Origin of the sequence: Mycobacterium farcinogenes, assembly GCF_019739075.1 — a bacterium.
Lineage (GTDB): Bacteria > Actinomycetota > Actinomycetes > Mycobacteriales > Mycobacteriaceae > Mycobacterium > Mycobacterium senegalense.
Genome location: NZ_CP081674.1, coordinates 1 through 57450 on the forward strand (window position 1 = coordinate 1; position 57450 = coordinate 57450).

A 57450-nucleotide genomic window follows, 5' to 3' on the forward strand; every position below is an offset into this window, starting at 1 on the left:
GAACTAGCCGCACTTCATCGGCGGTAGAGCATTGCGGCCAATTTCGGAGCACAACCTAGTGGAATTAACGTGTGCCACGAGCTCCGTCTGGCGCAAGAGCATCAAATAGCAGGCTGCCGTTGCCTGCAGCTGAGCGCCATTATCGTCGGTCACCCAACGTTTTCCGGAGAAATTCACCCGTCGACGCAAACTCGGATGCATCGCGGGTCGACGCGTAGATGCGACATACCTCTATGGCGATGTAGGTCTCGTCCAGCATCAACTTCTTTGCTAGTACACGGATATAGTCGTGGTGATCTCCTACGCCGCTCATCACCTCTGCGACGCTTATGCTGTGATTGCTTTTGAAATACTCCTCAACCTCGGTGCAACCGAAAACCAGCGTCTCGGGTGCCACGCCTCCGGGTAAATTTGCAATGAAGGGCTTAAGATCCTTCAAGTCGCCGACCTTAATGTCTCCATCATATAGTCCTACTGCTCTAGTACCCGCTTTCCGCAAAAGCGAGACAGCCGACGGTATGTTTTGTGCATCACCAACGTCCAAAACTTGGACTCCCGAGAGAAGATCGCTATTGCAACTGCGAATGATCTCAATCGTTAGACGACGCGAAAACTCGTCCTCGACGCAGACGATCGCTCTTTCGTTGTCCCTGGCATCACCGTGAAGGTACGCGTCTATTTGGTAGGTACTCAGACCGGTCGCCGCGTCAATCAGCCCGTCGGGTTGCCGTTTCAGGTATACGACCGAATCGCGCCCAAATTCCATCAGAATCGCAGCACTGTGTGTGGTCAATATGATCTGATGACCTCGACGACCTGCTACATCAACTAGATATCTCGCTAGCCGGCGTTGCGCCTCGCCGTGTAGCGAAGTCTCGGGCTCCTCGAGAACAAATAAGCTCTGCGCCGGAGCGCCCTCCATTGTATTGACCATGTAGACGACGCGCCCTTCGCCGAAGCCCATGTGGTTTTCTGAATAACGTTTTCCATTTCGAGTGGCCATCGCCAACTCCGCGGTCCGATTGGAATGGGTCACTTCGGTGAAACCCAGCTCATCGTACGGTAGTCCAAGTATCGTGGCGACGTTGTTTGCGGCATCATTTGGCAGTTCGCGCGACGTCCCCAATTGAATCCGGTGCCCGCCATATATGGATAGATCGCGCCGCTCAACCTTGGGTATGAACTGGGTGAATCCGATGTAGTAGCAGGATCGTTCAGGCTGACGCTTGTATCCAGACCATTCTTTGGCCTTTCTGCTTACCGTCACTTTCTGCGGTTCCGCGCCACGCTCGACACAGTACGAATAAACTACTTGCGCATCATCGCTGAACGGCGATGGATCAGCCGCAGATACGGGAAAGAAGTCCTTAATGTAGAATCTTGAAAGTGCGGCGGTCACAGCTTTGCGATATGCGCAACTCGCGAGCTGTGCAATTGTACTCTTGCCCGTTCCATTTAACCCAGATAGGGCGGTAATAGGCGACTGGAAATCAAGGGTCAGATCGGCAATTCCCCGGAAACCGTGAATCTCAATTGATTGCAGGATTGGTCCGTAATTGGCATATCTGTGGTCTAACTTGAACTTTCCCGCCAGCTTTCGGACATTGTCGTCATGACTCATCTGCGGGCTTGCCTCACTTCGGCTACTAACGATGGAGAATGGAAACGCACGGCTCATTCTGCCACTGAGATCTACCGTTGATGTTCATTTTTACGCAACATGGCTATGCGGCTACCCGACTGCCGCCGGCATGACGTCGCCACCTCCAGACGATGATTCTCCTGAGGCCGGCGTGCTCGAAAGATAGTTAGCTGGTGGCGGTGCTGTTTCTGACTGTTGCCGGACGTCAGTGTTGGAAATTTTGTTGGCATCGGTGCAGGTGGAAGGTTTCTGATGTAGGAGATTGGGGTGAATATTTACACCCATCTCCTACTGTGTGGAGTGCACGGCGGATGATGACACAGGGGTGGTGGGGTTTGCTGCCCTGCGCGCGGTGATCTCGGGGACTGATGGTGTGTCGAGGAAGATGGTGGCGCGTTGTCGGGCGCGACGGTCGAGCTGGGCGAGTTTGTCTTCGGCGGCGGCCAAGCTGGTCCGCAGGCCGTCCGCCTCGCCGAGCCAACCGGCGTTCTCGGCTTCGGCGACGCGTGCGGCGAGGTTGTCGCGGATGGTTTCAAGGCGGGCTCGTTGCGCTGGGTCGATTCGCAATACTGGGCAGCGGATGCAGCTGTGCTCATGCTGGCAGCTGGTGCCGTAGGCGCGGCCGCAGTCTCCGAGGGCGAGTTTGCGGCGCTCGAAATGCCCGAGGAATTCGTCCCATTCGGCGTCGGTAGGAGTGCGGTATTCCTCGCCTGGCCGTAAGGTTCGGCGTCGGGCGATGAACGCGCGGTGACCGTTGATGGCTTCTTCGGGGTAGATGGCTTTGTACCCCATTGTGGTGTTGATGTCTTTGTGCCCAAGGAGAAGTTGTGCGATGTGCGGAGGCATCCCGTTGAGGATGGCATCGGTGGTGAAGATCCGCCGGAAATCGTGCGGCCGAAAGTAAAGGGGTTGGCCGTCAGCATCTTTGAGGTCGCTCGCTTCGAACGCTTCTCTGATTGCGATCCGAATAGTCCCGGTAGATAGCGCTTGGCGGTGACCGGCAGTTGTCCATTGAAATAGCAAGGGGGCCGGGGCTTCCCATGATCGCTCGTTTTCGTCGTAGAACGACACCAACGGGATGGCGTGACCGTCTCCGCGGACCCTGGTCACGATTGTGGCGAGGACGTCGGCGAGTTCCGGACTGACGACCAGCAGGCGCTCCTGGTCGGTTTTCGAGGGAGCGATGTGGAGCAAGGGAATGATCTCGCCGGTCGTTGGAAGTTGATATTGAGTGATGCTGTGGTGGCTGGTTTCGAGCATCTCCTCGATACGGACTCCGGTGTGCCGCAGGAACTCCACAGCGGCCCATCCCCAGAACGCTCGGTTTTCCTCTTCAAGAAGCTGCCGTTTGCGGCCGGCTGCGTCGATCACGGTCGTGAACTGTCGGCGGGAACCTCGACTACTGGTGAGGACTGCTCTGGTGAAGGTCTCTCCGGCAACTGTGAAGGTGTCGTCGGTGGTCGTTAACGCGGCTTGCAGTCGTGTACGGGCGTCTTGGGCTCGCTTGGCCGCGTTATCGACGATTGTCGACAGGTAGGGGCGCAGGTCACGGGTGCGCTGGTCGATGCGGGCCTTGCGTTGTGCGAAGGTCTTCTTCAGGAGTACCTCGGTGGCGCTGATGGGGCTTGGGACTGCCCACTGGGCCCAGCGGGCAGGGTCTTCGGTAGCCCATTGGGCCAGGTCGAGATAGAAAGCCCGCACCTGGTGCAGGATCGGAATGTAGGAACGGCGCGGTGCGACCGCTTCGGTCATGGTTCCGTCTGCCTGGCGCGTGCGGGTGGTCTTGTTGCGCAGCCGTTCCTTCCATGCCGCTGCGGTTTGTGGATCCAGCTTCAGCGAATCGATACCTGGGTTGTGGAGTTCCAAGTCTTTCCAGAAGTTTGAGCCCAGGCGGCGGGACATTGCCTCCAAGGTGGTGTAGTCCAGCGCGGGTTGGCGTTCGGTGAGGTAGTCGACCAGCAAGTTGCGGATCGGCTGGTTTTGCAGCTGGTAGCGGTCGATGAGTTGTTCGGGTGTGCGTTGACCCGTGTAGGCCGTGATCCTGCGCAGGGTGACCGGAGCGTCGGCAGGGAACTGTCCGGCGGCCCTCAGGAGCGTGTAGAACTGGTAGCGGCGAGCTCCGCAGGTTTCGCGGGCGACTTCGATCTGGCGTAGTTGCACGCAGTCGCCCACGGTGATGTCAGAGACTGTGCCTCCTTTGGCGGCCAGCAGGACCGCGATTTGCCAGCGCGCCAGCCTACCGGCGGCCGAAGTCCACTGGTCGGAATCCGACGAGGTCTCGATTGTGGCGTATCCATCCGGATCACGGTGGGCAGCCATGATTTTGGTCAATGCGGGGTCTCGGGGGCGCGATAGGAAGAACGCCATGCTGGGAAACAGGACTTCTGCTGCGGTCAAGGCCATGAAGCCGGCATTGAGTTCTCGAGCGTTCTGGCGGTGGCCGTGTCTGCGCAGCCATGTCAGAGGCTCATCCAGCCAGGCCTCGGCATGGTGTTCTATTCCGCTGGATGTCCATCGTTGCTGCCAGGTGTCTCCTGCGTGTTCTGACAGCCAACGCAGCATTCCCTCGGCGCCGTTCGTGGAGATGGCCGGTGCGCTGTTGCGGATTCTCGTGGTGCGCATCCACTGCAGGATTGCGTCAACCGATGCAGTACCTATCGACGTCTCGGTTGGGACGCCGCGAGGCGGGAATCGGCGTAACAGGTCGTCGGCATAGCCGCCATGGCCGTCCACCGGTGGTGAGGCCAGGGTCGGCGTACTCGGCGTCAGTTCTCGCTGTGGGGCCGGAGGTCTCATGATTTGGCCCTTTCGCCGAAGAGAATGTCGAGGGTGTTGGTGTCGTATCCGTCGGCCGGCGTGGGGCTTTTGTCAGCACGTGCGGCGACGCGCTGGTAATGGGCCAGGGTGCGCGTAACCACGTCTTCTTGGTTGGGTGTGGTGTAGATCTGCGTGGTTGTCAGATGGGCGTGGCCTAGCACCCACTGCACGTCGGTGATCGACATCTGAGGATCGTTGCTCATCCGATACGCTGCGGTGTGCCGGAGATCGTGGATGGTCCAGTTCGATCCGAGCGCTTCCTGTGCGCGGACGAACATCGCTCGCGCAGCTGGATATGAGAGCGCGCGCCAGGGTTGGCGCAAGGTCAGCCATAATGGTGCAGTTCTGCCGCGAGGTGCACCTCGTTTCCATGCCTGCTCCTGATACAGACGCAGCCATACGAATGCGTCCTGTGATGCTGGGAGCCACTGTGCCGCACGCGATCCCTTGCGAGTCACGCGGATAAGCTGTTGCCCGGGGTCAACGTCGGCGTGGGTGGTCGAGAGTAGTTCGTCTGCGCGCGCTCCTGTCGATACCCAGAAAGCCAGCAGGGCACGGTCTCGGTGGGTGCGAAGAGCAGCGAAGAGCCGGTTGAATTGCTCGTCGGGAATGTTCTTCGGTAACCGGCGTTGCGGGCGTGGACGGTAGCGGCCAGCCCGCTCGCGCGACACCGGATCGCGCGGATTGCGGTGGGCGTTGCGGCGTCCGGCGCGGCGCGATCGATCGAGCGGGAAGGGATTGACCAGCGGGCCCTGCCCAAGTTCGATCTGGTAGTCATAGAACGACCGCAGTACCGCCTCGGCGTGCACTCTGGTCGACGGCGCATAACGACCGGGGGGCGGGCACGTGCCGGTTGCAGCGGTACCGTCACTCCTTCTATCCGTTGGCTCCGACTGTTCCGGTTTCCCATCGCGATACCTCCAGTGGACGCGAACCGGCTTATCTACCAGCATCATCCATCGTGCGAAGTCGCGGCCCTCGATGGAGGTCGCTCGATCCCAATCCACGCCCACTGCTGCCAGAAAGCGCCACCATCGCAACAGATCATGGCCATACGAGCGGATTGTCCCCGGACGACGATCGGCCGCTTGCAGTTCGGCGAAATATGCCGCTACGGGCTCGACGACCACCCCGTTAGCATCGAGGAGCCGAAATGGCACCCATCTGTCACCAGTTGCCTCAAGCCGTCCGACGTCGGATACGACCAGGGTTGCAAGATCCCGTTTCCCAGACTCCGGGTCACCCATAGCCCGGGAACGTATCAAAACCCAGCCTGACCTGCAATGATTCTGATTTTAGTTCAGTTAACGGATTTACCCCATGGACCTACACGACGACCCTCAGCGGCTGGTCGAGAAATATGCCGCTCAGCACATCCGGGTGCTGGGCGAGGTACATGGCGATCTGATCGCCCGCTACGGGGAGGTCCCGGATCGTTTTGTCGATCAGGGCGCAAATGTGCGGCCGATCTCAGTGTCGTGCACGGTACTGGAGACGGTGCTGTTCTCGAGGCTGCGGCGACAGTCGAAAGATTCGACGCTAAAAGCTATGGCGGGGAATGGTTTTGGGATTCGACTCCTCGACGACAATGGCACGCAGATCCGTGTGCGCAAGCATCCGCGCAAATGGGACGGCAGTCTTCTGGACCCGGTCCCGTTCGTCCCAGGCGGGGAGCAGTTCAGCATCGAGGATGTTCTCGGACCCCTCGGCGACGAGGAGGGGATCGCCCAGCCGCAGGCATATCGCCTGTATGTGTTGTGGTGGCCGGGCAGCGTCGGGTTCGGTGGTGCGGCATTGGCGGCGGGTTTGTTGACCAAGCAGGTGCAAGTTCTTTATGGCCGCACACCGCTGCCGCCGCCGATCATGGAGCAGCGCAACGTGACAGTGGGATCCGATGGCGGCCCGGATGGCCCGGGGTCAGCGACGGGGATGCGTCGCCGCGACGACGACTTCGCCGAGGTCGACGAGGACGCAGCCAGCGAGGAAGAACAGGAGGATGGCCCGCACTCGTCGTAGGCATCGTGCACAGTGTTGGGTGCATGCCGGATCCAGAATCCGGTCACGTTGAATTGAGCGCACGATGATTGAGGTTTTTGGTACACGGGTTCGGCAGGCCCGGTTGTTGAGACGGATGACGGCACGCTCACTGGTGGAGCGTGCGGGGTGGAGTACCGCGCGCCAATCGCAGATCGAGCGGTCGGTCACCACTCGGCTGGCCGCCGCCGATGTAGATGTGATGGCGGAGTTGTTCCGTTTCCCCGCAGCGTTTTTCACTTCTGAGCCACAGACCCGGGTAACCCCGGCCGAGCTGTTGTTCCGGGCACCGAAGTCGATGACGGTCGGCGAGCAGGATTTCTTGGCGACGTTCGCGTCGCTGGCCGGGGATTTTCTCGGCGAGTTGGATTCGAGGTCGAAGCTGCCGCCGGTGAAGATACCGACGGTCACTGATGAGGAGTTGGCGCGGACGTCGATCGCGGCGGCCGCAGCCCGGCTGCGGGACCGGATGGGTGTGGGGGCTGATGAGCCGCTTGATGATCTAACCTATGAGGCCGAGCGGCTGGGTGCGCCGGTGATTGTGCGGCGCCGGGTGCCCGGTGAGTGGTCCAGTGAGTTCGCCGCCACCGGTGGCCGTTCGCACGACGAGCGGCATCTGGGCTATTCGACGTGGGTGGGCCGAATGCGGGATCGGCCGTTGGTGGTGCTGCGAGAGAGTGATTCGTGGGAGCGGACGCGTTTCACTGTGGCCCACGAGCTGGGCCACTTGGTGCTGCACAGCCAAGTGGATTGCTCGGTCAATTCTACCCATGAGCTCGAAGCCAACCGGTTCGCCACGGAGTTGTTGGCGCCGGCGACGGCGATCGCCGGCGAGCTGCCTAGGGTTGTGTCGCTGTTGAATCTGCAGCCGATCAAGACCAAGTGGGGTTTGTCGCTGGGATCGTTGATCATGCATCTGCGGGATTCGGGGCTGATCGCGCCGACGAAAGCAAAAACGCTTTCCTCTCAACTGTATTCGCGAATCAACCAAACCACCGGGCACACCTGGGGCATGACCGAGCCGGGATGGCAGGACCGGGCACCGGAGCGGCCGCGGCTGCTGCGCAAGTGGGTGGAACGCTGTTATGGCGGGGCTTCGGTGCAGATGCTGGCCGCCCGGGAGTCGATGATCTACCCGGCTGACGTGCTGGACTGGTTGTTGGCCACTCAGCGCCCAGCGCCGGCTGCCGAGCGTAAACCAGTGGCCGCCACGGCGGGTTCGGCGCGGCTGGCCACGGCGCGGGCTAGTGCGCCTTCGCCGGTGATCCGCCTCGACGACTTCCGCCGCAAGGGCCGCACGTAGTGGGCCGGGCGGGGCTCGGCTGATCGTGGCGCGGGTGCAGCTGGTCCGATTCGCGGACCGACCACACACCTATACCGTGGTCGGCGCTGATCAGCTGCCCGTACCGCCGGCGCGGGAGTACCTGAGGTTTCTGCGCGAGGAGGGCGCGTCGCCGAACACGGTGCGCGCCTACGCCTATGGGTTGGCGGCGTGGTTCACCGTGCTGGAACACACCGACACCGCGTGGGATGACTTCCCCAGCAGTATGTTCGGGGCGTTCTTGAGCTATCTGCGCACCGGGGATCTGCCCGGCACCGCCCGTATCGGGCCGGCGCAGAAAGCAATGGCCGAATCGTCGCTGCAGCCCCGAGGTGCTGCAGTGTTGTCGATGTACCGGTATTTCGCTGATGCCCACGACCTGAGCCGCCCGTATCGCCGGCTCTATAGCAGCCATGCCCGTTCAGCACGCCGGGGCCACTACGCCCCGTTTCTGACCGGTATCGGGCCCACCGCCGAGCGGGACACCCCGCTGTATCGGCGGCGGACAGCCAATCGTTCCGAAACACCGGTGCTGGAGCCTGCTGCCGTCAACACCATCCTGGATGCATGCAGTGTGCAGGATCGCAATGGCAGGTGGACCAACGGGGCGGTGGGACTGCGAGACCGGCTGTTTTTCGCGGTACTGGCCGAGACTGGGATGCGCATCGGCGAAGCACTGTCCTTGCGCCACAGTGATTTCAGTATCGCCGGCGGCGACACCCCATCGTTGTTGATCGCCGATCGCGACGATCATCCGCACGGGGTGCGCGCCAAGACCGGGGCCCGGCGCATCTACATCGGTGACGACCTGGTCGCCCTCTACACCGAGTACGTGTGGGCCTTGGTGTCGGCCGGCGCTGATATCGCCGTGGACGATCTGTCCACCCATTTCGTGTTCGTCAACCTGGTCCGTGGGGTCAGGTATGCCGCGCTGCGTCCCGAAACCGTCTACGACAAGGTCGATCTGATCACCGAACATCATCCCGAGGCGCTGCCGGCGGACTGGACACCGCACTGGCTGCGCCACACCCATGCGACCGCGCTGCTGTTGGCCGGGGTGGATCCGCATGTGGTGATGCGACGGCTGGGCCATGCCGACGTGCAAACCACCCTCTCGATTTATGGGTGGGTGACTGCTGACGCCGAAATGCGTTCGCTGGCCGGATGGAAGAGCTATGTCGCCGGGTGGAAGGTGAGCCATGACAGGTCGTCCTGACAACCGCGCTCCTGTCGTGGCCACCGGCGCCTCGGCAGGGGTTGGCGATCACAGGTGGGCGTTGCAGTGGGAGCAGGTACCGCGCCGGTGGCAGTCGTTGGTGTACCGGCTCGACACAGCCCCGACCAACTCCGTGTTTCAGACCAATCCGCGCTACCGACCCACGCCTGAGGGGCATGACTTCACCCCTGCGGGCGTGCCGCAACGCTTCTGCGATGAGATCGCATGGTGGGTGTGGACATGCTGGCACGAAGACATCCGCAAGGTCGAGCCGTCTCATTTGAGGTGGACCAGTCGGGCGTTGAGCGCTGCGGCCGCCGAATACCAGCACCAGCACCGGCACAATCCGGTCAGTATCGCTGACCTCAGTGTGGAAGCCATCGTCCGGGCGGGCACCGTCGAGTTCGAACGCCGCAACCGCCGACTGCCGACACTAGGGTTTCGTAACAACGTCACCAATTTCATCGAACACCTGCACCTGTATGTGTCGGTGCGCTGCACCGACAAACCCTGGTGGGCCCATGACATTTGGGATGTGCATGCCGACCCGAGGATCCCGCGGCGCGAACACGAACCCTGCCACGACCAGGTCGTGCGCCTCGGTGGGATCGAGCCGTCGTGGCTGCGCGAAGGGATACGGTTCTGGCTTCGCACCGCCCTGACCTCTGAGCAGCTGCGCTGGTCATCGGTGATGCCGCGCAGCCGCGACATCGTCCGGCACCTCGGCCCGTTCCTGGCCGCCCGCGCCATCACCGACCCGGTGATCAGTACCGATCGAGCCGCGCTGCGACTGTTGTTCACTGAATTCACCGAGTACCTCAAATCACCTGCGGCGCGTTCGAAACCCGACCGTCCGCTGTCATCGACGGCGATCGGGAAAACGCAATCCATGACCCAGGCGTTCTATACGTTCATGGTCGATCACGCCGAGGAAGCCGCCGCGGCGACCGGCGAGGCCCGCTGGACTCAGCTCAGCGACACCCACACCCGATTGTGGGGTGCATCATTTCGCAGCCGCCGCGCCCGCCGCGGCCGGGAACTATCCTGGTATTCCACCGCCGAGCTGCAGCAGATGCTGTGCTACCTCGATGTATTGGCCGCCGATACCGGCAAGCCGGTGGTCATTACCCATCCCGACGGAACCATCTCGGTCGTGGCAGGGCTCGGCGACCCCCAAGCCGCCCGCATATGGCTGCTGCAAGCCTTGACCGGGCGCCGGGCCTCAGAAATTCTAATGCTCGATTTCTCACCGTTGCAGGCCATCCCGGGCCAGGACCGCCCCGTCGGCGGCAGTGAAGACCCGGACGGGTTCGTCGCCAAACTGCGCTACCAGCAGACCAAAGTCGACGGTGTCATCCCGACCATCCTTGTCGAGCAGGCCGTGGTCAACGTGATCGCCGAGCAGCAAGACTGGATCCGCAGCCACTACCCAGAGTTGGACCCCAAGTACTTGTTCCTCGGGCTGCGCTACCAACACCGCGGCCAACGCCCCCGAAGCTACGACTCCTACGGGATGGCCCTGGGCAAGCTCGACAAAATCCACGGCCTGCTCGACGCGGCCGGCAACCCGCTGCGGTTCTCCCAAACCCACCGGCTGCGCCACACCCGGGCCACTGAACTACTCAACGACGGTGTCCCGATCCACGTGGTGCAGCGCTACCTCGGGCACGCCTCCCCGGAGATGACCCTGCGCTACGCCGCCACCCTGCAAGCCACCGCCGAAGCAGAATTCCTGCGGCACAAAAAGATCGGCGCACATGGCACCGATATCACCATCAGCCCATCCGATATCTACGACATGACCCAACTCTCGGCGCGCACCGACCGAGTGCTGCCCAACGGGGTATGTCTGTTGCCGCCGGTGGCCCGCTGCGACAAAGGCAACGCCTGCTTGTCGTGCGGGCATTTCGCCACCGACGCCACCCACCTCGACGAACTGCGCGATCAACACTCCAGAACACTGACACTCATCGACCTGCGCCGCGACCAGTACCGCACCCGCACCGGCCGCGAACTGACCGACGACAACGTCTGGATCGCCCATCGCCGCCGCGAAATCGCCTCACTGGAGGCCATCATCGCCCGTCTCGGCGACGCCGACGCGACCGCCGACGGCGCGGCCGGGGTGGGTGCTGCGGGCACGACCAACCGGTTGCCGCTGACACCGATGCACACCCGCGGCAGCCACGAATCGGTGCTGCGCAAAGCTGACCCCGACACGCCGCGATGACCCGCAAACCACCCCCGCCGCCGACCGAGCAGGCGCTGCGCGCACTAGCCAAACATCGCAAAACCGTCAGCGACGACAAACGCCGCGACATCGAAAAAGCGCTGGCCTACCTACGCAAAACCAACGCCACGATCAACGTCTCGACGGTGTCCCGTCGTGCGAAGGTGACCCGCAAAACCATTCACAAACACAAAGACCTGCTCGCCGTCATCGACCAATACCGCCACCACCCCAGCACCGCCGAACCACCCCAGCCCGGCCGCGACACCACCATCGTGGCCGCGATGCGTCGCAAGATCGCCGCCCAAGACAGCGAGATCCGCGAACTCAAAGCCACCATCGCCCATCACGTCACCACCATCGAATTGCTCCACGGCCAACTCGACGACGCCCGCCTTGATCACGGCACCTGACACTCTCACCCGACCCGATCCGCCCGGCACAAACTGGGGACGACGATCACGATCAGGCTTGAACAATAAACACCTGTTTGATCGCTGCCATCGACGATCAGAAGGGGGGGTTCTTACCGTTTCCGTGTTGGGCGGCAGTGCATTTGATGCATCGGGTGAAGGGCGAGCTATGCGTAGCAAGTTCATGAGTGCGGTCCGTCGGATTCCCGGGTTCGACAGCAATTCTCTTGGTGTTCGACATGACAGCGTGTTCGCGCAACGGGACTCCGCCAGCAGCGCCAGCTGATGTCAATATCGTGATGCCAAACTTGGCCGGAATGTCCTGGCATGAGCCGCAGCCGGCACTGCGCCAGGCTGGATGGATTGGGACAGCGCTTGGGATGCCTCGCCAGCGTTGAGCCGAGACTACGAGGCAACGACACCTGACTGCGAGCCCGCCGATGACTCCCAAATTCGTGGGCAATCCGGCAACTTCCACACCCTGGCCGACTCCCGAATTCGTGATCAAACGTCTCCCGAATCAGCAGTCAAAGTCATCGGCGAGCGCATTAAGTAATCCGCGTGGGTTGCTGACGATCTCGGCAGGTGCGAGCGCGCCGCTTTCGTTGAAAGTGTTGGTTAGCGTGAGCGTGGCGATGGTGGCGGCGATCGGCGAGGTGATGTCGAATATTCCGCGTGAGTCGAATGTCGCGGTGCGCACCACAGTGTCGGCTTTCAGCCGTACCGCAATTCGAAATGTGGTTGGGTCGGCGTGAATTCGTTCGCGGCTGGATCCGGTGGTTGTGCTGAGGACTCGTTCGACCAACGGGCGCGCGGGACCGGCGAGGCCTCTGCCGATCACCCTCGTCATTGCAGGGGTTAGTCGATCGGGAATCATCGTTTTGAACGTGGATGTGGAAACGGCAGTGTTGATCCGGTCGACGTTGACATGCCGGGGAATGGTGAGCACTTCTGGCGCTGGGTAGGTGAAGGTGGGCAGTTTACCGAGTGGCTGACCGAAGTCCATGGTGCGGTAGTGGGGTTGCGGGACTTCGATGAGGCCATGATCGAACTGGATGATCGGCTTCCCCATACCTCGCAGAAAGTTGGCATAGGCTGCGCCGCTGGGGATCCAGTCGGTGATGTGATATCCGATGTGGATGGCGTCGACGTGATCGAGGTCGTCGGCCATGACGCTGACCAGCAGGTCGGCGAGGGTGGCGTAGAAGGCCGCGGACGGCACGAGGGCGATACCTGCGGCCACGGCCGGTCTGTGCAAATCGTCGAAGACCGATCGAATCGATTGAGGCTCCCCGCTGATATCGACGTAGTGCGAACCGGAAGCGATTGCGGCTCGCGCGATCGGATCGCAGGTTTCGACGAACGAGCCCGCCGCATTCACAACGGTGATGACGTCGGCACAAATCGATTCGAGCCGATGACGGGAATCCAGTTCTGCCGCTTCGACGCGTACATGCCATCCGTGGCGGCTCACGATCGCCTCAAGTTTGGCACGGTCTCTGCCCACACAGATAACGTCCACGCCTTCGGCGAGCAGTTCGCGCACGATCTGACTTCCGGTGTAGCCACTGGCGCCGAAGACAGCGACGTCATGCGGACGTGTGGTTGACACAAACTCTCCTAAACCAATAATGCTGTGCGGTGCAATGGAATTCCGATCCATTGAACGATTGTCAGACGATGTAAGTGCGTACTGGTTCGCTAGGTTGGCCCTCGGTGGCACGCCAGGATCCGTTGTTAAACTCGATGACGGCCTCGGAGAGGGTTTGTTGGATCGGGTGCAATGTCACACCGAGCGTGTCGGCGCCGTTGTCGGCGATGGTGATGTCTCCGGCATTGATGGTTTCCAGCAGGGGTAGCAGCAGGGCGGGGTTGCCTCCGTTGAAGGTGGTGAGTGCTTTTGAGGCGACAGGTGGGACGTCGAACGGTGTCGGCACGAATAGGCGGCGAAGGTTCATGTGTGCGGCCAACCGTCGCAGCAGTGTGTTCCATGACATGAGTTCGGGGCCGCCGATACGCAGGCGCCGTCCGCCGATGTCGGGGTGGGTTGCCGCCGCGATGAGACAGGCGAACACGTCGCGGGCATCCATCGGCTGGGTGACGTGGTGCCGCCACGGCGGCAGTGGGACGACCGGGCTGGCGGCCAGTAGGTTGAGTAGTACGCGGAAGGAACGGCTGCGCGCGGTCACGATCGTGAACGCCCCGACGGCCACGGATTCTGGAGTCGCCGCGGTGAGAATGTCCTCCACTTCCAGGCGGCTGCGCACGTGTGCTGAGGTGTGGCCTGCCTGCGCAATGGGTGGCACGCCGAAGTAGATCACCCGGCGAACGCCGGCTTTGCGGGCTGCAGTAGCAAAATTGTGTGCGATCAGTCGGTCGCGGGCGGCGAATCCGTCCGTGTTGCCCTGCTCGAGGCTGTGGATCATGAAGTACGCGATCTCAACTCCGTCCAGGGCGCGGTCGAGGTCTTCGGGTCTGGTGGCGTCACCGCCAATGACCGGGATGTCGACTCCAACGCGTTCAGGAGCGCGGGACAGCCCAATGACGTCATGACCGGCGGCCACGAGATGCGGGGCGAAGTGGCCGCCGAGGCCGGTGATTCCGGTGACGAGGATTCTCAATGTTCTGCTCCGAAGAATGTGTTGAGGTAACCGATCAATTCGTCAGGGCGTTCCTCGGCGATGAAGTGGCCACACGCCGGCAGATTCACCAGTTCCATGTTGGGTGCATAGCGGCGGTACGCGTCGGAAAGCCGTTGAGTGAGTGGGTCGTTGGCTCCGTTGAGGTGCAGGACAGGAACGGTGAGGGTGAGATTCTTTGCGTAGCGCCAGAAGTACGGCACCTCCCGGGCAATGACGTTGCGGTAGTACTGTTTCGTGGCAGTTAGAGTGTGGGGTTGGCGCATGGAACTGCAGTAGATTTCGGTCTCCGCAGGGGTGAATGCGCCGACGTGACGCCATGTGTGTAGTGAGGTTCGCGGTACCTGCAACAAGGTGTTGTTGATCGATCCGAGCGCGGCGGCGGTGTAGACATGCCAGGGCCGCCATATTGCGCGGGGATGTAGCCCGATCGCTGTCCAGGGATGCAGTCCGGCCAGAGGCATGAGCTTGGTGATTCGGCGCGGATGATCCAGACCCAGCTGGTAGGCGATCGCGGCGCCCCAGTCATGTCCCACGACGCCGGCCTGGTCGATGCCCAGCGCGTCCATGACGTCGATGATGTCGGTGGCTAGGCGTCGCAGACTCCAGTCGCCGCCGGTGGCGGCCGACCAGCCCAGCCCACGCACGTCGGGGCATATCACCCGGAACCGGCCGGCAAGTGCACCGAGGACGGCACGCCACGCATACCAATGCTGAGGCCAGCCGTGGACGAGGACCAGCGGATCCCCGGCGCCGGCTTCAGCGACATGAACCTCACAGCCGTCTCTGGTGGTCACGTACCGATGGGAGGTGCCGTCGACGTGCGGCATGGGCAGCATGTCGACCGCGGCGTGGTCGTTCCATGCGTCAGACACGAACGCCTCGTGATCGACCGGCGCTGCGGGGTTGGAAACCGATGAGTGCGGTCATCAGCGCACCGGATCCGTCGGGTTCGGTTGATCGCCGGTCGCGGTATCGGCATGTGCCGAGGTGTGGCCGAGCAGTGGGCCCCAGGCATGCAGGATCACCTCGTCGGTGAGGGGCTCATGGGATGCGAGGTAGTCGCTGTAGGAGCTCAGCGCCCGACGGGCAGCCGCGGTGGTCAAGGTGCGGATGGTACTCGCCGCCTCTCGGCCCAGCCCAGCCGTCGACGGTCGGGTGCCGGCGTCGTAGACAGCCCGCTTGACTTCGCGAGTGAGGGCTGGCGACCGGCCGGCGAGGCGTTCGGCGGTCTCCGTTGCGGTGGCGAGCAGTTGACCGCGGGACCGGACGTGCTGCACGAGACGTAGCTGCTCGGCGTCGGTGGCGGTGAGCCAACGCCCTTCCAGCAGTAGCTCGATCGCGACACCGGATCCGACGGTCCGGGTGAGTCGTTGTGTCCCGCTTGCGCCGGCCAGTATCTCCAAACCGGACTCGACCAGCCCAATCTTGGTGTCATCAGCCATGATCCTGATGTCGCAGGCCAGCGCGAAGATCGCCCCCATGCCCAACGCCATCCCGTTGATCGCGGTGATCACCACCTGATCGAGCCGGGACAGCCGATCCAGGGCGGCGTAGGTCCGGGCTAGAAACAGGGTGTCGCGTGCGGCGGTACGTGACAGCACCGCATCCACGTGACGGCTTTTGACGGCCAAACGAGCCATCGCCGCCACAGCGCGAGCCGGGCGATATCCGATCTCCCACGGAACCGTCGACGCGCCCGCCAACAGGGAGGGAACGTGAAAGTGCGTGAGATAGGTCGAATCGGTGCCGGTGAACACCACGGCCCGCACCGTAGAATCTCGTTGCAGCGCACGGGTGAGGGCATCCAGCTCGATGCTCATCTGCTCGTCGAAGAAGTGTCGGGGCGGGTGGTTGAACGTCACAGTCAACACTGAACCCGCCTGCCGGGTGATCAGGCGCCTGCCAGAGTTCTGAGCCAAGCGCTGTGTGATGTCGCCGACCGTGTTTCCCCGCGGCCGCCGTCCGGGCGCGGTCATGCGATGCGCTCGGTGCGATGCTCGGTCGCCCACGATTGAGCGATGTGGGTGGTCAGTTCCACGGCGTGCTGCACAGTGGTCCAGTTGACGTTGAACACGGTGTCAGATGGACGGTGCAGGTTACTGATCCAGCCGTCCTCAACAGACAGCAGCGATATCGTCGGTAGCCCTGCCACAGTCATGACAGCGGCGTCGGTGGCGTTAGGGATCGTGATTTCTTCGATCGGGAGGCCGAGTTCGGCCGCAGCGTCACGAGCTCGGGTCACCGCTGAACGATCGGATCGGTTGGTCAGAGCCTCGCGCCGGGCCACACCCAGGGGCCCGTTGCTGCCCACGGCGTCGAGATTGATCGCCAGTGTGGTGGCGGGGTCGAGTTGGCGGCGGGTCTTGTGCAGCCAGTCGCGGATGCCGCCGTTGGTGGCTTCCTCGGCACCGGGGAACACCACGAGCACGGTGGTGTCGGGCAGCGGGTTGCGCGCCAGTTGGTGGGCCACTTCGAGCACGGCGGCCACCCCGGAGGCGTTGTCGTTGGCCCCGGGGGCCGTTCGGCTCCGCATGGACTGCACCATCAGAGCTGCACTGCCGGCTATCACGCCACCTGCGATTGCCCGGACTCGTCGTGACGGGACGGCCGTTGCCGCCAGCGCAGCCAGGGGCAGCGCATGGCTGGGCAGGGCGCGCCCGGTGGACTTGACCAGCTGTCGACTCGCGGCCACCGCCTGCGGATGCCACACCATTCCCATGTGGGCGGCATCGTGGTGAGCCACGAGCACCACGACCCGTTTGGATTGTCCCTCGGCGGGGATGCGCGCATACACCGATGTGCCGGTACGGGCCGGTAGTACGCGTTTGGCCCACCTGATTCGCCCAGAGACTTCGAGCTCGTATGCGGCGGCGACGGCCGCCCCGGCCACACGGGCAGCGGGGTGTGACAGCACAGCCAGATCAGCACCTAACGCCAGATATGCCAAATGGGCTGGAACCCAGGATGATTGGGTACGGAAGCTGGACAGTGTGATGTCTTTGGCGCCGACTTCGGCCAACCGTCCGGCGAGGAAACGGGCCGATTCTCGTTCACCCGATCCCACGGTGCGACGGTCGAAACTGACCAGTGTCTCGACGTCCTGACGAAGCCGGGTCAACGCATCGTCGGGCAGCGACGGGCCCTCCAAGACCGTTGCCTGCTCATTGGTTTGGGCGAGATTGTGTTCGGTCACCGCCGCGTTCCTTTCTTCGATCGTGTGCCCGTCGCGGCCGGTGTCGCGGCAACGAAGGAGGCGAGTTCACGCGCCAGGGTGTCGGGTTGGTCTTCACTGACGAACGTGTAGGCGTCGGTCACCTCGACCAACCGTGCGTCCGGCAGAATCTGCACCCACCGCTCGGCGTGGGCGAACGGGAAATAGGGTGCGCGCCGCGGCCACACCAAGAGCACGGGTTTGTCGAACATCCGCAGCTTCTCCGCCGCCGCCAGGGTGTCGCGGTGATCGATGGTAGCCAGGAATCGCGCGATGTCGCGACGAACACCCCGACTGGTCACCAGCGGGCGGATCCACGCCGCCGTGATGTCGTCAGGAACCCCGTGTTTGGCCAGCGTGCCGTACACCAACCGACGCGCCATACGCGACCGCAGCGGCTGGACGCCGATGGCCATCACGCCGGGAACGCGGGCTGCGTACTGCAGCAACCGAATCGAGAGCGGCAGGAAGTTGTCGAACGAGTCACACGGCGTCAACACGACCCGCCCGACCCGATCACACCCATCCGCCAGGAGCAGTTGCACGATCGCCCCGCCGGTGTCAGTGGCCACCAGAGTGACATCACGCAGGTCCAGCGCCTCCAGAAACTCGCCGATCAGCGCCGCCACCCCCATCGGGGACATGTTCGCGCCCTTGTTCATCGCGACGGTGTGCGCCCCCAACGGCAGATCAAGGGCTATGAAGCGTAATCCCACTGCCGTCAGCGGCGATTCGAGCTTGCGCCAGACCGCCGAGTCGACGAACACGCCGTGGATGAACACCACAGGCGGGCCGTCGCCGCCGCTGTCGCGGTAGCGGATTCGGCCGCCCGATAAGCCAACGTCACACGTCGCTGCCATAGCACCTCCCATTAGAAGAGTATCACTCTGTTACAGATCTCTATTCGGCGAGTATGCTCGGCTCTATGAGTGACGTCAAGCCCCGACGCCGTGACATCAGCGCAGCCCTCACCCGCACCGCCGTACTCGATTCGGCACGCGCACTGTTCGTCACCAAGGGGTTCGACGCCACCTCCATTGACGAAATCGCGCGCGCCTCCCAATCCAGCAATGGCGCTGTCTACCACCACTTTCGGGACAAACAGGAGATCTTCGCCGAGGTGTTCCGCACCAGTCAGGCCGCCATCCTGCAGACCGCGGTGGCGGCCATGCCGACCGGCACCACAGCCTGGGGCCGAGTGGAATCGGCAACGCGCGCGTTCCTGCGCAGTTACGTCGCCGACCGGGATGCACGCGTCCTGCTCGGACAAGCGATCCGAGTGCTGGGCTGGGACCGCGTCCATCAAATGGACGAAGAAATGTCGCTGCCGCTGATCCGGGCCACCCTCACCGAGGCCATCCAAAACGGCGAAGCCACATCACTTCCGGTCGACGCGGCCGCCGACCTGCTGTTCAGCCTCTACTGCAACGCCATCCTCATCATCGCCGCCCGCTCCGACCCGGACCAAGCCGCCGCCGATGTCGAAACGGTCATATTCACTCTTCTCGCTGGGATTCGAGCACAGCCCAACCGAGGTTGACCGATTCGGACGATGCGGTAACGCAGGGCTCGACGGCAGCCGCCAGAACAGTCGGCCCCGAGCCGCCGCTCGAAAGGATCAGCAGCCGACCGAGGAATAACAGTGGTCGGGGAACCATTGTTCGCTGGCTTGGGCAATCGCCGCGGCGGAACACGAACGTCAGGTCGTTCAGGCCGGTCGGGTCCACGCAATTGGTAGCGGATGGGGCTATACGTCAGGTCGACGATATGGATGGGCATCGCTCACTCCTCACCAGTCGCCAAGGCAACCCGAGCGATTTCGAGAATCAACATCGCTGATGGTGGTAGACCGAAGGTGGACCTGAAGGTACGGCTGAGATGGGCAGAATCGCTGAACCCCGCGTCAGCCGCGGCTCGCGTCAGGTCGTGTCCGTCGGCCACGCATTCGACGGCACGCAGCAGGCGCAGCCACAGTGCGTAGCGCCGGAACGGAATACCGACCTCGCGGGTGAACAGGTGGGTGAGCCGGGACGACGAGACCGCCGCTCGGGCCGCGGCCTCGACAAGCGTCGGGGAGTTCGAGAGTTCCTGGTCGAGGTAGGTCAGGGCCCGTTGAACGCGCGGGGAAATCTCGGGCAGCTTGTCGGGCGTCGCGTCAAGTTTCTCCAGGATGCTGTCGACCAGGTGCACAACGTCAATGTCGGGGTCGGCCAGATCGAGGTGGGCGAGCGTGAGACCGAGTTCCTGTCCCTGAAGGTCGTCGGCCCAGGAGTCGAGGAGATGGCCGGTCTCGCTGTGGGGGTCCAGCCAGATCACGAGGGCCGGTCCCTCGATGTCGACCGCATGCTCGGTGTCCCGAGGAATGATCGCCGACCAGAGTCGGCGGGTCGTCTCACCCAGCGACAGGGTGATCTCCCCGTCGAGCGCGACGACGAGCTGTACCGCATGATGCGAGTGCGATGAGGATGTGCTCCCGTTCCCGGCGTACACGATCATCCGCTTGTCCGGCAGGAGCCACAACCGGCCGTACCACTGCTCGGCTGGTGCTCGGTCGTCCGTCTCGATCATTGCGGCACCGGTGCGTTGAGGAGACGATGCACGGCGCCGAGACCGCGCACGTCGCCACGCATGGCGTGTTCAGCGGCGTCGATGATGGCCAGCTCGTGCTTCACCACGTAGTCGAAGAAGGCCTGCTCGGGCGTGCCGGCGTAGTGGTGGGCGAGGCGCTTAAAGGCAGGAAGGTAGCGACCGGTGCCCTGCCGAAGCAGTCGCCAGCTGAGCGCGTCCGGCAGCATTCTGACGCCCAGACCAGCCGTTGTCCCGGCTGCGGTGGCCAGCTTCTGGGTGGGTGCCAGGTCGACGGCGGTGCGGGACAGAAACGCCTGGACTCCGTCGTTGGTGCGCACCTCTAGTTCTGTCAGGGCTCTCCAGGCGTCGCGGTGCGCGTCGCTCGACGCGTGCTTGGCAGCCGTGCCGAAGAAGGCCATGCCGAGCGTCTCGGACTCGACCAGGCGGTGCAGGTCGCGACGAATCGGGGCGGGAACACTTACGGTCACGATAGGTCCTCACTCGGTCGGGCGTGGTCCGCGGTCAATGCGCGATTCGCTTCGCTTTCATCCTCACGCATCGACGTCAGTGTCGGCTTGAAGAATCCGGTCGCCGAACGGTCCCGAGGTGGAATGCCGCTCCTGCAGCCTCCGCCCACACCCGGCCCAGCCACAGGCGTCGGATTGCTCCGCTGCCGAATCGAATCACGAACCGAAAGGCGCCGAACAACCGCCGGGTGGCGCTACTGGCCACCGAGTTCGATCATTGATCCGTCGACCAACGTGTGGTTCAGAGTCCGCCCCGACGTCGCGATCGTGGATTGGTAGGACGGCGACGCGGACACCGCGGAACCCTAAGTTCCCGCGCAGCGACCAAGCCCGACAGCCCCGCGCCCACCACGAAGACATCGCATTCTTTCTGGGCGGGCACCGGGTCACCGATCCTGCGCAGTGGACGACTCCATATGCTCGGGAGGGAACGTGATTTCCTCGGGCGCGCAGGAACCCTCTGGCCGGAATGGGTACGCCATCTGGGGCAGGTAGGCCGAGGGGTAGTCGGGATGTGCCGCCATGCCGAGGTCGTCGGTCGTGAAGACTCGAGACGCGTCATACGAGTACGTCCGATATAGGTGGTCCCACACGAGGGTGAAGAGTCCGAAGTTCACATCGCCGATGCCGGCCCACTTCAAGTGATGGAACCGGTGTCCCTCGTTGAGCGCCAGGATCGAGCGCAGTGGCCCCACCCGGTAGTCGGCGTTCGAATGCTGGAGCAGAAGCTGGACGGCCACGCAGAACGCCAACGCAGTGGCGACACCGAGTGGCATGCCGAGCAAGAGCAAGGGAGCCACGCCCACCGACGTTTCAAGCGTTTGGTGCAGGGGGTGCTTCATGAAGCCGTTGAACCCGTAGAAGCGCTTCACGCTGTGGTGGACGGCATGGAAGCGCCACAGCACACCGATCTTGTGGCTCGCGAGATGCACGGTGGTGATGCCGAAGTCGGCCACAATGATCGCGCCCAGCAATTGGAGGACGAACGGCCAGCCGTTCGGCCACCAGCCCGCTCCCGGGATGAGGACCGTGAGCACCGGAACCGCAGCGACGCTGACCAAAGCCAGCGATTCGTTGACGAACGCATGCAGGGCGTCGCGCAGCGAGTCGCCCTCCAGATCTCGATTCCACACGTCGTCATACGGGATGAGTCGCTCGGCTGCGAAGGAGAGCCCCACAGCAACGGCCAATAGCGCCAAGAGCCAGATCTTGTGCGTGCCCTGGGTGACGAGCCAGACGGCAAGGCCGTTGATGCCGAGCAGCATGAGGGGGATGTACCCGTAGCGGGTGGCGACTTTGATCATGCGTCGATGGTGGTGGTCGGTGTAGGTAGCGCGCTTGAACTCATCTGCTCTTCCCGTTCCGGCCGTGACTCTTGGCCGAAGAAGTGGGTGACGCATTCGTTGAACTCGTCGGGCGCCTCGATCATCGGCACATGGCCAACGCTGGGTATGAGGTGGACGTTCTCCACGGCACGGTTGGATGCCACCAAGAGGTGCACGTCGTCCAGCGGGCAGATGGTGTCGCGCTCGCCGTGGATCACGAGGATGGGCTGACGCACACCTGCCAGCGCTGGCTGAGGGTCGTACCCGAACCACTTCCGCAAGGTCGGCCACGCCCCCGGTGCTCCGGCGCCATCGAGCATCCCGGTCATATCCTCGATACTGAGGGCGGCCGGACGGAACACGTAGGCCCGCAGTGCGAGCCACCGCGCCGACGACATGGCAAGGATGAGACGGCGCGCCAACCAGGGTGGTCGCAACACGGCAGTGAGAGCCTCCACGAGGAAGGTGGCCACCTGGGGGTTGCGTGACAAGATGCGCCACGGGTGGCGGGACAGTCCGAGCACCGAGGTGACCGGACTGTCACTTAGCACGAGTCGGTCAACCCGGCCGGGGTAGTGGGTCGCCAGTTCGCAGGCCAGCAGCGTTCCCATCGAGTGGCCCACGAGATCGCACTGGGCGATGTCCATGGGATCGAGGAACGCGACGATGTTCGCGAGCTGCTCACCCGGTCCATGTGAGATCGGGTTCTCCGGCTTTCCGAAGCCAGGCAGGTCGAGAGCAATCATCCAATGGGTTGTGGCGAGCGCCGGAATCGTGTGCTGATCCACACCTTCCACGACGACGCGAAGCCGTGGATCAGCACGCACGTGCGCTCGCCGTCGCCTGCCTCGACGTAGGCGATGCGTCGCCCGTTGACTTCCAGGTCACGGCACTGGAGAGGTGGCTCACCCATGGCTGGTCTTGAGCTCGGAGTAGATCTTGCTCAGGGCCGCGGTCAGCCCACCGGTGTCCTCGAGCATCGCCATGTGGCCGGTGTCGAGCACGTGCTGGTCAGCCAGGCGCGGCCCGAACGACTCCAGATCCACGCGGGGCGCGATGCGGTCGGCTGCGCCATTGATCGCGTAGAGCGGGGGGAAGGCAGAAGCATCGATGTCGTCCCAGGCGCCAAGTCGGCCGAGGGCTCGGGCGGTGGGTAGAGCGCCAGGGGCTCCGGCACCGCTCATCAACATCAGGGCGGTGTCCGGGTCTAGCGTCGCGGGAAACTGCACGAACGGCCACAGTGTCAGGGCTCGACCGAGGCGGGACTTGGCAAGTACCTTCGTGAGGGCCTGAGGAAGGCGCGTGGCGACCGAGATCAGTTCGATCACCGTGGTGAAGGCGGTCATGGGGGCGACTCGCCAGGGTCGAAGGCGCCCTCCGAGGGTCGCCGTGAAGTTCTGGACCGTGCCGCACAGCAGTACGACTCCATGCACTCGCCCGGCGTCGGCCGCGGCATAGCGCAGGCCAATGGGGCCCCCCATGGAATGGCCGACGAAGAGCACCTCACCGACCTGTGCATGGTCGAGGACGGCGTTGACCGAGTCGACGAGGTCGTTGATGGTGACGGCACCGCGAATCGGGGTGCTGGTCCCGAACCCCGGCAGATCGAGTGCGATCACTCGCGAGGAGGTCCACTGCTCCATCAGAGCCGCGAAGTGCTCGCGGCTTCCGCCCAACCCATGAACGAGCACAAGAACGAGTCCACCGGTGTCGCCAGCGTGAGGTTGATCGCTGTATTCGACCCAGCCGTCACGCCACGGTGCTCGGTGATGGATGGCGATATTCATATCTACGAGTGTGGTCAGCCAGGACCGTGGCTGGCTTGAACGTTGCACGTATACGACGGCGTCAGTGGGAGTGAGCTTCCCCTGTGGTGGCCGTGACCCAGGCGGTGTTGAACAACACCATCATGCCCAAGGGCCGACTCGCCGGTGACGTCGACTCCAACCCTCAATTGGAGTTCAATGGCGCCTTCACGGCCAAGAATCTGGGTGCCTTGGTGCCGGCGGACATGAAAACTGCCCGCTGGCGGACATGAAAATGCCCATTCGCGGCCAATAGTCAGCATCTAGGCGTAAGTCAGCGGCGGCTGCAAAGAGCTGTCGGTGCTTGGTCCGCAGGAGGCTGTCCGAGGCTAGGTCGGCGTACACATGCCGCCTGCCGTTCGGACTGCCGGTTTTGCACTGCCACCACTTCGCCTACTTCCACGACACGTTGAAGCGCTCGGCCGCTCGGGCCGGCGGCCAGCCGCGATCGACGAAGAGACGCGCCCGCCGCAGGCGGTGGCACGGAGTAAGCGCAGCGTTTGCGTGGGACACGCATGCCGCCTAAGTGCGGACCGAGGCGCAGCGATACCGCCGCCGATCCGGATTGAGGAACGCAGGCTTGACGACCCATCGCTGCCAATGCAACCATACAGACAGTATGTATTGATAGGAGTTATGATGACCAAGACAGTTCAATCACCCGACAAGCGATCGGCGACTGTGCCCGATGCAGAGCGATTCGCGGCGGATGCGGAGCGCATGACCAACGGCGTGCTGCTCGATGAGTGGCTGATGATCTACCGCGATGACGCGGTGGCGGAATGGATAGCTGATGGCGTCATCCAGCGGCATGTGGGGATCGATGAGATCAGCCGAGCGGCGCGGGTGCTGGCGGGAGTCTGGCGTGACGAGAATCTGCGGGTAACCAAGACCGTGGAGGCCGTCACCTCCGACACCATCGTGTTGACGTGGAATGGCGGCTTTCGAGACGGAAACAAGCAGTTCGGCACCGAGTTCTGGACGTTCGCCGACGACGGCAAGGTGATCAACCACCGGATGTACGCGTACCTGGACCTGCGGCCGCAGAACTCGCTCAAGAGCTACATCCGCCTGCTTGTCACGTCTCCGCGGGTGGCGCTCAGTTTCACGCGCCATCGGGGTCTCACAAAGGGCCGAGGAGGCGCGGCATGAACCGATTCTCCGCGGTGGGCGTGGCCTACTACGCGGGCCTGGGCGTCATCGCGCTCGTGCGCCCTTCTGTGCCGCCCGGGATGTTCGGAGGACGAGCCGACACGACGGACGCTCAAGTGGAGGTCCGGGCCGTATACGGCGGTCTTCCCTTGGCATTCGCGGGTCTCCTGGCGGCATCACCGGCAGCTGCCCCCGCCGTAGCAGTTGCGACCGCAGGCATGGCCGTCGTCCGGGCCGGTGGCTGGCTGGCCGAAGGTCGAAGAGTGACCAGCATCACCAAGCTGGCGCTCGCGGCCGAGGTCGCTGTCGCGGCCGCAATAGCCGCAGGAATGCGCGGCACCACGGCCCGAGCCGGCGGGTGACTGCGGTGACCACGTTCTCGGAGCGCCCCAGCGGCGTGGCGCTGCGTGCGGTCGCCACGTGCTTGCTCACCGTCCTCGGTGCGTACTTCGTCATTCAGGGCGCCCTGATGACGATCGCGCCGCCGTGGTTCTTCGAATACGTCGGCCCGTACGGCGAAGCGAACAGCCACTACATCAGGGACAACGGCGCGATGTCGCTGGCGATCGGCATCGGCGCCCTGTTGACCATCGTTCGTCCGCAGGCCCGTCAGTTGATGCTGATCGTCATCACCGTGCAGTTCTGGCTCCACACCGTGAGCCACCTCATCGATGTGGGAAACGCCGAGCCGTACCTCTATGGACCGGTCGAGCTGGTCCTGCTCGTCCTGACAGCGATCGCCCTCGCGGCGGTCAGTGCGCTGTATCCGCGCAGCTTCCAACCGAGCAACGCAAGCATTGAGCAAGGAGTGTGACCGTGATGAGGGAGAACTGTGATGTCGTGGTCGTCGGCGCCGGCATCTCGGGCCTGGTGGCAGCCAAGCGGCTGACCGACTCCGGCCTCGACGCCGTCGTCCTTGAGGCCAGAGACAGGGTGGGCGGCCGAACGCTGAACCACGTCCTGGCGACCGGGGATGTCGTTGAGCTAGGCGGGCAGTGGATCGGCCCCGGCCAAGACCACATCCACGCCTTGGTGCAGGAGCTGGGTCTGGAGACCTTCCCGACCTACGACTCCGGACAACGCATCCTCGAAACACCGGAGCGTCTGAGCAAGTACCGGGGCCTGATCCCGCACGTGAGCCCCGCCGCGTTGGTCGACGTCGGACTGGCTCAACGGCGCCTGACCAAAATGTCGCGTGAAGTATCGCCGCACGCACCCTGGGACTCACCGCGCGCCGAGGAGTGGGACTCGCAAACGGTGTGGTCATGGATGCAGGCCACCATGCGTACAGCACGCGGCCGGGAGCTGCTGCAGCTCGCCATTCGGGTCGTGTATGCCTTCGAGCCGGCAGACACCTCGTTGTTGCACCTGCTCACGCTCATCCACGCCGCGGGAAGCCTGGAGATCGCTGCGCGGACCAGCGGGGGTGCCCAACAGGACCGGATCGTCGGCGGTTCGCAGCGCGTCTCGCAGCTGCTCGCCGACGGCCTCGGCGGTCGGATACGACTCCAATCGCCCGTGCGCCGCATCGAGCACCGGCACGACACCGTCACCGTCTTCACCGACACCGACGAGTTCCATGCCCGCTCGGTGATCGTGGCGTTGCCGCCAACGCTGACCGGACGCATCGAGTTCGACCCGCCGCTTCCGGGCATCCGAGACCAACTGACCCAGCGGATGCCGCAAGGCACCGCGCTCAAGTGCATGGCCGTCTATGACCGCCCCTGGTGGCGCGAACAGGGGCTCAGCGGGCAGACCGTCAGCCTGGTCGGACCCGTGAGCGCAACGTTCGACAACTCGCCGCCCACCACGACCCGAAGTGACGGTCCCGGCGTACTGCTGGGATTCGTCGAGGCTCGCCATGCCCGCATGCTCGGACAACTGTCCGAACACGAACGTCGGCACGCCGTCATCACCTGCTTCGAGCGCGTGCTCGGTGATCAGGCCGGTGGCTTCACCGCCTACGTCGAGAGCGACTGGACCGAGGACCCGTGGACGCGAGGCTGCTACATGGGCTACCTCACACCGGGTGGCCTCACCTCCCACGGCCCATCGCTGCGCCGGCCGATCGGCAGAATCCACTGGGCGGGCGCCGAGACGGCAACCCGCTGGATCGGATTCATGGACGGCGCCGTGAGTGCCGGCGAACGCGCGGCCAACGACGTTCGCCGCTGCCTCCAGCGGGAAGACCTCAAGGCAGAGGCGGTCTCATGATCGTCCACGGCGCTGTGATCTTGCTGATTGGTCTCGTGGCCGGCCTGCCTTACGGGCAGTCGATCCGCACCGGTGTCTCAGAACCTCGCCAACGAGCCTGGTCCGCCGCGCACACCGGCCTGACCGGCACCGGGGTCATGCTCATCGCCCTCGGCGCTGTAGCGCGTGGTTGGGGCATGGACGGGCAACTTGGTCATGCCACCACCTTGAGCCTGATCGCCTCTGGATACGGCTTCGTCTTCGCAATGGTCCTCGCCGCGTGCACGGGAAAACGAGGCCTGACCGCGGCCATGCCGATCGCGAACCTCGCTGTCGCAGCCGGTTACGTGTTCAGCGTGACGACCGTCCTCATCGGTGCTGGCGGATTCCTCGTTCTAGCCTGGGAGAACACGTGACCATCGTCACCGAGTACGGCATCGTGCCCACGCTGCTGCTGGTGGGCGTTGCCTTGATCAACCTGGCGCCCGGTGCGGCATGCTTTCTGCCTGCGCCACGCTTGGCCTCTGCTTACGGACTCTCTGACCTGTCACAAGCTGACCGCGACCTGGTGTCGCTGCTCCGGCATCGGGCCGTGATGCTCGGCATCGTCGGCGGCGTCCTGCTGGCCGCGGTCGTGCTCGGCGCCGAACTGCTGCTGCCCATGGCGGCCGCTGCGGTGAGCATGATCAGCTTCGTGCTGTTGGTGTTGCCGATATCCGATCTGCATGTTCGATTGCGTCGGGTGGCTGCGGTCGACCTCGTGGGAATCTTCATGCTGGGCGTCGCCGTGATCATGATGGCCTTCGCCGGTGGTTGATGTTGCCGGTCGCTCGGGCGCTAGAGTCCTCGTGGAGGTTTCGTGACTGAGATGGCCCAGGAAGACCGACGTGCTCGACGCAGCGCAGAGACACGGCGGGCGCTTGTTGCAGCCGCTCGGAACCTGTTCGTCGAGCGCGGCTATACGGCTGTCTCCACCGGCGACATCGCCGATGCTGCGGGAGTGACCCGCAACTCGATCTACTACCACTTCCCCAACAAGGAGTCGATCTTCCGCGCAGTTTACGAGGACGTCGAGGCCGAGCTTGCGAGTCGTGTGATTCCCGCAGCGCTTGCGGAACCAACCGCTCAGCGTCAGATCGAGGTGGCCTGCAAGGTGTTCCTCGACGGGTGCCTCGACCCGGCGGTAGCACGCGTGAGCGTCCTGGAGGCTCCCGGCGTCCTCGGCTTCGAGCAGATGCGCGAGATCGACAACGACAACTACCTCGGTGTCCTCCGCCAAGGCATCCGAGCCGCCATCGCATCCGGCGAAGTCGTAGCGCTGCCCGCCGACACACTCGCATCGATGCTGATCGGCGCACTCGACGAGGCGGCCCTCCTGATCGCCACCGCGACGGACCGCGACCAAGCACGTAAGGACGCCGGCAACGTGGCGCGCGCGCTCATCAACGGCTTGTTCACTGCCTGAGCTCAATAGCCAGCCAGCCGACAAGGGCGTGTCTGACAGTTGTTTCAGGTGTAGCGCCTGAAACTTGAGGGATGTCGCGGTTCCAGTTGCTTTCGGATGTTCAGTGGTCGTTGATCGAGGATCTGTTGCCGGCGCGGACGGGCAAGAAGGGCAGGCCTTTTCGCGATGCGCACGCCGCCGGCGCCTGGGATGTCGTGCTGGCGCGGTTGCTAGCCGCCGCCGAGGAGGCCGGGATCATCGACTGGGCCGTAACGGTGGACTCCACCATCGCCTGCGTCCGTCAGCACGCCACGAACAGCACCCGTGACACACAGGGGGGCTGTGCCGAATTACACGAATCTGCGCATCGAGCTGCCTGACCATGGCTTTGGCCGTTCCCGTGGCGGTTTGACCAGCAAGATTCATCACCTCGTCGACGGCCGCGGGCGGCCCTTGGTGGTGCTCCTCGGCGCCGGAGTCGCCGAGGCCAAAGAAGTGCTTAGCTCTCCGGCTCTACCAAGGCGCGGATCGTTGACCCCCGCCTGCCGGGTGATCAGGCGCCTGCCAGAGTTCTGAGCCAAGCGCTGTGTGGTGTCGCCGACCGTGTTTCCCCGCGGCCGCCGTCCGGGCGCGGTCATGCGATGCGCTCGGTGCGATGCTCGGTCGCCCACGATTGAGCGATGTGGGTGGTCAACTCGACGGCGTGCTGCACGGTGGTCCAGTTGACGTTGGCGACGGTGTCAGATGGACGGTGCAGGTTGCTGATCCAGCCGTCCTCAACAGACAGTAGCGATATCGTCGGTAGCCCTGCCACAGTCATGACGGCGGGGAACGGGCCGTTCGCACGATGGCTGCGCTCCACGAGGCCGCCACCACTGCGGTCCGTAGCGGCTGTGCCCGAGGGCAAACACCGTCACATCTCAGACCGGCACCACCAGATCCAACCCCTTTTAGCGGGAACACTCACGACTCGAACCGTTCCCGCCAAGGGAAAGTCCAGCCACATCACCTAATCGGGAACATCGATACACACCTGAACCCGACCCCAGATAAACCGTATCGACAGCTGCCCCGTTACCCTCCTCGTCCCAGACGCTGAACTGCTTGTCAATGAGGTTCTCATCGGCTACATCGTCGATCCTGGGGTACAAGGGAAGTCCCCAGCGCTGCCACACGAATTTCTCGATGGCCTCGCGGACATTCTCGGTCAGGAGGTTGAGCTTCACGATGTGTCGCTCCGATGCTGTGTCGGCGACCAGGGCGCCTCGGCGAGGACCTTGCACCGAAATGTAGGAACCCGGTGCGAAATAGGCAGTTTCGGTGATGGTGTGGGAGTCTGATCGCGCGGTGGCCTGCAACTCGTCGCCGACTGGCCGCGTGAGGACAGCTTTGAGCCGCCCGTCGGGTAGGAATTCCACACGGGTGAAGCGTGCGCGGCTGCCGTCGGCGAAACACACTAGAGCGTCATCGAAAGTCGTTGGCTCCGTGGATGTATGACTGGAATCGACGTTGTCCGTCAATGTTCCCCCTCTTAATTGGTGAGCACGATCAAATGGCGTTCAAGGATGGCGGTAGGGCGATCTCGGCCGCGTCTACGACGGTGGAGACGGCGATGCGCATGTCATCGAGGGTGACGGTGCGGATCGCGTCGAGGTCGGCGGTGGCCAGGTCGATACTGCTGTCTTCGATGAGGCGGTGCTTCATTTTTCCCGTGGCTCTGTCCAGCACATTGCGCACGAACCGGCCGTTGTTGGCGATGTCGGCCAGTGTGAATCCTGCGGTGTCGGGGTCTCCGAAGCCCCCCTCAGATGCGGGAGTGGCGCACAGCCACGCCGCGATACGCGCGAAGTGCTCGCGGGCGTCCTCGGCGAGCGTCACTTTGGATGAACGTGCGAATACGTCGGCGATCTCCACAAGCTCTGTGGGACTGTAGGAGTCGAATTCCAGTCGGTGCGGGAAGCGGCCGCGCAGTCCAGGATTGGCGGACATCATGTACTTCATCGGCTGGGCGTAGCCGGCCAGGAAGATGATGGTGTCTCGTCGGTGGTCTTCGGCGAAGGTCATGATCGTGTCCAGTGCAATTCGGCCGAAGTCACGCTCGAGGTCCTCTTTGAACAGGGTGGGTGCCTCGTCGATGAACAGTGCTCGGCCGAGTGCCTCGTTGAGAACCTTGGAGGTCTTTTCTTCGGTGGCGCCGATGTGTGCCCCGACCAGATCTTGACGTTTCACCTCGATGAACCCGGGGTCGTCGAGGATTCCCAGCCCGAAGTACATCCGGCACATGATGCGCGCGATGGATGTCTTGGCGGTCCCGGGCGGGCCGGTCAGGACCGTATGCAGCGATCCCTGGCTGTCGCTGGTGTCGATGCCGCGCTGGGCGAGAATCTGGTCGTAGCGCTGTATGTTTCGCAGTTCGAGCACGTGGGCTTTGACGTTGCGCAACCCGACGAGGTTCATCAGATCGGCCTCAGCCTCAGCCAGGATGGTTTCAGCGGCCTGCTGTTGTTGTTTGCGTTTCAGGTCCGCTTGGCTGGGGCCGGAGTCCGGATTCCAACGATCCACGCGCGCGGCAATTGCCTCGGCGGTGGTGACGATGGGTCCGTAGGTTTGGTCACGCAGTGCTTGCTGTGCACCCGGCAGGAGCTGGCCGTCCACGCGGGCAGACTGGAGATGGGTTCGTGCGGCGGGTTCGTCGTTGAGGCTGCGGTGGCACAATCCCTGGTAGAAGTGGGCGTCAGCGATGATGGCAGGCACGCTGGGGTCGGCACCGCCGTCGGTCAGTGGCGCCAGCAGGGCCAGTGCCGATTCAAATTGGCCGAGGCTTGTGTGTGCGATGCCGGCGAGCAGCGCAATGGCGTCATCGAGGACGCTGGGTCGCTCGTTGTGGGTCCGTGAACTCCAGGCCACTACATCGGTCCACCGGCGGGTGACGAAATGCAGTGTGGTGCCTACAAAGGTGTGCACCACTGTCTGGCGGGGTTCAACTGATAGGTCGATGTCGTCGAGTGTCTTCTCAGCGGAGTCGTATTCACCAGCGGAGATCAACGCCACGGCGTGGGCCAATGCCAGCCCGACCGGCGTCGTCGGATACAAGTCGAGGTAGCCAGCGGGTGCGGGCACCACCGGGCACAGCGCCCTGTCGTCCAGCCCAATCCGCCTGGTCTCGCGGTGCAGCGTGGAGCTGGTGTGCAGCGCCGTGCGCAGCGTTGAGACTGACACGTCGCCTGCCGCAGCGCGTCCCACCCATGCGTCGCACATGCCCGGATCGGCTTCGGTAGCGCGCTCGAACGCGCGCAACGCTGTCGCGGGATCAGGCTGTCCGCCGTCCCCTAGCAGGCCCAGAGCTGCGATTCCCTGATCCAGGTAATCGCGGGCGTATTCCGATGCGTTCACTTCTGGTCACCTTTGCGCTTCGCTGGAGTGTTGGTGCCTGGTGGCCGGCGCAGCGTCCCCAATTCTAGGGCCGCTCCGTTAGCGCTGGACTCGTCAGTTCGGTGCCGCTCGATCGGCGGGGCTTCGACGCCGGTGGGTACAACGTCGCGGGCACCGGACCGATCCCCGTCATGTCGCGAACGTCGCGCCGCTGACTGCCGCGATCCGAAGGTCTCGTGCTCACCCGCGGGCTGCGAGGTGCCTTCGGTTGGGTGATGGCGGTCGGGATCGCGCCGGTCGGGTCCCGAGGATGCCTGCGGACGTTCGGGCGCCGGACCTGACGACGACGCCGGTTTGCGTTCCTGCTTGTTCTCTTTGTGCTTGCGGACCGCATGCACCGTCGCGCCGACAGCGGCTGCTGGAAGTGCCACCTCCGGGGCTAGGACCTTGGTAGCCGTACCGGCCGCGGCCCGCGTGCCTGTTGCGGCGGCGGCGGACTCCGCTGCGCCGGCCCCGCTCGCAGCTCCCTGGACTGCTGTGCGGGGAAGTAACCGCTCGCTGACCCACTTTCTGCTCACCCGGGTGTTAGGCCGCGGCTTGAATGTGTCGAATCCTGGCGCTGAAGACGCGGATTCGCTGGCGGCTGCCTCGCTCGCGTCGCCGTCCTCGCCGCCTTGGCGGCCGAAGCGCTTGCGTGCCTTGCCGAACATTCCGCGTGCCTCGTCGACGCCGTCGCGAGCCTTGTTGTAGTGGTCCCGCGATCTGTCGGCTAGTCCACCGGCGGCGCCGCGAATGGTGTGGCCGATCGTGCCGATGCCGTCGGTATGGAACTGTTTTTCGATGAAGCGGAACAGCACGAGCGCTACGACGGCCGCCAGCATGACGATCAACATTCGCGGCATCACGCTGATGGTGCCCGTGCCCAGCGTAGTGGTGGTCAGCGCGAAGCCCAACCACACCATCACGATTCCGAGAAACGCGGTATAGACGGCGAGCTCGACAGCGTGCAGGAGGAGCTGCCAGGCGCTGTGCTTGGCGTAGGCCATGGCTCGGTCTGCGAGTCCACTCATCCCGACCATGAACGCGGGCCCGACAACAGTGCCGAAGTAGGTGGCCTTCAACCCCACCAGGAAGTTGGTGATTGAGACGTACCAGAGGAATATCGACAGGCCCAGGCCGGCGCAGCAGAACAGGAGCGCTGGAACGAAGTCTCCCCCGCCCAGCTGCTGAGCATGTGCCAATGCCTGCGGGGCGCCGCATCCACCCTGGTTGATGCCGCGCATGGCCCATGCTGGTCCAGGGCCAGCGCCGTTGGCTGACATCACCGCACGAGACCAGGCGTCGGCGCATCCTCCGATGTCGTCGATGACCATGCCAAAGTTGACGACCTGCACGGGATGGCGGACTCCGGAGGTAATCAGTTCACCGATCAGGGCATTCTGTTGTGCGTCGAGGGATTGGCCTGGGGCATATGGGTGCCCACGGGTCGCTTGGGCGATCGCGAAACCGGTTTCGCGGCCCATCGCGAGAAGGCCGTGCTCGCTGTAGAGTTCGCCGATCGGGTCGGCGAACACAGTGAGCAGCAGGACGGTGAACAGGGCGCCGGTGCCGATCAAGGCCCAACCCCGGCCTGCTCGTCCCCGCAGAATGTGAAGGCCGCCGATCACCACGCACAATGTCACCGTGATGGGTCCCAGGTAGAGCTGATTGGCCACGGTGGTAACGGCGTTGTAGACGGGCCGTGCGATAGAGGCGATCAGCACCAGCCACTTGGTGGACAGTGCAAAACGCAGCAGCCACAAGCTGGTTCCCACCATGAAGATGTAGATGCCGACAGTGCTGGTGATCCACCACGCCGCGGTGGAGTGGGTCAGCCCGGTTTGGAGGACCTCGGCAGTCCACTTCATCCAGCTGACCGGATCCAGCAGTGAAATTTCCTGACCGTTATTGAGAGCGGCTTCGGGTGTGCTGACCATGGACACGAAGTAGGCGGCGATCGGCACGCCGTAGCTGTCTCGAATACCCGTCCAGCCCAGAGCTGCCGCCCCGGCTGAGGCGGTCGCAGCTGGAGCGTTGACGACCGACCACAGCGCCAGGGTGTGCACGATGGTGATGACGGTCGCGATGCGTCGGGCTTTGGGATTGCTGGCCCACCAGTAGGCCAGCCGATCGGTGCGGGGCGCCGTGGTCATGCTGCCGCCTCATCGTTGTCAACGTCCACAAGAGGTGTGCTGTCGAAGTCGGCGGCCAGTTCGGCAAGGGGTGCGCCGAAGAATTTCGCGCGGGCGAACCGGCGGAACTCGTCGACGATGAACCCTTCTCCGCGGCGGTGAGGGTCGACGTAGCCGATCTCGTCGTCGTCACCGGTCAGACTGGTGTTTGCCGGGCTGGTGTCCTCGGTGTAGGACTGCAGCACATCCGGGTACTGGGTGGGGTCGATACCGGCCCATGCCAGCGTCTGCTCGGCCAGGTCGGGATCAGTGAGGCGAAACAGCCATTTCTGGGTGATGAACTTGTCGCCCATGCGTGCCAGATGGCGGAAGTCCTGAGTGATCAGGGTAATGCCGGTCGCATGCTTGCGGCCTTGCGTTGTGATGCGTTGTGCGGCACGGGCGCCGGGTGGGTAGGCGAGCAGTTCGGCGCACTCTTCGAAAATCATGCTGCCGTACACGTCGCGTCGCTGGAAGAGTTGGTGTTGTTCGAGGTCGACGATGAGGCCGTACATCGCCATGCCGGCGACCTGTCGGGTGGTCAGGTCTAACCCTGCCCCGCCCTTCATGGCCGATTGAATCTCGTCGGCGTTCGGCAGCGCGAGGTTGCGGGTGAGCCAGATCGTCACCTGAGAGTCGCCAGTCAAATACGGCTGGCGTGTCGGATCAAATAGCGCCTGGGTGTAGTACGAGGAGGCTGCGGCTTCCAGCAGGATCAGTAATTCGTTGTCATGCGGATTGGGTTGTCTGCGTAGGTATTCGATGAGGTCGCGCATGCGTCGGATGCCGTTGGCTTCCCGGTTGTCTGGGCGCAGGGCCACCTCGAACTCGGCGCGCAGCCGACTGCGAGCGTCGACTCCGATCATGGGCAGAACATGATCGGCGGCTCGTGACCCTGCCTCTTCATAGGGGAAGATGATCAGCGGGTCGAGCGACATGTCCGATTTGGTTGGATCAATCACGCGGACGACATCGTCGCCAGCGCCGCGAAACGCTTTGGCCCATTCCCCGTGTACCCCAGGGTCGAAGATGCGCAGCTGTGCCCGTCGGATCATCAGCTCGAAGGCAGATAGCTTGGTTCGATTGGACTTTCCGGATCCGGGCTCCCCCACGACGCCGAGCCCGGTGTTGTGATCCCTGCGCGCGCATCCCTCCGGATCGTGCAGGATGATGCTCTGGCGGGATGTGTTCTGGTTCAGTGCGAGTGGACTTCCGGTCGAGTTACCGCAGGCATCGCTGACAAATGGCAGAAACCTCGACCAGCGGTGCGCGGTTGTGGGATTGCGGAACTGGTCGATCGGGCTGGAGATTTCGCTGCCGGGGTTGAACGATTTCCACAGAACACGGTGCGAACCGCGCCGCCGGCTAAAGGCGATCGACACCGAGTCGAGCTCTTGGCGAAGCTGCTTGACCGCATCCTCGACGACATCGAGCGATTCAGCACCGATCGCGATGATCGTTGAGCTGTCAACTTCACGCTCAGTCGGATTGCCGTTGAGCTCACCCGAATAATCCATCGTGCTGTCGAGCTTTTCTTTGAGTTTCTCGTCATCGGCCTCGTCGCGTCGTGCCGCACGCTGACGTCGCTGATCGCGAATGTTCTTGGCGTTGCGCCGGTTAGCGGTAAGCGCTTGATCGGGCTTGGCCACATTGACGTGCTGTAGCCAGTCGATGACAGCAGGCGTCTCGACGTTGTCAAGAGCCCGAAGATAGGCTGCACGAGGAAACCGCAGGCCGTACCTGGGGAACGATTCGACAGACAGCAGCGCCTGATAGCTGACCGGTCCGATCAAATTCTGGTTCTCGTCGAGCTCCTGCACCCGCAGGACCGACCGGCGACTGGGCCACCAGCGCCGCAACCGTTCTCGGCTTGCGCTCTCATCGAAATCCCAACGGCCAAACATGAAGCCGGCCAACTCATCCGGGCCCGATCTGGCATCCGGCAGTGGCTCTGTAAACACACCGCGCAGTGTGTTGTGACGGTGATGCCACAGAATCTGGGACGGGGTAGCCGCGGTGAAGTGGAACTCGTCAGGCAGCGCCGAGACGATCTCGCTAGCCAGCGCCGCGTAGCCGTGAACCGACTCCTCAGAGTCCGGGTCACGGCCAATGAGCCAGGTGGCGAGCTTTTGGACCTTGCCGACGGCGGTACGGCCAAGCCGGCCCGCGTCGACCGGCATGGTCATCCAGAACAAGCGATCCTGCGGCCCGATCCCCTCGCCCGTCTGTAGAGGATCAGCGACGATCGGTGTCCATGCTTCGCGCGAATACACCGCCCACGACGACTGCTCGCCATGACGTCCAACAACCTTGTCGAGGATCGCTGCCTGGTCGGCGTCAGCGACCAATCCATACAGCAGGCTGCCCGAGGCCAGGTTACGGCCCAAATTGCGGTGCGAGGTCGCTGCGCGCTCGAAGCTCGGCATCGGACGCAGCGTCGTGGCCAACCCGTGCACGAGGTAGTCGGCGTATACACCCGAGTTCGTGAACCGCAGGTTGCCGACAACCCTCGTCGGTGGATCCAGGGTGGGATCAACGCGAACCACTGTGTCTCCTCGTTGATGGACTCGGACGTACTGACCGGCCTCTCGGTGACCGTTTCGAGGCCTCCCGCGTGCGCACCGACGTCGCTACCGGCCGACACAGCACCGCATTGACGAAGAACTGTGTGCGGGTCAGCAAATCGGGACGCGCCTTGGGCAGAAGAAACCGCAAGGTGACTACTAAGAGAAACGTGCTCAGTGAAGTGATACCGAGAACCATCAACAGATGGGGCGACTGCTGGTTGTGACGTACCCACAACAGCGTTGGCGTCATGATGATGGCGATGACGGCAAGCTCAGGCCAGCGGTACGGACCGCCCGGGAGCTGGTTGCCTTGCGAGGACTCCCCCGCCCAGATGGGAACGTCTCGGATACCGGTGTAGATGCGTGCGTTGTCGCCCGAACTCGGGGCTGTTGGCTTGGTCATTATCCGGCGTAGATGCTGGGAGTGTAGCCAGTCCGGTCACGGACCTCCTGCACACCCATGTCGCGGAATGCGACTGCGTTGTAGATCAATACCGAGAACAGGATCCCGCCGAAGAACGTGGCGATACCGGCGCCGATACCGACCTTCCATGAGGTTCTGAGCCCGATAATGATGCCCAGGGCCATGGCCCCGAGCCCGCCCAGAATCACCACGTAGCTGAACATCTCTTGGCCGAGTCCTATGATCCCGCCTGCGGCCTGAACGTTGGCGTCCATCGTGACTAATCTCCTTTTTCTTTTGCTGATCTGGGTTGCGACGTTTCTGGGATGACGACCCGTTGGCCGAGGAATGCGACGAGGACCAGCTGCGCGCAGACCATGGCCACCAGTAGCGATCGATCCAAATTTGGCCGTGCTTCAACTGCCCGGAGCGTCTCGCCGGCCACCGACCCGATCATGTTCATGGGGTGCAGGCCTCCTCTACTTGCCGGTGCCGTTGGCGCTGGGCGTCGGTGGCTCGGGGTCGGACTCGGCCAGCGCAGGGACCGCATCCAGTGCCGCGACAAACCAGCTCCCGCCGGTCGCGCGAATGGTGAGCGGATAGGACAGGTCATAGGGGGTGTAATCGGCGGACCGCGCCGACACAGTCACCCGCACAGACAATGTGGTGTTATCCGGTGCATCGTCTGGCGGATTGGTGATCGCCTGCACGCCGGTAACAGTGGCGCTGGCGTAAGGATTCTTGACAGGTCTCAGGCGGGAGTCGGTTGTGATGTAGCGATCGAGACTTCCGGTGGGCCGGCATGGCACCTGCGTCCCTTCGCCGGTTCCACCGACGCAGGGATTATTCGATAGATAGGCGCCGATGAATCCGGCCAGCATCACAGCTAGCGGATGTGTGGAGGGAATGTTGACCGGATAGCCCAATTCGACATCGACTCCGGCGGGAGGCTCGTCAACGTAGGCCAGATTGTCCAGGGCGCGTACGGCATCCCCGCCATACACTCCGACGGGGATCTGGTAATACAGCCGGACCGGTGAGGCGCTCGGATATGCCTGAGTCGTCACCCCGACCAACACGCCGTAAGTCCGCAGATTAGCGCGATCGGGCCCGTGACGCCGAGCGTATGCCGACGGATTGCTGACCATCATGGATGGTGTTGAGGGCACCGTCAGTTTGGCTGCGTTGGGAAAGCACCGCGACAAGTCGGTACCTTGGGCGCTAGCAGCGGTGAGATACGTTGTCACGCAGTCAATCGCGAACGATTTCACCAAGTCCGAGGAATTGATCGTCTTATCAGCAATCTCGGCGATCGGCGGTGGCGGATCAGGAAGCACCCAGCCCAGTACGGTGTTGGCCCCGCTAATTGACGACGTCACTATCAGAACGCCCAGAATGATGCGGCCTGCGCCGCGCGTGCCGACGTTCAGCCGCCGCTTCCAGACCTTGTTGAGTTTCGGCATGGCAGTTCACTTCACCTCGTGCCCAATGATTTTGATGCTGCTGATGGCGAACTTGCCGTCGCTGGGATGTGGTCGGTCGTCTCCGTTTCCAAACACAGGATCGGTCGTAGCGGGCAGCCCCGGGCCACCGAAAATCGGCGCGAATATGTCGTTGCCCGGTCCAGCGGCGGCTGGTGTGGTTGGCGGTGCCACCAGCGGAGGACGGTTCGTCTCTTGGATCAGGACGGTCACCACCGACGCCAGCGGACGCGGTACCGGCATTACCGCCTCACCGTGTGCGTTGCCGGTGTCTTGCGGCTTGAGTGTGTTGGCAGTGTCGTTGAACAGCCATTGCAGACGCTTGACCACCCGGTACTGCGGCCAAGGGTCAGCCTGGTCAGGAGCATTGGATTTGCTCACCGCACCCGGAACGATCGAGACTGCCGTGATCACCGCAGGCCGATCCAAGGTCAGCGTCAGCATCTCACCAGGCACCGCACTGGCGCACACCCAGGGAGCGTTCGAATGCGGATCGGCAAGCAGCTGCGCCGACGTGGAGCCCGGCAGCTTGTCACACGGCGACGTAGCGGTGAACCGCAACGGGCCATCGACAGCGGCGGGAGCCGCCGACGGCGGTGGTGGCGGCGCGGCCGGCTTAGCGACTGCGCTGGGCGGCGCCGGTGGTGGCGGAGGGTCCTCGCGAGAGAACACCGAGCTGGCCACCAGGGTCACAATCGTGGCGACGACCGCGGCCGCACCGAAACCTCCGGCCACCCAGGGATTGAACCGGCGGCCCTCGGAGCCTGATTCGTCCTCATCGGCCTCGGGGTCTGCGTCGGCGCGCTCGACCTCGATGCCACTGTGATCTGATTCGACATCTCGCCCAGCCGCCTCAACCGACTCGTCTGGCCCCTCGATCAACTGCTGGTCATCGTCATCACCGGACCATTCGTCACCAGCGACGCCGTCGTACTCGCCGTCATCCAGGTCGGCGAAGTCGTGGTCGGCCTCGGTGGGCTGGCCCATGCTTTCGCGAATCTTGGTGATCCACGCCGCCTCCGCGCGAGGCAATTCAGATTGGCTCACCGACGCACCTGCCCATGGTGTGCGAGCACCATGCGGTCCTCGTTGGAGAAAATCTCAGTGGCGGGCTTGCCCCACGCCAGTGATCCAGCCGACGTCAGGGAGCGAAGACCCCGTTCATCGCCGATCACAAGCGGCACCTCAACGGAGGCCGACTGCGCAGGCCGCGACGCGACCACGGCTGCCGACGGTGTCGGAAACAGATGAGAGGGCGCAACTGACTGCTCGGTACGCGCCGTCGCACGATGCCATCGCCACCAGCGCAAAGCCACGATCACAACGGCTGCCGCTACCAGGACCGGCCAAAACCGCAGCACGAGATCCACCACGACGAGCACCGCGACGGCGGCCATTGCGCAACCCATCGCCACCAGTGACAACAGCATCTTCATCGTCGACTCCTCGCTCCCCACTCCTCGGATAGTCAGCTTTGCACGCAACCGTAGTCAGCTGTAGTCGATTATGTCGACAACTGTGGACGACTTTGGTTGATTATGGTTAGTTTTGGGCGGTGGACAAACCCGAGAATCTCGCCGACCCAGCGCCCCCGTCTGGCCCCGCCCGCCTCGATTTCTTCGTGCGCAGACGGTCCGCTCAGATGCGCATCAGCCCTCGTGAGCTGGCGCGCCGCGGCGGCCCCAACCGGACAACCCTGCACAAGGCAATAAATGGAACAGGCCGACTGCGGGAATCAACTCTGACTCGGATCGACACCGCGCTGGGCTGGGCAGAGGGCTCGGCAGCACGGATTCTCGCCGGAGGAGTGCCCGAAACCCGCATGGCCGCAGTCCAGACCGATGAACTGGTCACCACCGTGATCAGCGCGGCGTTGACCATGCTCGGCGACGCCACCGACCTGCTGGTCAACACTCAGACCCTGCTGCAAGAACTGGTGACCGACGACGAGCCCCACGTTGCTGTTACCGGGGGTGCATAGGAGTGTCGACCGCGATCTATACCTTCGCTGAAGAACGCCGCGCGTGGATCGCCGCCCACGCGGGCATCTTCCTCTTTCAGAAGCGCCGCGCAGAACTGCTCGGCAAGGCTATTCGCGCCCGTGATCGCCAGCGGCTCGGCGTACGGCCCGACCCTCACGACGACGACGTGACACCGCCCCTGGTTTTCCGTCAAACCTCAACCGCCACCGGAGGGTTCGAGACAGCCATCGTGGTGGCGTGCGCCGTCTCAGCCCCGTTGGCCTGGCCGCTGGGGCGGCTCCTCTACGGGTGGATCACCACGTTGATCCCCGATCGACTGCTTGGCTATCCCATTCCAGCGCTGCTGGGCACCGCGGCACTGTGCGGACTACCGCTCCCGCTGTTCTATGACCCTTCGCCCAGCGTGTGGGCCGTCGTTGTCACTCCGTGGCTGCTGGCACAACTGCCGGCGGTGTTTCTCGCCGCCGGGCTCTATGGCGTCCTGGAGGGCTGGCTTGCCGTCGATGGTTCCAGCCACTGGTGGCCCCTGACTCCCGTCGCCGCGCAACTCGACGACGATCTGTTTCTGGGCGGCCGCGACGTCGCCATGCCCACAATCCTCGACCCCCCGGACCGCGCCGAACCAGCGCGACGCAACCCGCTGTCCATGCCACGCATCAGCACGCCCGCCATCCGCTGGATTCCCTTGCTCGTCACCGGAATCCCAATCACGCTCGGTATCACCTGGTACCTGTGGCAGGTTGCCGCAGCGCTGCTCTCACTGCCTTCAGAACTTCTCCAAACCAACTACCCGCCTGCCAGCCCCTACCTCTAGCCCAACGCCCCCAAACACCGGTTGAGGGACGCGGATAACTCAATAAGCAAGCCAGTCACCGCATTTCACGCAACCCCACCACCCTCAGAAAAGGCGCCCTATCCATGTGGAGCAAAGTATTCGGATCCAGCGCTGCAGCTGAACTCAGACGAGCCCGCATCTTCTTCTGGGCCGTCATCCTGCTGTCCAGCGCTACCTCCATCGCGGGCAACGGTGCACACACCTGGGTAGCTACCGATGTCACCATTCCTCGTGAGCTGGCCACCGCCGTCGCGGTGGCACCACCGGTTTTTCTCATTCTCTGCATCGAAGGCATTGCTGCTCTGATCCGTACCGTGTACCAGGCGACGTGGCTGTTCTGGGCGAACGTCGTCATGACGGCGATCCTGGCGATCTTCGCCTGCGTCCTCTCCTTTGAGGCATTGCGCGACTTAGCAATCGGCGCAGGAATCCCCCGTGAAATGGCGTTCATGTGGCCCGTCATCGTTGACGTGGCCACCGCCATTGCCACATCCTCCGTCGTCTACTTGTCACGATTCCGCGAAGGTCGGCTACCCGAGGTGAACGTCGAGCAGAGCATCGAGGAGCCCGACGAACTGTCGGATCCTTCAGATAACGAATCCAGCGCGACCACCATCACACTGCGTGAGGAACACGCTGAACGTGCCGCCACCATCCGCTCGCGCCGTAGGCTGCGCAAGTCCACCGACGAAGTCCAGCGAGTTCTGGCGCTGTCGGACAACGGAAAAACCGTTGACGATATCGCAGCCATCACCAAGATGACCCCCGGTACTGTTCGTCGCATCCTCGGAACCGACCGTGCAGTTGCTGCACTCCACGAGGCGTAAGTGCGCTATGTCGACGGCAATTCGATCATGCGCGGGGATGTTGAAATGTCAGACCGGAGAGGGAGAATCAGGCCATGAAGATCTTCGATAGTGAGCCGCGCAGTGAACGGCTGATTCGCGCGCTGGCCGCTGCCGGCGGCTGCGCGATCTTCGTTGTATTTGTACTGGCAACGATCAAGCTGATCGCTTGGCTGCAATCCTCCGCGTCGGCGGTCAGCACGTTGAATGCGGTGATCGCTGGGTTTGCATTGTGCGGATTGGTCGCCGCAGGATTGATCGCTCGGCACATTTTCGAGCGAGGATCGTCTGGGGCACGCCAGGTCGGTGCGTTACTCACGGATACGGCACCAGGACAAATCTTCGGCGGACTCATCGGTCTTGTCCTCGCCATCGGCTCGATCTCTACTATGGCCGACGCACAAGGATGGGCGTCATGGTTGGTGTCGGTCTTGTCGACAGTGTTCTGGGCCGCGGTCGGTCTACGTGGACTGCGGAGCGGCTGGCGGCAATGGGCTTCCCATCGCGAAGCCTTGCGCAATGGGCCTGCGATCGAACGCATTCCGGAATAGCTCCGCCGAACGGCCCCAGACCGCGTAACCCACGTGGCCGAATACCCCTAAGGAATTAACCGGGCTGTCCATCCTCGTTGCAGTCGAACCGCTCGAAGGCGTCACGCTGGATTTCGACGTAGTGCCCCGCGATCACCTGAACCAGCAACCGGTCGATCGCGTCGGGTGTATTCGTCGGACCAGTCCTCGAAGGGCTCTCCCACGACCAGTAGTTCTTACCTCCCCGGCACCACTCGAGATGCGAACTCGGGGTCTCGTAGGGCCGACCGCCGGGCAGCTTCGCCTGCAGGTACTCGAGAACGTCGTCAGCGGTCAGGGCGTTGGGCCCAGCGTGCGGAACCTGCCACACATCCACCCACGCACCGTTCTCACGGTTCTCCCGGGTTTCGAGGACCGAACCGGCAGGCAACTCGATCGGTGCTGGAGCTGCCACTGGCGGCGGTGTCACCGTTACCGTGACCGTTGACGTAGGTGGAGCCGACGGATTGCTACCACACCCACTCAACGCCAACATGGCCACTGCTACGGCCGAGAGACGTCTACACCGATGGTCCCGCAACACCATTGGCACACGATAGCCCGAGGAACAACACAAGGTCGCCAGTTCAACGGGGCCCGGCGCAGAGCGCAGCTGCAGCTGCCTGCAAAGCTCCCAGTCCGGTTTCACCCGGCCGCGGTGTCGCTCGATTCTTTCCCATCACTGACCACGAAGCACAGGTCAGGATCGGTGAACATGCCTCGGGGGATGTCGTCGTTCTTGGCCGCCCGCAGCTCTGGGATGCCATCAGGTGGCCCCCATGTCCCAGCTGCGGCGCTAGCACCTTCCCGCTCCACAACGCCTTCCCGTTCGGCCCAGGTCTGTCTGTCGATGTCGACGAGAATCCGCAGCCACGCAGCGTTGCGCTCCTCGACGCTGTCGAAGCACCGCGTGCCTACTCGTACCTGCGTCTCATCGAGGCTCTGATACACGAGCTCATCAAGGCTCTTGGTGTCAGTGAGCGGCTGGGTTTGGAGCAGCTCGATCGACCAGGCCAGCCATGCACCCGCCCCGAGGGCCAGCGCCAATCCAGCCGCCCATACCCAGTTAAACTTCCAGCGCCGTTCGCTGGCGTCGGACTGGTCGGTTTCGTCCGCGACCACCATGTGTTGTACCCCCGTACATTTGACTCTATGGACGCCACGGCACATCGGTGTGCAGGGCCTAGCTGGAAGCTAGCCCCCCATAGATCTGCCTGCGCTGTCAAGGCGGCACGCCGCATCTCGGCGCGGCCATGCCCAACTGCGGTGTTGTATGCCCGCCGCGGCTAACCCTGCCTACTGCGAAACCGACTTCAATGCCAGGTCCAACGCCACCAAGGCCAGCGCACCGCCCGCAGAGAACAGGAACACCAGCGCCCATCCGACCGCTTGGTATTTGCGTCGCGCGACGCATGCGTTCGCCCAAACTTGCTGGCCCAGTTGGCTCAAGAGATCATCGGGCGACAACACAAGTGTCCGCAGTTCCTTCACGTACTCGGTCGACGACTGCGGATGACGACGGGCGATGTGGTCGAAGTACAACGAACTCGTTGGAGTCTCGTTGCTCGCCAGCCGCGGCCAGAGCGCCACGATCGCTCCCGCCGCAGCGAGCACAATCAGCAACCCGCACAGCGGAGCCGCTAACCTCAATAAGCAGTCGAACTCGGTCTGTTCTTTGACAAGGTTGTACAGGACTCCGCCCATCACACCGGCCGCGGCCAACGTCGCCGCGGACTTCGTCTCAGCGTGCTTGACCCAGTCATTGACCAAACTCACCGCCTTCCATGCCTCTGCCGCATCGACAGCAGGATCGGCCGGAGGATCGACTTCTTCGCCGTCACCGGAATTCGACATGGCGATGAGAATAGCGACCCCCAAAACATGCTGAATGACAAAACCGAGGATCCTGATGTGTTCCGTTTGCTGGAAGATCCCTCGCAGCCCGACGCCAGGCCATACCCTTTCCATCTGTAGCGCAACCAACGCTGGATTCGGGGTCGACGATTCGGCACAGTTGCGGTCTCATGTTGTTGGAGGATCAGTGGTTGCTGGTGGGCCTCATGGGCGGTAAGGCGCGGGTGCACGAGCTTGCGAAAGAGCTCGGCGTCACCAGCAAGGAACTCCTGGCGAAACTCAGAGAGCAGGGCGAATTCGTCAAGTCCGCCTCATCGACTGTCGAAAGGGCATCCGCCGACCGGTTGCGGGCGCACTTCGGGAACAGACAGCCCAGCGGCCATCAACACCGTCAGAGTGACGATCAGCAGTCGCCAGGTTCAGGCCGGCGTGGTCAGCGAACCGTCCTCATAACGCCGCCCCACAAAATCAACCCACCTGCGCCGCCACCCCAGTTCACAGAATCCCAACTGGCCGACCTGCGCAGGGACTATCGCCAAGCCTATGCCGCCAAGGATTTCGGCCCCGCGATAACTGGGGTCTTGACGCAATACCAACAGCTGTACCGAGTTTCCCGCTCCGCACTGCGCGACGCCATGACAGAGGACAAACGTCGCAACGTGGCCGTCTACACGGCGCTGCGACTCTCACGCAACCCCGAAAAACCCGCACGCTCGCGCAGAACGGTTCCGCAGTCGGTCCCAGCCAAACGCCGCGACGAAACCCCTCGTGCACACCCACCGCAGCCACAGGCGCCTACCCGAGACCCTCGCCCCCGTACCCGCAGCGCTGGGCTGCCACCGGCCCGAGCAGATATCCACAAGGTCGCCATCGCCGACATCGTCGTGAAAGCAGACACCGCACGCGACATCGAAAAGATCGCCATCGATCTCGTACCGTTCGATCCAGACGACTCGGCCGACTACGGATTTCTCGCGTGGCGATACGCCACAACCCACCAACACCCGGCCCAGCCACCGGCCAGATCCGCCGGCGATGAGCTCGCCAGCGTTGCGCGTGTCGTTGACAATGCCAAGCATCGACTCCACCAGCTCCACGAAAGCGCCGGCCGCATTCTCGAACACCCCAACCTCGTCCCACGCGCCATTGAAGGCGGCTTCACTGACCTATTCGACCCCGACGACATCGGCCGAACAGCATCCGATGACCGTCGTCGGGTCATGGCCAAACACGCCTTCCTTCAACGCGCCGTACTCCTGGTCATTGCCAATCCCCAATGCGCAGAACGGTTGTGGGGCATGCTTGATGCGCTGCAACCACCACCGCAACACCAACTGTTCGAAACCACCCCGCTACTGCGGTCGGCGATAGAAGCACTCACTCGTGAGCTGTCGGCAGTCGAAGCCCTACTGTTGTCCGACGAGACCGCTCTTGAACACTTCGTCCACCGATCGCACGCAGAACTGACCGACCTCCATAACGGCCGATTCGACTACTTCCAACAATTCCGGGATGCCGGCGCAACCTCGGCAACCACGCGCCGCGTCATCTCCGGACTCCCCTTTACCGTCCTGCCCCAGGGCGTTCATCTGCGCACGTTTCTCACCGACCTACGCACCACCAAGCGGTACCACGGGCACCACCTGGACGAGAACCGCCTTACCGTTCTAGAGGAACTCCAAGAACACTTCGGCGCTCACCGGTGCATCTGGCATAAGGGCTCTGTGACGTCTAACGGCGTCGACAACCGGTACCTTGTCTTGTCGATCGCTTCGGCGACCGGACCCGACGAAAGTGCCGTCGCCATCAGTCCCTTGGCCGGTGAACACGCCACCTACGTTGTGCGCCACGGATGCGCAGACGCACACTGGGCGCGGATCTTCGAGTTAACCAAGGAAGAGGCGCGCCAGCACGGCGCGCGGCGGCTGTACTTCCGCGGTGACGCCGACCAGTACACCGACATGCGGGACAAGATCATCTCGATCCTTGAAGGCGATCCTCGCGACTTCTACAAGCATTGACCGTGGACCGTGGAGGCTGTTCGCCAGTCAGGTTCCCGGTATTTTGTCCGCGTAGCCGAGCAATCGTTTTGGCAGATGGGTGGGGCGCGATGGATGGCAACTACAAGAGCTACGACTGGGTTGCCAGCAGTGCCCGGATCAAGGAGATTCTCGATCAGCCGGCCGGGCAATTTATTGAAACCAACGACTTGCCTAGCCGTGACAAACTCACATACACGAACGGGTTCTACGGGCGATGCTCAGCTGTCTTCATCGATATTCGAAACTCATCAGGACTCACACAGAAGTACAAACGCCCTACTTTGGCCAAAATCTATCGCTCCTTCATTTCCGAAATGGTTGCGGTACTGAACGGCCATGAGAAAGTCAGAGAAGTCAACATCGTTGGTGATTGCGTGTGGGCCGTGTACAACACACCATTGAGATCCGATATCGACGGAGCCTTCGCCACGGCATTCAAGGCGAATACTTTGGTCAAGTTGCTCAACAAACAGTTCGCCAAGAAGAGCCTTGACCCGATCCAGGTCGGTATTGGCGTGGACTATGGCCGTGTCCTGATGATCAAGGCCGGCTACAGTGGGAGCGCCATCAATGATGTGATCTACATGGGAGATGTCGTCAACCGAGCTGCGCATTTGGCGCATAAGGCTGGACGTAATTACCTAGACCCAATATGGGTCGGCCCGGACTGCTACGAAAATCTCAACGACCACAACAGCGGACTCGTTGCGCAACAATGGGATTTCGAACTCGGCACCGTTTACACCGGCAACGTCGTGCTAACCGAAATGAACACCTGGATAGACGAGAACTTCTAGGCACTACCAACAGTGTGAGTGTTTATATCGGCTCAATCCACCGCCCCTGAACGCTGCTCACAGCTTCAGTTCAGGTATGCCTGTTCGGCGGGGAATGTGACGGTCTCCAGATCCACGCCGAACCGCTTGGTGCTCAGATGCAGCATCCGGCCGCGCTGGTCGATCCGGATATCAGGGTCGTAACCGTTGCGCACGCCCACGGCAACCGAGATCGGCGCACCGGGGTAGGGATTGGTCCGGCCGTGATGGACCACCATGGTCGGCGGGCGGGTCGGCTGCGCCGATGGATTACCCGTGGTCCAGATGCGAGAGGAGCCGGCCGACATGGTCCAGCGACCCTGATGGTCGTAGACGGCCACCAACTCTCCTGACGCAGTGGCTCGACGAATCAGCTGGCGCACAACAAGGTCCGAGGCATTGACCGCGATCCTTGTCGGCTGCGCCGGGTCGGAAAGCGGCATCAGAACCATGCCGTCGCGTACACCTCCGACGAGAACGCCCGAGGGGCCTACGCCCACAACCTCGTCGAGCTCGGTCCCCAGGTCCGCTGTAGGAAGGTCTGTCAGGCGATCAGCGCCTGGCATGGTGCGGATCAGAGATTCCCACTGCCGGCCGGAGAACCGGCGCAGCGTCGCTGCTGGTGTCGTGCGCATCGGACGGGCCGTGGTGTAGCGAACTGTGGCCCCGACCCGGACGCCGCCCGGGCGGCGACGCAACGCCACGACAAGGCAGGTGTGGTCGGCGTCGATCGCCCAGACATCCTCCAGTGCCTCAGCAGTCAGGTGTTCGGCCGGGAGGTAGAACCCCGTGGTAAACCCGTGTCCGGGTTGGTGCAACGCTGTCCATCGGTCGGCATAGGACGCAGCCAAGACCTCAGGGCCGCCGACGCTTGCCGCAGTGCTCTCGCGCATCTGCGCAGCGGTCAGAATCTCAGCGCGGCAGTTGGCCTGGCGTAGCGCTTTGACGATGCGCTGGGTAGCCGCGATCGCAGCGGTGACGGTGTTAGGCCGCCACAGAAGTCCTGTGGTGGTGTCGGCGGCATGGGTATCGAGCCGGATCACCATCGTTGCGGTGCGCTGACCCACGGCAGCGCGGCGGCGCAGGAAGGCTGCAAAGGCCTCCGAATAGCTGTCGTTGGCGGTGCGTCGGCCTTCGCTCACGATGTCTACGTCCACACCGAGTCCGGCCCGGTTCATCTCTGCGGCAACCACGCTGAGCGGCACCGTGTTTGGTGTCTGGGCGGAGTCGGGCTTCAGTAGTGTGGGCATGTAGGGCTTGCCCCACAATGCCACCATCGTGACCACGGTGTGTCCGTCGATCAGCACCCCAGTGCGGTCGCCTTCGACATGCACATCGGTGAAGCCGTCCGTACGGACGTCGACCCGGCGATCCTCGCCGGGTACGCCTGACCGCTGCTGCTGGGCACCCGACGATTCAGCCGAAGCCGGGCTTGCAGGCTTCGCCGGCTCGGATTTCGGCGTGGGGACAATCCGATGGGTCCGCCGCCGCATCCACCGCCCGAGCCGCAGCGCCCACTGCCACGCGGTCAGATCGCGGACCTCGACCAAGCACACCAGTACAGCCAACAAGACGGCCACACCGAAGGCGACAGCCAGGCTGACCCTGCACACAATCAACAGCAAGGCGATGACTGCAGCGGTTGATTCAGCGGCTACCACGGACCGCTTCGTCACCCGAAGATTCACAACCATCGGTCCTCCCAAGCCTGAGCGCCAGATCGCCGACGCATTACTGTCGCCACCCAAATAACCACGCCCACAAGAACGCTCACCGCTCCGATCACCGCTCCCGCACCCCATCGCGGGCGCGGATCAGGCTCAGGCGGCGGCGCGGGAATATGAAGCGGCGCCGATACGCCAGGTGCCAGCCAATCCCCCGGTGGCACATCCCAAGTGAGTGCGGCCACCGGATCGACCACGCCATAACCGACCACGTTGTCACGCCCAGCAGGTGGCGGGGTCGCAGTCGCCTGCAGGCGGCGAATCACTTGATGTGCAGACAACTCTGGGAATTTCGCACGCACTAGGGCCGCGGTCCCTGCGACGAATGCCGAGGCGAACGAACTACCGACAATCGGCTTGAGTGTGTCGTTGTCGATGGAGGCATTGATGATGCGCCCATCGGTGGACAAGCCGATGATGTCGGTTCCCGGGGCAGCCAAGCCCACCCACGGTCCGTGCAGTGATGCCTGCTGATCCATCAGCGGTGTGCCGGCGCTGTCGGTCGCCGACACGGCCAGGACGTACTTGTCGAACCACGCCGGGGAGGCCACCGTACGAACCGATTTCCAGCCCAGCGGGTCCACACGGTCGCCAGGGATCGGATCGGGGTTCTGCACGTTGCAGCCTTGAGAGCCCGCGTTACCTGCCGCGGTCACGATCACGACGTCGCGGTCCACCGCGGCGTAACGCAGCGCCGCACCGAGCTGGGATTGATCGCCAAGCTTTGCCACTGGAAGACACGACACCACACTGATATTGATGACTTTGGCCCCGAGGTTGGCCATATGAACGATGGCTCGTGCCAGCGAATTCAAGTCGCCCGCGCGACGAACGTCTTGGGAGTTCTCCCCGTACTGGGGATCGGCGAATCCAAAGGTCTGCGCTGATTGTCGAATGGACACCAGCACTGCATCCGGCGCGATCCCGATCAAGCCGTCTGGTCCCCCACCGGGCGCCGGCGCCGCGGGCATTGGGATCCCCGGTGCTGGCCCCCATGCCGGAGCTGCTGGCGGAGACATTCCCTCAGGAGGCGGCGCGCCCTCCGGCGGTGGTGGTGGCGGCGGAGGTGCCACGGTGGCGGTGGCCGTCACCGTCACCGTGGGCGGAGGCGGCGGAGGTGGGATCGGCGCGGGCGCCGGTGCGGCCGCAGGAAGTGGCGCCTGCGCAACGCCGATGGGTCGCGCTGGTAGCGGCGCGCCTGACGGCGCGCCACCGATCAAGGACGCAATCACGGTGCCATGGGCATCGCAGTCAGCAAGCCCATCGCCGTAGCGGCCCATGATGTAGTCGCCCCCGGCGATCAGGTGCGGCAGCCGCGGTTGAGGAGCGACGCCAGTGTCGATGATCCCCACCACGACCCCGGCTCCCGTGGATTCTTTCCACGCCCTGGGCATGTCGAGCATCTGCAAGGGAGCGGGCAGTTCACGAAAGTCGCTGCCCGGCAACGCTGTTGTTTGCACACATCCAGCGATCTGCTTCATCGGCTCATCCGGGGCGGGTTCAGGATCGGCGGGCGGCGGTCCGGACGGCACGACCGGGGGGTCGAGCGCCAACGCCACACCACTCGACGAGGCCAGCAGGATCGCCACGGATGCCAGTGCGGCCGCTGATCGGGCAGCGCGGCAGGTAGTCGCCACCATCACGCGCCGCCGACAAGGTTGCGAGCCCAGGGAATCAGGTTGAGTAGCAGCACCGCCATCGGAACGACCACGAAGAGCAGCACGTACTCGCTGAGTTCCACCCATCGCCGTATCGGCGCGCTGATCTTGGCATGGGCGATCACCAACGCATTGATCAGCCCCGCTACCACGATGGCCAGCGTCGCGCCGACGCAGATCAATGTCATCGCCAGCGATGGCGGCGTACTGGCGGCGGCGTATCGTCCGATGACCACGGCCATTGCGAGCACCGGCGCCACCGTTAATGTTACCGACTGCCAGCGGTCGACGAACGACCGAGAACGGAGCAGCAGGATGGCACAGATCGTCAGGGTAAACAGCAGATGCAGCACCGGACTCTGCGTCCAGCCATCAGCAACCTGCCCGGGGATCACTGCATAACGTGCGGCAACCACCGTGACGATGCCGCAACCCACCAATAGACCAGTGATGATGGCGTTGCCCCGCCGGGTCCATGCCGCGATCTGCTCCGGACTTTCAGTACCAGCGGGATAAACAGGTGACACGGTGTCGCGAGCCGCTCCGGGACGTGTCTCAAACACCCCGCTACCCGTCAGCGACGGAAACCACGGTCCAGGTGTGCCCGATCCTGCCACCCCGAGCGACGTCGCGAACGTGACCAGTACCAGTACCGCCAGCAGCGCCAACACCGCGATCCGTTGGGGGGGAAGCTGCCAGCCCGACGCCTGCACCACCATCGCAGCCGAGGCAAAGCCCGAGACCGTGATCACGGCCGAAATCACTACAAGGTGTTGGCCTCCGGTGAGAACGGCCAACACGACCATCCCGCCGATCGCGGCCACCAGCGCCGCTACCGCGTGCCACGCCCCCGGTGACCCGGGAATTGACACCGCAGCCGCCGTGCAGAACGGGATGATCGCAATCCACGCGAAAGCACTCGCCACGGCACGACGTTGCGGCTGGGCGGCCCGCGCCGCCAACCACGCCGCCACGACGAGCCCGGCAGTCAACGCCCAGGACACGGCTGCCGGCACCCAGCCCCCGTCAAACCACCACTGCCGCAAAATAATCAGTTCAGCCCACGCGATCAGGCCGGCGCCGAGTCCGCAGGCCACGCGCCGAGGTGTGTCCTCATCCACGGTGTCGAGCTGGCGGCGAGCCTCACGGGCAATCGCAGTCGAGACAGTTTCCGTGACAGGCTCGTACTTCTCGGTCGCTTCAACCGGCAACAACCACAGTGCATCGCCGTCGGCCACGCCGCTCTCGTCGAGCGAGCGCTGCGGGTCTAGCGGGCGAGAGTCCGCCCAGCACAGTTGGTAGGTCTGGCCTGTGTCGAGCTCGGGCCGCCGCAGACGACGCAGGCGACGGTTGATCCGCGGGATGAGGTCCTCGACGATGGCAATAAGTGGGACTTCTGCGGCCAGCACATAATCGGTCTCGGTGTCGGCGCCCACGAACAGAACAACTCGGGTCAATCGGGCCGGCCCTTGGAGGGTGGGTCCCGGCTGACCGTCGCGATTCTGTGTCGGGGTGCTCATGACGCCTCCGCCACCGTGGTGAAGCCGCTAGCGATCGCGGCGGTCACTTCAAGGATTCGACGACGTGTCAATGGCTGGAGCTCGTCGAGCTCGACCACACCAGCCGTGGCGATATGACCGTCATAGGGCACGACGAAAATGCGCTCCGGGGGGATCCATCGTCCGAAACGCTCCTGGATGATCTCGACCAAACTCGCTGTGCTCTTGCGATCGCTTCCGCTGCTGGCCGGGCGGATGTGGTTGACAATCAACACCATTCGATCCAGGAGTTTGCGGTGACGTGGATGATGGCTGAGCCAATCGATCTGCTTGGCTGCGCCTTCGGCACCGTCGGGCACCGCTGACGCCACCATCACCACGGCGTTGGCGCTGCTGAGTACTCCATCCATCACGGGATGGCCGATGTCAACACCGCAATCGGTGACGACCACGTTGTAAAAGTTCTCCAACTTAGTCAGGGCCCGCTGATATCCCTCAGCGGTGACGCCGCCGGCCTGGGACGCGGCGCCGCGGTGGTACGGGGATGCCAACACGTCGAGGCCCGCGGCGTTGTGACCGACTCGGGCGCGCATGTCCGAATATCGCACAATGTTTTGGGCAGCAATGATTTCGGCGTATGACGACGGAGCCGCGCGGTCGATTCGGACTGCGAGGTTGGCGCCTTGAGCAGGATCTGCATCCACTGCGATCACATGTTCATGGGCGCGATGAACCGCGATTTCTGAACCGATGGCCACGGCGGCCGACGTCTTTCCCGCACCGCCCTTGCCGCCGATGACCGCGATCCTCAGTGTTCCGCCCATCGGAGCGGCGATCTGCTCTCTCATGGCCCGTACGCGCTGCTCGTCCGGCGACTCGCCGGTGTTGACTGCGCCGAAGGTCACCTTGTACAGCCACTTGCGCCAGCCTCGACTCGACGGGATCTTCTTGACCGCGACCAGATCGGTGGCACGGACCTGGTCGCCGAGCAGTTCGCCGCTGCCGGCCGCTGAGATGAAGCCGAGTCCGCCGTCGCGCGGGCCGCCCTGGTATGGGTTTTGTTGGCTGAAGGGCTGATCCCGGCGCTGCGATCCCGGCGGTGCGGCACGCCATGGCTGGCCGGGAATCTGGGGAGGCTGGGGCGGGAACGGAGCGGCTGGCGTCTGCCGCTGTTGGGCGGCGTAGTCGCGGGCCTCTCGCAGTTGCTGAGGGGTGATCTCTTGTGTCAGGTCGTCGTAGCGCGCTGCCGTGTCCGGTGAGTGCCCGGCTGGCTCGCTTGGTGTGGGCTCGCCCGATCGGGGCGGCACCGATGCTGGAGCGTCTGGCCCGCTGGGGACATGATTCGGCGGCGCGCTGTTCACCGGCGGTGGTGGAGCTTGCCGCCGGTGTGCGGCGTCGCCGAACTCTTGCTGATTATGTTGGGGTGGAGGGTAATTCGATGTGTGGCTGGTGCCGTCGCTGGGCGTCGATGCGCCCATCTGCTCGAAGATGTCTCGCTCGCTCATGGGTTCCCCTCTACTCCCCCGGCCAGAGATTCCGCCCTGGCACGGCGGCATTTCTCATCACGTCGCGAGCGTAACAATCGCCGGATTTATACGTCCAGAACGCACCCCAACTTCGCGCGTAACTTTTTTACGAGTGTCGCCGGTAGTGCAACCATTCCGAGCCGCACGGCAGTGAGGACAGCACCTCATCGAGCGCACTTTGAATGCGGGCTTCAGTGCCAGGGGTGAGCATCGTCCATTCCTGGTCATCGAAACCGGTGTCACCTGAGACGAGCACCCTGCCATATATGGTGTCGGTCACCAGCATTGCCTTTTGCGCGGTTCGCGGCCCGTCGAAGTGGTACTCGCAAGCACCGATCGTGGCTCGGGCCGCCGATTGGTCCCCTACAGCCTCGATGATCCGTGCCTGCTCAGCGCTGATCTCAAGCTCGTCGACGAGCTGAGCGACCAGGTTGTTGCCGTCTGGGTCGTGCTGCCACTGGCTCACAATGGAATCCAGCACTCTGCTGTTGACGCTGAGTCCGCGGAACTCAGCCGGCCCCGTTGAGCCGAGAAGCTCCAGAATCGACGTGCCAACAGGTTTGCGTCCCAAGGGCGTCACGACAACCTCATCAAGCTCACCCGTCGACTGATCGTCAGACTCGGCTGAAGGTACCTCATCGAGCTCACCTGTCGACTGATCGTCAGACTCGGCTGAAGATTCATCTGCTGAACTCCACACACGTGCCGCGCTGACCCAGGACCCGTCGCGGCAGCATAGGGTTGCAATCCGTTGAGGTGGTTGTTGTTTGCGCCATTCCAGAAGCTGTGCGTATGCCTCGATGGCGGCATCCCCGCCTTTGCTGATGGCCGCCAAGTCTGCGGTGGCCGTGAACACTGGAGGCGGCCCAAGTAGGCGGTCGCTCGGCGCCGCAGGCACGTTAACTTCCACGGTGACTTCAATGTCGGGACGCCCCAGAGTCATCACCCACTGCGCAACATCGGCGTCAACTGCGCCGTTGCCATAGACGCCGGCCTCCTGCAGAACGGCAATACCCGGGTGAGAGGACAGGTCGGCACCTTCGATGCCGTCGGTGGGACGTACCTTCAGGGCACGTGGAAGTCTGCTGATACCGCAGAGCGCGGCTGTCAGCCACAACCCTTCCGAGGTGGTCGACAGCCGCGCTCCAGTTGCGACGGCCATACCTAGATGTTGCGGAATCCGGCTGCGGCGCCGAAGTCGGTAGTCTCAGCGTTCTGGCTGGCCCCTTGAATCGCACTACCGTGGCGGTTGATGGTGTCGAATACCTGCTGGAAGGCCAACGCGATTTGAGCGTGGCACTCCTGCGCGGCATTCGAGCCGTGCTGCTGCCAGATTTCGGCAACGCTGCGAATGGCGTTGTCAGCGCCCTGCTTGAGCTCAAGCAAGTGATTGACCAGGCTGGACTGGCTCGTCGCGTGCTCGACCATCTTGACGTGGTCATACCGCTGTACACTGACCATTTTTGTTGTCTCCTAACGCTTTCCGAGTGTGATGTTGGTGATGAACAGGCGCGGGTGCGGCTAGGCAGTCTGGATGTTGCCCAGTGCCGCGGTGTTGTCGTGGTTCATCTGCGTGTACTGATGCGCAGAACTCTTGATCTGGTTGATGCACGCCTCGAATCGCGCCGAGACCGTCCGCGCGGTGCTGGCGATGTCTTCTGTGGTGCGCATCGACATGAGTGCCGCATCACCCTGGAAGGCCCCGCCGGTCAGGTCCTGGTTCATGGTCACGTAGCGATTGAGAGCGGCCAGAACCTCGTTGCGGATATTGTCGAGCGAGGTCGCCGCTTCGAGCATCCTGTCGGTATCGGTATTGAACATTCCGGTATTCTCCTTCTGTTACGAATCTGTAGGTCGCACGCCGTGTGGGGTGGCAGCCCCGGGCGCATAGTCCTCCTGCTTATGTGGAAGTGGTTGCGGCGCTACACCTCCTGACCTTGCACGTAGACGACTTCACCTTCATCGGTGTAGACGGGCACGGCCTGCCCGCTCCCATCGTGGACAAGGACCTCCTTGTCAGGATCTGCGACGTCACGGTTCTTGCGCCCGCTTCCGGCACCGCCCGCCCCGGGCATGCCGAGCATGCCGCTACCCATCGGAGCACCCGCCATCCCCCGCGCACCTGTGCCGGTATCGGCCCGCGGGCCGGCTAGAGGTTTCTCGGAAGTGCTTGCGGTATTCCACCAGGACTGCGGCACCCCGACTGGGCCAGGCATACCTCCGGGCGCAGCCGACGGCTTGGTCAATGCGGCACTGACCGCCGATCCGCCACCGGCATAACCGCCGCTGGCGCTGCCGAGTCCTGACCACGGCGTAGCGCCCATGGAGGTCAGACCGGACAGGCCTGCCGCCGGTGACCCCCCGCCGCCGAAACCGCCGGCGGCCGACATCATCGGCGACATGAGCCCGCCCAGCTGACCGCCGAGGGCCGACGGGAGTTGCTGTCCCTGCGAGAGCAATTGCCCCACACTGCTTGACGCCATCGCGGGCGCCTGCATCATCGGGCCCATCATCCCCTGGGCGGACTGCATGAGCTGACCGGCGTCATTGGGCTGGTTGCCTGGGGCGGAGGGGGAACCCGCCCCAGGCAACCCACCGGCGATCTGGCCTGGTTGACCTGCTTGTGATGCGCTTTGGCCGCCCGCGGTCAGCGCGGCCGTCGTGCCACCGGTGGCCAGGCTCGTCCCGGTAGCGGCGACCCCGGTACCAGCTTGCGCCGCTCCAGACAAGGCGGCACCGGCTCCCTGCAAACCCAACGACATCCCGGTTGCGGCTACGCCAGCGGCTGTTGCCGCTGCCGGGTTGGACATACCCGGCAATGCCACCATCGGCACCGCCAGCGAACTCACGAGACCGGAAACTCCGGCGAGGTAGCTCATCATCGCCGAGGCATTCTGACCCCAGTATTCGACGTACTCGGCCTCACCTTCAGCAATCGGGATCGTGTTCACGCCAAGTATGTTGGTCGCGTGTAATGTCGCCACCCGCGTACGATTAGCAACGACTTGGCCGAAGGGAACGGTGGCCGCGACCGCACCGCTGTACATGCCCATTCCGCTCTCGACCGTCTTAGCGGATTTCTGCGCATACGCACCCGCAGCGCCCATCCACGCCGAATGCGCCGCAGCACTCGCCGCCATCGCCACACCAGCAGCGCCAAGATAGGAACCACCCGTGTTGGCCGTCGTGCTGGACATCTGGGCCGCCTGCTGAATATGGGTGGCACTGACCGTTTCGAACGCCGTGGCTGCCGGCACATGCGCTGTCGGCCCTGCACCCGCCATCGTCAAGCGAAATGCGTTAACTTCCGGCGGGATACCCCAATACATCCGTTACTCCTGGCCTACGCAATCCGTGTTCAGCTACAGCGCAAGCTGAGCAGCTGCGGTGACATCGGTGGCCACGTGCGCCACCGATGCGGCGGTCGAGGACGCGGCGAACATCGCCCGCTGCATGACACCCACACCGGCTGCGGCATCGAACTGAGCAGCATGGGCAGCGATCGCCTGCGCGAACAGCAGCGACACT

The 57450-nt window shown here is 63.5% G+C and carries 55 protein-coding genes and 3 pseudogenes (1 of these 58 only partly in view); 21 read left to right on the plus strand and 37 right to left on the minus strand.

Going from position 1 to position 57450, the window contains the following annotated elements; translation table 11 throughout:
* Window positions 1–139: 139 nt before the first annotated feature.
* From K6L26_RS30280 to K6L26_RS30290, 3 genes are all read right to left on the minus strand, one after another.
* Complete coding sequence (locus K6L26_RS30280; RefSeq protein WP_074404808.1) at window positions 140–1621, minus strand: ATP-dependent nuclease; 1482 nt, start codon at window positions 1619–1621, stop codon at window positions 140–142.
* 309 nt (window positions 1622–1930) lie between these two features.
* Window positions 1931–4438 carry a tyrosine-type recombinase/integrase gene (locus K6L26_RS30285; protein ID WP_109748890.1) on the minus strand — a complete coding sequence of 836 codons (2508 nt, stop codon included), beginning with the start codon at window positions 4436–4438 and terminating at the stop codon, window positions 1931–1933.
* Window positions 4435–5589 carry a tyrosine-type recombinase/integrase gene (locus tag K6L26_RS30290; protein ID WP_234788560.1) on the minus strand — a complete coding sequence of 385 codons (1155 nt, stop codon included), beginning with the start codon at window positions 5587–5589 and terminating at the stop codon, window positions 4435–4437. Before K6L26_RS30290 ends, K6L26_RS30285 begins: the two co-directional genes overlap by 4 nt.
* A gap of 190 nt (window positions 5590–5779) precedes the next feature.
* On the opposite strand from K6L26_RS30290, the gene K6L26_RS30295 reads away from it, so the two are divergent.
* The 5 genes from K6L26_RS30295 (at window position 5780) to K6L26_RS30315 (ending at window position 11673) form a co-directional block, all read left to right on the plus strand.
* Window positions 5780–6475 carry a hypothetical protein gene (locus K6L26_RS30295; RefSeq protein ID WP_221853550.1) on the plus strand — a complete coding sequence of 232 codons (696 nt, stop codon included), beginning with the start codon at window positions 5780–5782 and terminating at the stop codon, window positions 6473–6475.
* A gap of 115 nt (window positions 6476–6590) precedes the next feature.
* Entirely contained in the window at window positions 6591–7796 is a 1206-nt protein-coding gene (locus K6L26_RS30300; RefSeq protein WP_221853551.1) for an ImmA/IrrE family metallo-endopeptidase, read from the plus strand.
* A 25-nt stretch (window positions 7797–7821) separates the two neighbouring features.
* Complete coding sequence (locus K6L26_RS30305) at window positions 7822–9030, plus strand: tyrosine-type recombinase/integrase (RefSeq protein WP_221853552.1); 1209 nt, start codon at window positions 7822–7824, stop codon at window positions 9028–9030.
* Window positions 9014–11260: a tyrosine-type recombinase/integrase gene (locus tag K6L26_RS30310; protein WP_221853553.1), complete on the plus strand. Its 2247-nt coding sequence runs from the start codon at window positions 9014–9016 to the stop codon at window positions 11258–11260. The genes K6L26_RS30305 and K6L26_RS30310 overlap by 17 nt, the downstream gene beginning before the upstream one ends.
* Window positions 11257–11673 (plus strand): transposase, encoded by a 417-nt coding sequence (locus K6L26_RS30315; RefSeq protein WP_221853554.1) that lies wholly within the window; start codon window positions 11257–11259, stop codon window positions 11671–11673. The genes K6L26_RS30310 and K6L26_RS30315 overlap by 4 nt, the downstream gene beginning before the upstream one ends.
* A 520-nt stretch (window positions 11674–12193) precedes the next feature.
* On the opposite strand, the gene K6L26_RS30320 is transcribed toward K6L26_RS30315, so the two are convergent.
* The 6 genes from K6L26_RS30320 to K6L26_RS30345 form a co-directional block, all read right to left on the minus strand.
* Window positions 12194–13336, minus strand: coding sequence for a saccharopine dehydrogenase NADP-binding domain-containing protein (locus K6L26_RS30320; protein ID WP_221853555.1), 1143 nt, complete (start codon window positions 13334–13336; stop codon window positions 12194–12196).
* Between the two features lie 10 nt (window positions 13337–13346).
* Window positions 13347–14294 (minus strand): NAD(P)H-binding protein, encoded by a 948-nt coding sequence (locus K6L26_RS30325; RefSeq protein WP_221853556.1) that lies wholly within the window; start codon window positions 14292–14294, stop codon window positions 13347–13349.
* Window positions 14291–15187, minus strand: coding sequence for an alpha/beta fold hydrolase (locus tag K6L26_RS30330; protein ID WP_221853557.1), 897 nt, complete (start codon window positions 15185–15187; stop codon window positions 14291–14293). Before K6L26_RS30330 ends, K6L26_RS30325 begins: the two co-directional genes overlap by 4 nt.
* Before the next feature lie 54 nt (window positions 15188–15241).
* Entirely contained in the window at window positions 15242–16177 is a 936-nt protein-coding gene (locus K6L26_RS30335; protein ID WP_221853558.1) for an enoyl-CoA hydratase/isomerase family protein, read from the minus strand.
* 110 nt (window positions 16178–16287) lie between these two features.
* Window positions 16288–17508, minus strand: a complete 1221-nt coding sequence (locus K6L26_RS30340) for a M20/M25/M40 family metallo-hydrolase (protein WP_221853559.1) — start codon at window positions 17506–17508, stop codon at window positions 16288–16290.
* Window positions 17505–18386, minus strand: coding sequence for an alpha/beta fold hydrolase (locus K6L26_RS30345; RefSeq protein ID WP_245008802.1), 882 nt, complete (start codon window positions 18384–18386; stop codon window positions 17505–17507). Before K6L26_RS30345 ends, K6L26_RS30340 begins: the two co-directional genes overlap by 4 nt.
* A gap of 65 nt (window positions 18387–18451) precedes the next feature.
* Here K6L26_RS30345 and K6L26_RS30350 point away from each other — a divergent pair, with 65 nt between their 5' ends.
* Complete coding sequence (locus K6L26_RS30350; RefSeq protein ID WP_245008803.1) at window positions 18452–19066, plus strand: TetR/AcrR family transcriptional regulator; 615 nt, start codon at window positions 18452–18454, stop codon at window positions 19064–19066.
* A gap of 242 nt (window positions 19067–19308) precedes the next feature.
* Here the strand turns inward: K6L26_RS30350 and K6L26_RS30355 are convergent, their stop codons facing one another.
* The 6 genes from K6L26_RS30355 to K6L26_RS30380 all read right to left on the minus strand — a co-directional run bounded on the left by K6L26_RS30355 (window position 19309) and on the right by K6L26_RS30380 (window position 23733).
* The gene (locus tag K6L26_RS30355; RefSeq protein WP_221853561.1) at window positions 19309–20094 is read right to left on the minus strand and encodes a helix-turn-helix domain-containing protein; all 786 of its coding nucleotides are present in this window, start codon (window positions 20092–20094) and stop codon (window positions 19309–19311) included.
* Window positions 20091–20582 carry a hypothetical protein gene (locus K6L26_RS30360; RefSeq protein WP_221853562.1) on the minus strand — a complete coding sequence of 164 codons (492 nt, stop codon included), beginning with the start codon at window positions 20580–20582 and terminating at the stop codon, window positions 20091–20093. Before K6L26_RS30360 ends, K6L26_RS30355 begins: the two co-directional genes overlap by 4 nt.
* 425 nt (window positions 20583–21007) lie before the next feature.
* Complete coding sequence (locus tag K6L26_RS30365; RefSeq protein ID WP_221853563.1) at window positions 21008–21925, minus strand: sterol desaturase family protein; 918 nt, start codon at window positions 21923–21925, stop codon at window positions 21008–21010.
* Window positions 21922–22692 (minus strand): alpha/beta fold hydrolase, encoded by a 771-nt coding sequence (locus tag K6L26_RS30370; RefSeq protein WP_221853564.1) that lies wholly within the window; start codon window positions 22690–22692, stop codon window positions 21922–21924. The genes K6L26_RS30365 and K6L26_RS30370 overlap by 4 nt, the downstream gene beginning before the upstream one ends.
* Window positions 22689–22859 (minus strand): alpha/beta fold hydrolase, encoded by a 171-nt coding sequence (locus K6L26_RS30375; RefSeq protein ID WP_221853565.1) that lies wholly within the window; start codon window positions 22857–22859, stop codon window positions 22689–22691. Before K6L26_RS30375 ends, K6L26_RS30370 begins: the two co-directional genes overlap by 4 nt.
* Complete coding sequence (locus K6L26_RS30380) at window positions 22852–23733, minus strand: alpha/beta fold hydrolase (protein ID WP_221853566.1); 882 nt, start codon at window positions 23731–23733, stop codon at window positions 22852–22854. Before K6L26_RS30380 ends, K6L26_RS30375 begins: the two co-directional genes overlap by 8 nt.
* An 83-nt stretch (window positions 23734–23816) precedes the next feature.
* On the opposite strand from K6L26_RS30380, the gene K6L26_RS30385 reads away from it, so the two are divergent.
* Window positions 23817–23984, plus strand: a complete 168-nt coding sequence (locus K6L26_RS30385) for a hypothetical protein (RefSeq protein ID WP_221853567.1) — start codon at window positions 23817–23819, stop codon at window positions 23982–23984.
* Between the two features lie 169 nt (window positions 23985–24153).
* Here the strand turns inward: K6L26_RS30385 and K6L26_RS30390 are convergent.
* Window positions 24154–24264 (minus strand): annotated as a pseudogene (locus tag K6L26_RS30390) (IS481 family transposase); the annotation flags it as partial.
* 126 nt (window positions 24265–24390) lie between these two features.
* Here K6L26_RS30390 and K6L26_RS30395 point away from each other — a divergent pair.
* The 8 genes and pseudogenes from K6L26_RS30395 to K6L26_RS30430 form a co-directional block, all read left to right on the plus strand.
* Window positions 24391–24903 carry a nuclear transport factor 2-like protein gene (locus K6L26_RS30395; RefSeq protein WP_221853568.1) on the plus strand — a complete coding sequence of 171 codons (513 nt, stop codon included), beginning with the start codon at window positions 24391–24393 and terminating at the stop codon, window positions 24901–24903.
* Complete coding sequence (locus tag K6L26_RS30400; RefSeq protein ID WP_221853569.1) at window positions 24900–25265, plus strand: DUF4345 domain-containing protein; 366 nt, start codon at window positions 24900–24902, stop codon at window positions 25263–25265. The genes K6L26_RS30395 and K6L26_RS30400 overlap by 4 nt, the downstream gene beginning before the upstream one ends.
* Window positions 25266–25270: 5 nt before the next feature.
* Window positions 25271–25717 carry a DUF4345 family protein gene (locus tag K6L26_RS30405; RefSeq protein WP_221853570.1) on the plus strand — a complete coding sequence of 149 codons (447 nt, stop codon included), beginning with the start codon at window positions 25271–25273 and terminating at the stop codon, window positions 25715–25717.
* Window positions 25718–25722: 5 nt separating this feature from the next.
* Window positions 25723–27117, plus strand: coding sequence for a flavin monoamine oxidase family protein (locus tag K6L26_RS30410; RefSeq protein WP_221853607.1), 1395 nt, complete (start codon window positions 25723–25725; stop codon window positions 27115–27117).
* Complete coding sequence (locus K6L26_RS30415; RefSeq protein WP_221853571.1) at window positions 27114–27512, plus strand: styrene oxide isomerase; 399 nt, start codon at window positions 27114–27116, stop codon at window positions 27510–27512. Before K6L26_RS30410 ends, K6L26_RS30415 begins: the two co-directional genes overlap by 4 nt.
* Window positions 27509–27913, plus strand: coding sequence for a hypothetical protein (locus tag K6L26_RS30420; RefSeq protein WP_221853572.1), 405 nt, complete (start codon window positions 27509–27511; stop codon window positions 27911–27913). The genes K6L26_RS30415 and K6L26_RS30420 overlap by 4 nt, the downstream gene beginning before the upstream one ends.
* 51 nt (window positions 27914–27964) lie before the next feature.
* Window positions 27965–28561: a TetR/AcrR family transcriptional regulator gene (locus K6L26_RS30425; protein ID WP_245008808.1), complete on the plus strand. Its 597-nt coding sequence runs from the start codon at window positions 27965–27967 to the stop codon at window positions 28559–28561.
* Between the two features lie 71 nt (window positions 28562–28632).
* Window positions 28633–29035: pseudogene (locus tag K6L26_RS30430) on the plus strand (hypothetical protein); the annotation flags it as partial.
* A gap of 139 nt (window positions 29036–29174) precedes the next feature.
* On the opposite strand, the gene K6L26_RS30435 reads toward K6L26_RS30430, so the two are convergent.
* The 9 genes from K6L26_RS30435 to K6L26_RS30475 form a co-directional block, all read right to left on the minus strand.
* Window positions 29175–29360 carry a hypothetical protein gene (locus tag K6L26_RS30435; protein WP_221853575.1) on the minus strand — a complete coding sequence of 62 codons (186 nt, stop codon included), beginning with the start codon at window positions 29358–29360 and terminating at the stop codon, window positions 29175–29177.
* A gap of 130 nt (window positions 29361–29490) precedes the next feature.
* Window positions 29491–30060 (minus strand): hypothetical protein, encoded by a 570-nt coding sequence (locus tag K6L26_RS30440; protein WP_221853576.1) that lies wholly within the window; start codon window positions 30058–30060, stop codon window positions 29491–29493.
* Between the two features lie 28 nt (window positions 30061–30088).
* Window positions 30089–31933, minus strand: coding sequence for an AAA family ATPase (locus tag K6L26_RS30445; RefSeq protein WP_221853577.1), 1845 nt, complete (start codon window positions 31931–31933; stop codon window positions 30089–30091).
* Window positions 31930–34104 carry a hypothetical protein gene (locus tag K6L26_RS30450; RefSeq protein ID WP_221853578.1) on the minus strand — a complete coding sequence of 725 codons (2175 nt, stop codon included), beginning with the start codon at window positions 34102–34104 and terminating at the stop codon, window positions 31930–31932. Before K6L26_RS30450 ends, K6L26_RS30445 begins: the two co-directional genes overlap by 4 nt.
* The gene (locus K6L26_RS30455; protein ID WP_245008804.1) at window positions 34101–36548 is read right to left on the minus strand and encodes an ATP-binding protein; all 2448 of its coding nucleotides are present in this window, start codon (window positions 36546–36548) and stop codon (window positions 34101–34103) included. Before K6L26_RS30455 ends, K6L26_RS30450 begins: the two co-directional genes overlap by 4 nt.
* Window positions 36549–37091: 543 nt before the next feature.
* Window positions 37092–37367 (minus strand): hypothetical protein, encoded by a 276-nt coding sequence (locus K6L26_RS30460; protein ID WP_066904150.1) that lies wholly within the window; start codon window positions 37365–37367, stop codon window positions 37092–37094.
* 204 nt (window positions 37368–37571) lie between these two features.
* Complete coding sequence (locus K6L26_RS30465) at window positions 37572–38555, minus strand: conjugal transfer protein (protein ID WP_221853580.1); 984 nt, start codon at window positions 38553–38555, stop codon at window positions 37572–37574.
* A 6-nt stretch (window positions 38556–38561) separates the two neighbouring features.
* A complete protein-coding gene (locus K6L26_RS30470; RefSeq protein ID WP_221853581.1) occupies window positions 38562–39620 on the minus strand; it encodes a hypothetical protein in 1059 nt (352 codons plus the stop codon).
* Entirely contained in the window at window positions 39617–40009 is a 393-nt protein-coding gene (locus K6L26_RS30475) for a hypothetical protein (protein WP_221853582.1), read from the minus strand. Before K6L26_RS30475 ends, K6L26_RS30470 begins: the two co-directional genes overlap by 4 nt.
* 119 nt (window positions 40010–40128) lie before the next feature.
* On the opposite strand from K6L26_RS30475, the gene K6L26_RS30480 reads away from it, so the two are divergent.
* The 4 genes from K6L26_RS30480 (at window position 40129) to K6L26_RS30495 (ending at window position 42786) form a co-directional block, all read left to right on the plus strand.
* The gene (locus K6L26_RS30480) at window positions 40129–40554 is read left to right on the plus strand and encodes a helix-turn-helix domain-containing protein (RefSeq protein ID WP_160110979.1); all 426 of its coding nucleotides are present in this window, start codon (window positions 40129–40131) and stop codon (window positions 40552–40554) included.
* Window positions 40555–40556: 2 nt separating this feature from the next.
* Window positions 40557–41369 (plus strand): hypothetical protein, encoded by an 813-nt coding sequence (locus K6L26_RS30485; RefSeq protein ID WP_245008805.1) that lies wholly within the window; start codon window positions 40557–40559, stop codon window positions 41367–41369.
* A gap of 104 nt (window positions 41370–41473) precedes the next feature.
* Complete coding sequence (locus tag K6L26_RS30490) at window positions 41474–42217, plus strand: DUF2637 domain-containing protein (protein WP_221853583.1); 744 nt, start codon at window positions 41474–41476, stop codon at window positions 42215–42217.
* 74 nt (window positions 42218–42291) lie between these two features.
* Window positions 42292–42786, plus strand: a complete 495-nt coding sequence (locus tag K6L26_RS30495; RefSeq protein ID WP_221853584.1) for a hypothetical protein — start codon at window positions 42292–42294, stop codon at window positions 42784–42786.
* Between the two features lie 55 nt (window positions 42787–42841).
* Here K6L26_RS30495 and K6L26_RS30500 read toward each other — a convergent pair whose 3' ends face one another.
* The 3 genes from K6L26_RS30500 to K6L26_RS30510 form a co-directional block, all read right to left on the minus strand.
* Complete coding sequence (locus K6L26_RS30500; RefSeq protein WP_221853585.1) at window positions 42842–43219, minus strand: hypothetical protein; 378 nt, start codon at window positions 43217–43219, stop codon at window positions 42842–42844.
* A gap of 230 nt (window positions 43220–43449) precedes the next feature.
* Window positions 43450–43929: a hypothetical protein gene (locus tag K6L26_RS30505; protein ID WP_221853586.1), complete on the minus strand. Its 480-nt coding sequence runs from the start codon at window positions 43927–43929 to the stop codon at window positions 43450–43452.
* A 171-nt stretch (window positions 43930–44100) separates the two neighbouring features.
* Window positions 44101–44772 (minus strand): Pycsar system effector family protein, encoded by a 672-nt coding sequence (locus tag K6L26_RS30510; RefSeq protein WP_221853587.1) that lies wholly within the window; start codon window positions 44770–44772, stop codon window positions 44101–44103.
* Between the two features lie 92 nt (window positions 44773–44864).
* On the opposite strand from K6L26_RS30510, the pseudogene K6L26_RS30515 reads away from it, so the two are divergent.
* A pseudogene (locus K6L26_RS30515) lies at window positions 44865–45017 on the plus strand (translation initiation factor IF-2 N-terminal domain-containing protein); the annotation flags it as partial.
* Window positions 45018–46768: 1751 nt separating this feature from the next.
* On the plus strand, window positions 46769–47497 hold the full coding sequence (locus K6L26_RS30520) for an adenylate/guanylate cyclase domain-containing protein (protein WP_221853588.1): 729 nt from the start codon (window positions 46769–46771) through the stop codon (window positions 47495–47497).
* 65 nt (window positions 47498–47562) lie between these two features.
* Here K6L26_RS30520 and eccE read toward each other — a convergent pair whose 3' ends face one another.
* From eccE to K6L26_RS30565, 9 genes are all read right to left on the minus strand, one after another.
* On the minus strand, window positions 47563–49209 hold the full coding sequence (eccE, locus tag K6L26_RS30525) for a type VII secretion protein EccE (protein ID WP_221853589.1): 1647 nt from the start codon (window positions 49207–49209) through the stop codon (window positions 47563–47565).
* Window positions 49200–50879: a S8 family serine peptidase gene (locus K6L26_RS32100; RefSeq protein ID WP_221853590.1), complete on the minus strand. Its 1680-nt coding sequence runs from the start codon at window positions 50877–50879 to the stop codon at window positions 49200–49202. The genes eccE and K6L26_RS32100 overlap by 10 nt, the downstream gene beginning before the upstream one ends.
* Entirely contained in the window at window positions 50879–52354 is a 1476-nt protein-coding gene (gene eccD, locus K6L26_RS30535; RefSeq protein ID WP_245008806.1) for a type VII secretion integral membrane protein EccD, read from the minus strand. Before eccD ends, K6L26_RS32100 begins: the two co-directional genes overlap by 1 nt.
* A gap of 59 nt (window positions 52355–52413) precedes the next feature.
* Window positions 52414–53901, minus strand: a complete 1488-nt coding sequence (locus tag K6L26_RS30540) for a MinD/ParA family ATP-binding protein (protein ID WP_221853592.1) — start codon at window positions 53899–53901, stop codon at window positions 52414–52416.
* A 127-nt stretch (window positions 53902–54028) separates the two neighbouring features.
* Window positions 54029–55084 (minus strand): ESX secretion-associated protein EspG, encoded by a 1056-nt coding sequence (locus K6L26_RS30545; RefSeq protein ID WP_221853593.1) that lies wholly within the window; start codon window positions 55082–55084, stop codon window positions 54029–54031.
* 2 nt (window positions 55085–55086) lie between these two features.
* Window positions 55087–55350 (minus strand): hypothetical protein, encoded by a 264-nt coding sequence (locus K6L26_RS30550; protein WP_160110983.1) that lies wholly within the window; start codon window positions 55348–55350, stop codon window positions 55087–55089.
* 93 nt (window positions 55351–55443) lie between these two features.
* The gene (locus tag K6L26_RS30555) at window positions 55444–55743 is read right to left on the minus strand and encodes a hypothetical protein (RefSeq protein ID WP_066904184.1); all 300 of its coding nucleotides are present in this window, start codon (window positions 55741–55743) and stop codon (window positions 55444–55446) included.
* Window positions 55744–55844: 101 nt separating this feature from the next.
* Window positions 55845–57251, minus strand: coding sequence for a PPE domain-containing protein (locus tag K6L26_RS30560; RefSeq protein WP_280639583.1), 1407 nt, complete (start codon window positions 57249–57251; stop codon window positions 55845–55847).
* Between the two features lie 33 nt (window positions 57252–57284).
* A protein-coding gene (locus K6L26_RS30565) for a PE domain-containing protein (RefSeq protein ID WP_066904190.1) crosses the window boundary here: on the minus strand, window positions 57285–57450 show its 3' portion. 131 nt of this gene lie beyond the right edge of the window; 166 of the gene's 297 nt are visible here — the last part of the coding sequence; its start codon lies off the right edge, out of view; its stop codon occupies window positions 57285–57287.

Excerpts from the sequence above, each read along its gene's own strand:
- K6L26_RS30370 (WP_221853564.1), bottom strand. The coding sequence starts at position 22,692 with ATGATTGCTCTCGACCTGCCTGGCTTCGGAAAGCCGGAGAACCCGATC.
- K6L26_RS30435 (WP_221853575.1), bottom strand. The coding sequence starts at position 29,360 with ATGACTGTGGCAGGGCTACCGACGATATCGCTACTGTCTGTTGAGGAC.
- K6L26_RS30295 (WP_221853550.1), top strand. The coding sequence starts at position 5,780 with ATGGACCTACACGACGACCCTCAGCGGCTGGTCGAGAAATATGCCGCT.
- K6L26_RS30550 (WP_160110983.1), bottom strand. The coding sequence starts at position 55,350 with ATGGTCGAGCACGCGACGAGCCAGTCCAGCCTGGTCAATCACTTGCTT.
- K6L26_RS30555 (WP_066904184.1), bottom strand. The coding sequence starts at position 55,743 with ATGTTCAATACCGATACCGACAGGATGCTCGAAGCGGCGACCTCGCTC.
- K6L26_RS30510 (WP_221853587.1), bottom strand. The coding sequence starts at position 44,772 with ATGGAAAGGGTATGGCCTGGCGTCGGGCTGCGAGGGATCTTCCAGCAA.
- K6L26_RS30545 (WP_221853593.1), bottom strand. The coding sequence starts at position 55,084 with ATGGCCGTCGCAACTGGAGCGCGGCTGTCGACCACCTCGGAAGGGTTG.
- K6L26_RS30410 (WP_221853607.1), top strand. The coding sequence starts at position 25,723 with ATGAGGGAGAACTGTGATGTCGTGGTCGTCGGCGCCGGCATCTCGGGC.
- K6L26_RS32100 (WP_221853590.1), bottom strand. The coding sequence starts at position 50,879 with ATGGTGGCGACTACCTGCCGCGCTGCCCGATCAGCGGCCGCACTGGCA.
- K6L26_RS30380 (WP_221853566.1), bottom strand. The coding sequence starts at position 23,733 with ATGAATATCGCCATCCATCACCGAGCACCGTGGCGTGACGGCTGGGTC.
- K6L26_RS30495 (WP_221853584.1), top strand. The coding sequence starts at position 42,292 with ATGAAGATCTTCGATAGTGAGCCGCGCAGTGAACGGCTGATTCGCGCG.
- K6L26_RS30350 (WP_245008803.1), top strand. The coding sequence starts at position 18,452 with ATGAGTGACGTCAAGCCCCGACGCCGTGACATCAGCGCAGCCCTCACC.
- K6L26_RS30310 (WP_221853553.1), top strand. The coding sequence starts at position 9,014 with ATGACAGGTCGTCCTGACAACCGCGCTCCTGTCGTGGCCACCGGCGCC.
- K6L26_RS30425 (WP_245008808.1), top strand. The coding sequence starts at position 27,965 with ATGGCCCAGGAAGACCGACGTGCTCGACGCAGCGCAGAGACACGGCGG.
- K6L26_RS30490 (WP_221853583.1), top strand. The coding sequence starts at position 41,474 with ATGTGGAGCAAAGTATTCGGATCCAGCGCTGCAGCTGAACTCAGACGA.
- K6L26_RS30475 (WP_221853582.1), bottom strand. The coding sequence starts at position 40,009 with ATGAAGATGCTGTTGTCACTGGTGGCGATGGGTTGCGCAATGGCCGCC.
- K6L26_RS30375 (WP_221853565.1), bottom strand. The coding sequence starts at position 22,859 with ATGGGTGAGCCACCTCTCCAGTGCCGTGACCTGGAAGTCAACGGGCGA.
- eccE (WP_221853589.1), bottom strand. The coding sequence starts at position 49,209 with ATGGTTGTGAATCTTCGGGTGACGAAGCGGTCCGTGGTAGCCGCTGAA.
- K6L26_RS30280 (WP_074404808.1), bottom strand. The coding sequence starts at position 1,621 with ATGAGTCATGACGACAATGTCCGAAAGCTGGCGGGAAAGTTCAAGTTA.
- K6L26_RS30315 (WP_221853554.1), top strand. The coding sequence starts at position 11,257 with ATGACCCGCAAACCACCCCCGCCGCCGACCGAGCAGGCGCTGCGCGCA.
- K6L26_RS30300 (WP_221853551.1), top strand. The coding sequence starts at position 6,591 with ATGACGGCACGCTCACTGGTGGAGCGTGCGGGGTGGAGTACCGCGCGC.
- K6L26_RS30455 (WP_245008804.1), bottom strand. The coding sequence starts at position 36,548 with ATGCCGAGCTTCGAGCGCGCAGCGACCTCGCACCGCAATTTGGGCCGT.
- K6L26_RS30320 (WP_221853555.1), bottom strand. The coding sequence starts at position 13,336 with ATGGATCGGAATTCCATTGCACCGCACAGCATTATTGGTTTAGGAGAG.
- K6L26_RS30465 (WP_221853580.1), bottom strand. The coding sequence starts at position 38,555 with ATGCCGAAACTCAACAAGGTCTGGAAGCGGCGGCTGAACGTCGGCACG.
- K6L26_RS30345 (WP_245008802.1), bottom strand. The coding sequence starts at position 18,386 with ATGGCAGCGACGTGTGACGTTGGCTTATCGGGCGGCCGAATCCGCTAC.
- K6L26_RS30450 (WP_221853578.1), bottom strand. The coding sequence starts at position 34,104 with ATGACCACGGCGCCCCGCACCGATCGGCTGGCCTACTGGTGGGCCAGC.
- K6L26_RS30285 (WP_109748890.1), bottom strand. The coding sequence starts at position 4,438 with ATGAGACCTCCGGCCCCACAGCGAGAACTGACGCCGAGTACGCCGACC.
- K6L26_RS30355 (WP_221853561.1), bottom strand. The coding sequence starts at position 20,094 with ATGATCGAGACGGACGACCGAGCACCAGCCGAGCAGTGGTACGGCCGG.
- K6L26_RS30540 (WP_221853592.1), bottom strand. The coding sequence starts at position 53,901 with ATGAGCGAGCGAGACATCTTCGAGCAGATGGGCGCATCGACGCCCAGC.
- K6L26_RS30400 (WP_221853569.1), top strand. The coding sequence starts at position 24,900 with ATGAACCGATTCTCCGCGGTGGGCGTGGCCTACTACGCGGGCCTGGGC.
- K6L26_RS30505 (WP_221853586.1), bottom strand. The coding sequence starts at position 43,929 with ATGGTGGTCGCGGACGAAACCGACCAGTCCGACGCCAGCGAACGGCGC.
- K6L26_RS30415 (WP_221853571.1), top strand. The coding sequence starts at position 27,114 with ATGATCGTCCACGGCGCTGTGATCTTGCTGATTGGTCTCGTGGCCGGC.
- K6L26_RS30460 (WP_066904150.1), bottom strand. The coding sequence starts at position 37,367 with ATGGACGCCAACGTTCAGGCCGCAGGCGGGATCATAGGACTCGGCCAA.
- K6L26_RS30365 (WP_221853563.1), bottom strand. The coding sequence starts at position 21,925 with ATGATCAAAGTCGCCACCCGCTACGGGTACATCCCCCTCATGCTGCTC.
- K6L26_RS30560 (WP_280639583.1), bottom strand. The coding sequence starts at position 57,251 with ATGTATTGGGGTATCCCGCCGGAAGTTAACGCATTTCGCTTGACGATG.
- K6L26_RS30520 (WP_221853588.1), top strand. The coding sequence starts at position 46,769 with ATGGATGGCAACTACAAGAGCTACGACTGGGTTGCCAGCAGTGCCCGG.
- K6L26_RS30395 (WP_221853568.1), top strand. The coding sequence starts at position 24,391 with ATGACCAAGACAGTTCAATCACCCGACAAGCGATCGGCGACTGTGCCC.